Consider the following 56,469-nt stretch of genomic DNA (forward strand, 5'->3'; position numbering starts at 1 on the left):
CTAGGGTCTGTTGATCTTTCGAGAGTGATTTTTAGACAGCATGGCAAGACGTTATAATTTGCTTCGCCAAAAGTAACCATAACCTCAAGCCATGCCAAGACTTATGCTAACCGATGCACGCTGGGAAAAGCTATTTCATTTAATGAAAAGCACAGGCCGTGTTTATGACAAACCTGAACATAGACAAACATTCGAAGGTATTCTTTACCGCCTTAGAACAGGTATCCCTTGGCGAGATTTACCTAAAGAGTTCGGTCATTGGAGCACGGTCTTTAGACGGTTTCATTTATGGTCTAAGAAAGGCGTTCTAGCACATTTATTCAAGGCCTTAGCCAACCTTGCTGATATAGAATGGGTCTTTATTGATGGCTCGATAGTGCGGGCTCACCAGCACAGTGCAGGTGCCGCGACGCTAAGTAATGAGAGTATTGGTAAAAGTCGAGGCGGTAATTCAACCAAAATTCACTTAGCCGTCGACAGCGGAGGATTACCGATTTATTTCGAATTATCAGAAGGCCAAAAACACGATATTACACACGCCCCCAGCTTAATTGAGCACCTGAAGCAGGTTGATACCGTCATTGCAGATAAAGGTTATGACAGCGATGCTTTTCGTGAACTTATCGCAAATAAAGGCGGGAAATCTGTTATTCCAAGGCGCCGCTATAAGAATACACCTCAAGAAAGAGTCGATTGGTGCTTATATCGGTATCGACATTTAGTGGAGAATGCTTTTGGAAGAATTAAGCACTATCGAGCAATATCAACAAGATATGACAAGCTAGCAAGAAATTACGCCAGTATGGTGTCACTGGCGTTTATGTTAATGTGGCTGCCGATGTATTGCTGAACAACATTTGTACAGCAAAGATCAACAGACCCTAGTATGGCTTTGTGCGCGCTTGCGGCGGCGCTCTTGGCTCATAGTCAACTTCTCAGTCTTGTTTTCAAATGGGTTATCACCCTCTTGGAAACGCAGCTGGATTGGCGTACCTACGACTTTCAATGAACGACGGAAGTAGTTCATCATGTAACGCTTATACGAGTCAGGCAGTCTACTCACTTGGTTACCGTGAATAACCACGATTGGCGGATTGTAACCACCGGCGTGAGCGTATTTAAGCTTCACACGACGGCCATTCACTAATGGCGGCTGGTGATCGTCCTGCGACATTTGCATAATACGGGTCAGCATAGAAGTGCTGACGCGGCGTGTGGCACTGTCGTAAGCTTCTTCAATCGATTCAAATAAATGGCCAACACCAGTACCGTGCAGCGCCGAAATAAAGTGAATACGGGCAAAGTCGATAAAACCAAGACGACGGTCAAGCTCGCTCTTCACGCGATCTTTAATGCCTTGGTCGATACCATCCCACTTGTTGACGGCAATAACCAAAGCGCGACCCGCATTGAGTGCGAAACCTAACAGACCTAAATCTTGCTCGGCAATACCTTCACGGGCATCGATGATAAGTAACACCACGTTAGCATCTTCAACCGCTTTCAAGGTCTTGATAACTGAGAATTTCTCAATGACTTGATGTACTTTACTGCGGCGACGAACACCCGCGGTGTCGATAATCACGTACTCGCGACCTTCGCGTTCCATTGGAATGTAAATACTGTCACGGGTTGTGCCGGGTTCATCAAATACCACGACACGCTCTTCACCTAGAATGCGGTTAGTCAGGGTTGACTTACCGACGTTAGGTTTACCTATGATCGCCAGCTTGATAGGCAAATCTTGCAGACGCTTTTGCTCAGCTTCGGCTTCTTCTTCGGTATATTCACGCTCTTCGGTAACTTCGTCTTCACCTTGACGCACAATGCCCATCGCTTCGGCATAAGGGGTCAGTGCGTATTCGATCATGTTGGTCACGCCGCGTCCTTGGGACGCCGCCATTTGGTAAACTTCACCTAGACCTAAAGACCAAAACTCGGCACAAGCTGAATCGGCATCAATACCGTCAACTTTGTTAGCAACCACAAAGGTGGTTTTTTGACGGCTACGTAAGTGCTGTGCAATCGACAGATCCGCAGCGGTTAAACCCGCGCGCGCATCGGTCATAAATAGAACGACATCGGCTTCTTCAATGGCGGCAAGGGATTGCTCAGCCATTTTCGTCTCGATCCCTTCTTCAGTGCCATCGATACCGCCGGTATCGACCACAATGAACTCATAGCCGGATAAGAATGCTCGACCATATTTACGGTCACGTGTTAGGCCAGGAAAGTCAGCAACCAGCGCATCACGCGTGCGCGTAAGACGATTAAATAGGGTGGATTTACCGACGTTCGGCCGACCAACAAGGGCCACTACAGGGATCATGATTTTGCCTCTAAAAAACTTTTCAATAAAAAGCCCCCGGAACACACTTCCAGGGGCTCAGCAAGGATAACACTTTTAACTATGGAAGTGTTACAACAGCCAACTTTCCGCTGCGACCTTGAACATAGATTTTATCATCCACCACTAACGGCTGGCTGTATAATCCTGAGCTGTCCACTTGGACACGACCCACAATCGTCCCTGTACTGCGATCGATGAAGTGTAAATAACCTTCGAAATCACCCACAACTAAATAGTCTTTATATACAGCCGGAGATGTCAGAGTGCGGTTAGCTAACTCAGAATTACTCCACAGTTCCAAACCGTTACGTTTATCAACTGAGTAGATACGACTGTGATCGTCAACTAAGTACAAGCTTAGGCCCGCTGATGCTAACTCGTTAAAGCTAGAATACTTACGTGTCCACACAACTCGACCCGTGCGCAGTTCCATCGACACTAAGTTACCGTTGTAGCTCACCGCATATAAATTATCGCCAAGGATCAAGGGCGTCATATCCACGTCGGCCATACGCGTAAACTCGTTACCGCCCGTTGGATTGTAAATAGCCTGTTCCCACGCAGCTTGACCATTATTTTTAATCACAACAGCCACTTTGCCATCGGCGGTACCTATGAAGAAACCACCCGCTTCGTAAGCTGCAGAACCTGTACCGCGCAGGGTCAGATTCGGCAATTGCATTTCATACACCCACAGCTTGGCGCCAGTATCAACGTTAAATGCTTCGAGTGAACCAGAGCTGGTACTGACCACCACGACGTCATCGGCCACAGTGGGAGCAGACAGTAATTCACCGCCCGCAACGACATGCCATAACACTTGACCATCTTCAGCGTTCAATGCAGCAAGCAGCCCACTTTCACCACCTAAAAAGACTTTATTACGCGCAGCAGTCACACCAGCAGCAATACGCGCACCTTTATTTTTAGCTAAAGCGTTATCACGAAACTCTTCGCTGAAATCTTTAGTCCAAACGCGCTCGCCAGTGGCCTCATCGAAGGCAACCACTTCACCATAACGGTCGGCGGCAAAAATTTTTCCATAACTAACGGCGGGGGCGAGGCGAGAATAATAATCTCCAACACCATTGCCGACAGAGGTGCTCCAACTCACTTCAGGAAACACTGTCGCCTGAATGGCAGTTAACTCACTTACCGGTTCTTCTTCGACATCGCTCGACGAACAGGCGGATAACATGGCCAGACTTAATCCAGCGGCTAGCAGGTTTTTGCACCAAGACTTCATCAAGGGATCCCTTATGCCTGATTTAGGCTATCAAGTTTGATTTTAAGCGCAGGGCTTGTCACCACACCACCATTGTCCATGGCAGCTTGATAAGCTGTTTTTGCCTTCTCAACTTCACCTTGACGTACTAAGAAATCACCTTTCAACTCATCGCGCTGAGCAAAGAAAGCTTTATCTGTTACTTGATCTAAGGTCGCTAGAGCTGCATCAATTTGACCTTGCTCTGCTTGTACTCGTGCTACACGCAAAGTCGCAATCACATCTAAACCAGCACCAGGTTTAGCCGCAATCACCTTGTTCAAGGCATCAATCGCTTTTGGATAATCCTTCGCTTCTACCGCAGTTTTGGCCACGATCAATTCTAACAAGGCTTGATAGCCCTTTTGATCGTGATTTTTAGAAAACTCGGCGACACCCGCAAGCATAGCGGCTTCATCGGCAGATTTAGTGGTCAAATTTTGGAACGCTTTTGAAGCTTCTTCCGCTTGCGCCACTTTAACGTCAGAATAATAATTCCACGCATATAGGCCGCCTAAACCCACTACGGCACCGATTAAAATTGAATTTCCGTAATCTTTCCAGAACTGCTTGATAGCATCAACTTGTTGTTCTTCTGTGCTATAAATTTCCACGCGCACGTCCCCTTTATTTGATCAGTTCAGCCAAAAATGCGCCTAAGGCACTTCGAGCTACCCGTTGTTGTTCGATGTCATTGCGTAAATGTTTAACCGTAACCATACCTTCGGCAAGTTCATCTTCACCTATCAGTAGTGCCACACTCGCACCGCTTTTGTCGGCACGCTTCATTTGTTTCTTCACGTTACCGCCGCCACAGTGACTCATCACTTTAAGGTTTGGCAGTGCGTTACGTAATTCCTGCGCGACCTTGATGGCTTCAACCAGACAGCTATCACCCATGGCCGTGACATACACATCCACTTCTGGCGGAATATCTTTGGTCAGCTCTAAGGTTTCAAGCAGCAAGACAATGCGCTCTAAGCCCATAGCAAAACCGACCGCTGGAGTATCTTTACCACCTAACTGGGCGACTAAACCATCGTAGCGACCACCCGCAAGTACAGTACCTTGTGAGCCTAAACTAGATGTAACCCATTCAAATACAGTACGATTATAGTAATCTAAACCACGTACTAGACGCGGATTAATGGTGTATTTGATACCCACAGCATCAAGTAGTTCACGCAATTGTGAAAAATGTGTCTTCGATTCTTCACCGAGAAAATCCATTAACTCAGGTGCATCAACCAATATGGCTTGGACATTTTGATCTTTTGAATCCAATACTCGCAGCGGATTGCTGTACATGCGACGCTTACTGTCTTCATCGAGCGCATCTTTATGCTGCTCTAAAAACGCAATCAAGGCATCACGATAAACAGCTCGCTCAGCAGGATCACCTAAGGTATTTAGCTCTAGCGAGACGTGCTCGCTAATACCGAGTTTTTCCCACAGGCGTGCCGATAGCATCAAGACTTCAGCATCAATATCAGCCGAGCCAATGCCATACACTTCAACGCCAAATTGGTTAAACTGACGATAACGGCCTTTTTGTGGACGTTCGTGGCGGAACATAGGACCCATATACCAAAGACGTTGCTCTTGGTTATATAGCAGACCGTTTTCGTTACCTGCACGCACTGTCGACGCGGTACCTTCAGGGCGTAGCGTTAAGCTGTCACCGTTATTATCTGCGAAGGTATACATTTCTTTTTCAACAATATCAGTCACTTCACCGATAGAGCGTTTAAAAAGATCGGTATTTTCCACTATTGGAGTGCGGATTTCGCTGTAACCGTAAGCACTGACGCTCGAACGTAGTACCGCTTCCACTTTTTGCCATAGAGGACTTTGAGTTGGCAGAATGTCATTCATTCCGCGAATCGCTTGGATCTGTTTTGCCACTGTATCGACTCGTCCGATTTCGCTAAATTAATAAAAATGTCACGCATTATAGGCTTTTGAGCGTAAAACGTAAAACGACCCCGTCGGTTTCGGGGCCTAGCTCAACATCATTAGGCGTAATCTATGCCCAAATGCGGGTACATATTACTCAGTTGTGTCTTTGATTTGAATACGGTTCGCCATTTGACTGGCTTTTGCGCGAATTTTCGCTTCAAGGGAATCGACAATGTTGTCGTTGTCAAAACGTTCTTTTTGACGTTCACCCTCATCATAGTAACCGCTCTTATTGTGCCCACCGGTTAAACCGATGTGCGACACTAAGGCTTCACCTGGGCCGTTAACTACGCAGCCGATAATAGACACATCCATGGCGGTAGTCACGTCTTCGAGGCGACGCTCTAACTCATTGACTGTACTGATCACATCGAACTCTTGACGAGAACAAGATGGACAAGCAATGAAGTTAATGCCACGGCTACGAATACGCAGCGACTTTAAAATGTCAAAACCGACTTTGATTTCTTCGACCGGATCAGCGGCCAAGGAAATACGTAGGGTATCACCTATGCCTTCGGCCAATAACATGCCTAAGCCTACGGCCGATTTCACTGAACCCGCGCGCGCGCCACCCGCTTCGGTAATGCCTAAATGCAAGGGTTGACGAATTTGTTTCGCTAATAAACGGTAGGATTCGACCGCTAAAAATACATCGGAGGCTTTAACGCTGACCTTAAACTGGTCAAAGTTCAATCTGTCCAGAATATCCACATGACGCATAGCTGATTCAAGCAAGGCTTCAGGTGTGGGTTCTTTGTACTTGTCCATTAGATCTTTTTCTAATGAACCACCATTCACACCAATACGGATAGGAATATTATGGTCACGGGCACATTCCACCACGCTACGAATACGCTCTTCATTGCCTATATTACCCGGATTGATTCGAAGGCAATCGACACCGTACTCGGCAACTTTTAAAGCAATGCGATAATCAAAATGAATGTCGGCCACTAAAGGAACATTGACCGCTTGCTTAATGAGTTTAAAGGCTTCAGCCGCATCCATAGTGGGTACAGAGATACGCACTATATCGGCACCGACTTTCTCTAAGGCACGAATTTGAGCGATTGTCGCTTCAACATCTGTGGTCTTAGTATTGGTCATTGACTGAACAGCAATCGGCGCCCCATCACCAATCGGTACATTACCCACATAAATGCGGGTGGAAGGACGTCTTTTTATGGGAGTTTCATTATACATGCTTAATACGCTCTATTTCGGTACGTGCTGCAGATCATTACGCGGTCGTTAGGCTTTAGGCAAGGTTAACCGCGCGACTCGTCCCTTGGGGAAATCCGCTAGGCTAACAATTTGTCCATCTAAGCTTAAAGTCGCTACATGGGGCGCACCTAAAATGACTTTAAACGGCGGTACACCGCTCACTTGCACTGTTGCGCCAGCGCCTTTAACACCATCGACTAACGCTTTACCTTTAGCATCAACAATGTTTATCCAGCAATCACCCGTCAACTGGACATCTATAATCGATTGTCCTGCAACAGCAACCAAAGTACTTGCTGCAGTGGTCGTTGATGTTGTGGTCGGTGAAGGCGTTGCACTAACAGGCTGTTGGACTACAGGAGCTGTCGTTTGCGGAACCGATGGCGTTGTCGTAGTGGCTGCGATTGCTGAACCACCATCTTCATTACTCGTATCAACGGTCTGAGGATAATTATTGTCCGTTGGTCCTGTGCTGACATCAATAGTGCTTGCATCAGTATCTTTAATTGGACCATCGATAGACATTGAGCCGTTTGCGGCAATCTCAGTCAAACGAGGACTGGCATCCGTTTCGGTCAATAACACATCACCTGGCAGCGTCTGATTCGCTGCTGCGACCTCTTCAGCCGTGGGTTGCGACACATCAATAGTGCTTAGCAAGGTCGTTTTTTGCATCCACCAGACGACTAACGAACCGAGTAACACTATGACGATAAAAATACTCAGCCAAGTTAAACGTGTATCGCGAGCTTGATATGTGGTTTTGCGTGAAAAACTTTGCATTGCAGGCTCAGTCACAACTGGCACTTGCTGCACAAGACAAGCTTCAATCAAAGCCGCATCGGCACTGACCATACGCGCGTAGTTTTTCACATAGCCACGTACATAAGTCGATGAGGCAATATTTGTAAAATTGTCAGCTTCAATATCTTCAATAATACGAGGACGTAGATGCAGCTTTACAGCGGCATCTTGAATACTAAGGCCCATTTTTTCGCGGGCGGCTTTTAATAAAGTACCAAGCGTGACATCTAGCGCGACTGATTGCGGTGCTACCGACTCAACTGGCGCATTGGTTTCATGATCTTTCATTGATGCAAATTAACTCTGTATTGCTTGGCCTGAGGTGATGCTGGGAATTTGGCAAGCAATAAAATACCAAATCTCTTCACAGCGGCATCATCATTCACTGCCTGCTCTATTTTGATCCCGAGCGCTAAACTTTCTGGAGTTTGCTCAGCCACTTGGTGATAGCGCGCTAATTGGTTTCGCGCCTGAATAAAATCACCTTGATCGACTTCTAACTCTGCCAACTCCAGTAATGACACCGAGCGTCTCGGGTCATACTTTAACGCCATCTGAAAATACTGTCGTGCCTTTTCTGCTTGTCCTGCTTCGCGACTACAAAGACCTAAGTTCTCATAGCTTGAGGCAGTGCGCGTATATTTGGGCATTTCAATTGCGGCCAAAAACATTTTTTCAGCTTTGTTGTATTGCTTTTGTTGGCACAAAAACACCCCGAAATTATTCATGGAATCGCCAGAGGCGTCCTTAGTACTAATGGCATTCATGTACGACTCTTCGGTACGCACTAAATCGCCCACGGTTTGATAGTAATAAGCCAGAGCGGTATGCACATCTTCGAGCTCTGGAGCATATTCTAATGCTTTATCAAGATTGTATTTGGCTTGTTCCGTGCTACCTCGATTTAAATAGGTTAAACCGAGCTGCATCCGCTCTCTTGCGGCGGCGACTTTGTCTAACTTTCGTTCCGAAACAGGAATATCTGTCCCAGTATAAGTACGCTCAGTGACGCATCCTGTCATCAATAGCGACAGGCTTAAAATCAACGAAAACCTTGGCAATCCATGCTTCATGGGCAAGCCTATAAATCTGTGCAAACAAAGAGTTAATTCATTGTGACTGAAATCTGGTTTTCTTGCATGCGTTTTTTCGCTAAACGTTTCGTTCTGTCGCGAATATCGCCAGCTAACTGACCGCAAGCGGCATCGATGTCATCTCCACGGGTTTTACGTACAATGACAGTAAAACCGTATTCCATAAGAACCTTAGAAAAACGGTCGATACGTGAATTAGATGAGCGGCCATAAGGCGAGCCTGGATACGGATTAAATGGGATCAGATTCACCTTACAAGGTGTATCTTTCATTAACTTAGCTAACTCATGGGCTTGGTCTGTGCTGTCATTGATATGATCTAGCATCACATATTCAACCGTCACGCGGCCGCGGTTAGCATTTGATTTAGCAATATAGCGACGAATACCCGCTAAAAACTCATCCAGCGGATACTTTTTATTGATCGGGACCAGAATGTCACGCAACTCATCATTGGGTGCATGAATACTGACAGCAAGTGCCACATCGATGGCATCGCCCAGTTTATCTAACGCTGGCACTACGCCTGATGTTGATAAGGTCACGCGGCGCTTTGATAAACTAAAACCAAAATCATCGAGCATGATGTCCATCGCAGGGATCACATTGGCTAAATTGAGTAATGGCTCACCCATGCCCATCATCACGACGTTAGTGATCGGACGCTCGCCCGTGTCTTTTGCAAACCCTAAAAAGTGCGATACGCGCCAGATTTGGCCGACGATTTCAGAAACCGTTAAGTTACGGTTAAAACCTTGCTGACCCGTCGAGCAGAAAGTACATTCCAGCGCACAGCCAACCTGTGAAGATACACACAAGGTCGCACGATCATCCTCAGGAATATAAACCGTTTCCACTTCTTGGCCTTGGCCAACATTGATTGCAAATTTTATCGTACCATCGGTCGATTTTTGGAAACTCGAAATTTCTGGTGCAACGATCTCGCAGCGGGCCGCCAACTTTTGACGTAACACTTTGTTGATGTTGGTCATCTCTTCGAAGTCACTGACACCGAAATGATATAGCCATTTCATGAGCTGATCGGCACGAAAGGGTTTTTCACCCATTTCCGCAAATAATGCGCGCATCGCCTTACGATCAAGGTCTAATAAATTGATCTTCTTTTCACTCATATAGCTAACCTCAACACCAAAAACCGGATCCTGTAACAGGGCGGCGAATTATACAGACGCAAATAAATTTTAGCCAGTAACTCAATTCACCTATGATAGAATCTCCAAGGGCTAATATTGGCCTAAAATACGGAGTTGTAATTCCACCTATATGTTAACCCTCATCATTATAGTGCTTGTCGCTGTTGCTGTTTCTTTTCTGTGCAGTGTGTTCGAAGCTGTTCTGTTATCGGTTACCCCAAGTTATATCGCATCACTCGAACAAACTGACAGTGCCGCAGCCGCGCGCTTGCGTAGATTGAAAGAGAATGTCGAAGCCCCTTTGGTGTCAATCCTTACCCTAAATACTATCGCTCATACCGTCGGTGCCGCCGTTGCAGGTGCGCAAGCGGCTAAAGTATTTGGTGACGATATGTTAGGTGTTTTCTCGGGCGTATTAACCTTTATTATCCTGTTTTTCTCAGAAATCATTCCTAAATCATTGGGTGCAAACCATTGGCGTCGCCTCGCACCAAGTGTTTCTGTTGCCGTGCTGTGGATGAAGCGTACCACTAAACCGCTGATCTGGATGTCACAGCAAGTCACTCGCCTAATGGGCAAAGGTGATGAAGGCCACTACATACGCCAAGAGATGAGTGCTATGGCCAAAATTGGCCATGAATCCGGTGAGCTTGATGAGCAAGAGTCAAAAATTTTGACGCAAATGCTGAAGGTGCGAGATATGCCCGTTACGGCGATTATGACGCCGCGCACTGTGATGTTTTCTTTACCCATAGATCTCACCCAAAATGAGTTTGTGCGCCAATACCGCGACAAGCCTTTTACCCGAATTCCAGTTTACGACCAAGATCATGATGATGTGATTGGTTACATTACCCGCACCGATGTATTGCTAGCAGAGCGTTACACGCCAGAAGCACCGATTGGTGAACTTAAACGGAGTTTATTTGTGGTGCCTGAAACCGCAAAAATTCTGCCACTTTTTGAGCGTATGATTAAACGTAACACCCAAATTGCGATGGTGGTCGACGAGTACGGCAGTAGCCAAGGAATCGTAACTCAAGAAGATATTATCGAATCTATGTTAGGATTAGAGATTGTCGATCTAAACGACCCAGCGACCGATATGCAGCAATTGGCACGTAAACTTTGGACTAAGCGCATGAAGCAAAAAGGCATTCGCCTATCCGATGACGGTGATTTTGAAGCCGCATCCGATGATGACGAAGCCAAATCCGGCTGAAGGCTAACCAAGTTTAGTGCTTGTTAATATAAAGGGAGCCTAGCTCCCTTTATTCTTTTAGAATGCGGATGACTCAGAACCCTCTGAAACTCGCATTTTCAGGTTGCTTGGGTATATACTCACCCGCCGTAATAGAGGTAAGTTATGACACAGAGCTACACACTCTCACTCGCGCACATTAATGACACCCATTCGAATTTTGAACCCTGCCGCGTCCAATTTAGCCTTAACATAGGCCAACATAAGCTAGATGTGACCAGCCATAGCGGTGGTTATGCCCGCATCGGCCATCACATCACAAAAGCGCGTCACACCGCTGCACAAACTAATACGCCTTTTATTTTCCTGCATGGTGGTGACAGCTTCCAGGGCACGCTGTATTTCAGCCATTTTAAAGGTAAGGCCAACGCCCACTTACTCAATCTGTTGGCACCTGATGCTATGGTCATTGGCAACCACGATATCGATGAAGGTAACGCCAGACTTGCCGAGTTTGCCAAGCAAATTGATTTCCCATTGCTTGCGGGCAATATGGATTTAAGCCAAGAAGATCTCAACAAACCCGGTTGTCTGCGGGGTTTGCCTAATATCTTGGATTATGATCATGAGCAAAAACGCGCGAAATACCTGCTTAAGCCCTTCCACGATAAGACCTTAGCCATTGTCGGTATTACCTTAGATCAGATGAAAGAGATCGCTCGTCCAGATCCCGACACCCATTTTGTCGATGCTATCACCACTACCGCGCGCACGGTTGAGCACCTTAAAAATCAAGGTATTAAGCATATTATCGTGCTCAGTCACTTAGGCTTAGATCAGGATAAACGCCTCGCGGCTGAAGTCGATGGTATTAGCCTTATCGTCGGCGGTCACACACATACACTACAGGGGGATTTTCGCGCCCTAGGTTTGAGCAACCTGCCCTACGGTGAAGTCATCAATAACACACCCATAGTGCATGCGGGTAAATATGCCGAAGTCGTCGGCTTAGCCGAGATAACGTTTGACGCTGATGGGAAAGTGCTGAATTTAAAGGGCGGCAACTACTTCATGCTAGATCAACACTTTATCTTAAGTGCTAACACGGCCGTCGATAACCAAGATTACCAAGCTGTGCGCCAGCAGCTTAATCAGCATCCGAATATCTTTTGGGATGATGCCGATGCCGATATCGATGGCGTGATCCGAGATATCTACAAACCGGCTATCGCAGAGATGGAAAACAAAGTGTTAGCACTGGTGCCGAAGAACTTAGTCCATACCCGCTTACCCTCTAAAGCCCTGCCCCACGGCAGTGAAATAGCACCTTGGGTGAGTCGCAGCATGTTCCAAGAAGCCAAACTGGTCGACCCAAGAGTGAACTTTGCTCTGCATAATGCTGGCGGTGTGCGCCAATCGGTGGCCCAAGGACAATTGACACTAGCCGATGTGATGGGGCAATTACTCCCCTTCGAATTACCATTAGTTAAGTATGAAATTCAAGGTCAGTTTCTCTATCAAGCGCTCGAATCGGCGATTAACGCGGCAACCAACAACAGTGTCCGTGGTACAGGTGCGGGTAGTTTCCCCTACACTTACGGCCTACGGTATTACTACGATGGGCGACGCCCACTGGGTGAACGTTTATTCAGACTAGAGATGATGCAGCAAGACAGTCAATCTCTTTGGTATCCGGTTGAGCCTGAGTCACTGTATGTCGGGGTATCGACCTCTTACACTGCTGCGGGTAAGGAAGGCTATCATCCATTGCTGCAAGCCCGCTGGCAGGAGTCGATGGAGTCACTGACTTTGCCACAGGCCTTTATTCGATTCTTGAATCGCTCACCGAATCTGTCTGATTTATTGTCACAGCATGTGCATTACACCAGCCACAGCCAACGTATAGGTTAGGCGCTATGCTCCTCATGGCGTAAACATTAATGCTGTGAGGAGCAAAGTGAGTGGCAACTTACAAAGCACTAAACAAACCTGAGCTTAAAATTGCCAATCACATTGCGGTAAACGCGCAGTAAACCAATCCTGCGCCTTGCCTTCAGCATATTTACGCCATGCCATAAACACAGCTTGCGTTGGGCGCGGCATTTCCACATGACAAGCCACTAGGCTTCCCGCCGCCAACGCATCTAAGATCAAGTGCTTTGGAATGTAACCCACACCTAATCCCAATTGCTGCGCCTTAATTTTGGTCTGCATGTTCGGCACACGGATCACTTGGCGACTATCAAATAAACCACTTGATCGCTGTGCTAGGGCAGTCGAACTATCTGCTACCACAATAGAAGGAAATTGCAGCAATGCCTCGGTCGGAATTGGGCCAGCATGTTGCGCCAATGGATGCGCAGGATTTAAAGCAAATACAAACTCCAACTCCCCAATTTCCACCACATGATATTGGCCTTTGGGCAACTCCCCTGTTACGCCGATAGCGATATCGGCACGGCCAGAATAGAGCGCATCCCAGCCGCCACCTAAGGACTCTTCGCTGATATTCACAGTCACTTGCTTACCCAGCTCAGTAAACTCACCAATCAACTGCAGCAGGGGTAAATCAGGCACCACTGTATCTATAGCTAAGGTCAATGAAGACTCCCAGCCTGTCTCAAGTTGACGCACCGCCTCTTCGAGCCTTGATGTTGCCGCAAGGATTTCTCTGCCTTGGCGCAGCACAAGTTGACCGACTAAGGTCAGCTCGGCGCGCTGGCCCTTACGTTCAAATAATTTTGTACCTAAATCGCTTTCCAGTTTCTGCACTGTGTAGGTCAGTGCCGACGGCACCCGAAACAAAGACTCGGCAGCAGCGGAAAAACTGCCTTTCTTATCAATAGCATCGAGCACGATTAATCCATCGAGACTAATAGATGGCAACATATAAACCTCATATTCAAATTATTTGAAATAGATATTGAAAATGTTCCGATTTTCTTTGCCAAAGGTCAAGTCTACACTGCTTAGCAATGGAGAAGTTCTTCGGAACTACAGCCAAACTGACTTAAGACTGAGTGAACAATACACTTAACTATTCGTTAAATAATTTGAAATGAGGAATATCCCATGAAAGCACTGATCACAAAAACACTGAACTCAGCCCCGAGTTTTGCCCCACTGGCACTGCGCATTCCTATCGGGATCATCTTAATAGCCCATGGTTCACAAAAACTGTTTGGCTGGTTTGGCGGTTACGGCTTAGAAGGCACTGGACAATGGATGGCATCCATTGGTTTGACACCAGGTTACTTAATGGCATTGATGGCAGGTTCAAGTGAATTCTTCGGCGGCCTGTTCCTGTTGCTCGGTCTGCTGACTCGCCCAACAGCCCTCGTCTTGTCATTCACTATGGTTGTGGCGATTTTCTCGGTACATATAGGCAACGGTCTGTTCCTTGCCAATAACGGTTACGAATTTGGTCTCGCCCTATTAGCAGCCACAGTGTCATTGACGGTATCAGGTGCAGGCAAATTCGCTGTAGATAACCTATTCGCTAACCGCATCAAATAAAGGGGGAAGCAAGATGATCACATTAAGAAAAGCACAAGATCGCGGTCAAGCAGACTTAGGCTGGCTAAAGAGTCAACATACCTTCTCTTTCTCTAGCTATTATGACCCAGAGCACATGGGGATATCATCCCTAAGAGTCATCAACGATGACAGAGTGGCACCCGGCGCAGGTTTTGATACCCATGGTCATAAAGACATGGAGATCATCAGTTACGTGATATCCGGCACTATCGCCCACAAGGATAGCTTCGGCAATATCAAAACCTTACCCGCAGGTGAGTTTCAATTAATGTCCGCAGGTAAAGGCATTTACCACAGCGAGTTTAATGCCTCTAAAACCGAGCCGCTGCACTTTTTACAGATTTGGATCCGCCCAGATACTTTAGGCATAGATGCGGGTTATCAGCAAAAAGCATTTGAGCAAAGCTCACCACTGACGGCCGTGGTGACACCAAACGGTGAAAATGGCACGCTCAAAGTGCAACAAGATGCGACCCTATATCGTTTAGTGTTGAGTGAAGGCGAAAAAGTAACGATGAATAGAAACGCCGCTCAAGCAAATCGTCATCTGTATGTTCAATTGATTGAAGGTACGTTGGATATCAATGGCACAACACTCACGGCTGGGGACGGCGCACATCTGACACAACTCGCGAGTGTCGACTTTACTGCGACAAGCTGCCCAGTTACCGCATTAGTGTTCGATTTATCGCCTAATGCGTAATACAAGTGATTTAACAAAGCGATTCAGTAATTCAGCTTCACTAGTTATTGGTTATTAGTTATTAGTTATTGGTTATTGGTTATTGGTTATTGGTTATTAGCAAACTACCAAGCAAACGATTGAGTAAGTAATTAGATGCCAGCTTAATAAGCTCTCACCTAGAAGCACTGCCACAAGTCATCTTTGGCAGTGTTTTTTATTGGCGCTTCTATGGCGATGTTATAAGGCGATGTTATAAAGCAGTGCTAACGGCCTCGTTTAGCTAACCAGATCAGCACCTTGATAAGCTGAGTTAGAGGGCGAGCGTCATACTGAAGTTAACCAACACTTGAGCTTGACCCTGTGCTTTATCCGCCGCATTCAAAAAACGCTTATGTTCATTACGACGAATACTGCGAAATCCCTGTTTCTCAAAAAAAGGCCGCGCGAGATAGGACGCTTCAACCGTTAATCGTTTCAGCGCTAAGATTTTAACTTCTTCAAACAACGCAAAATACAAAGAGGTAGCCACCCCAGAACGGGCATATTCTGGATGAACAAACAAACATTCTACTTCGGCAGAGGCTTCAACATCGCTGTCGGCGCCTATCTTAAGATTGATAAAACCCACCAGCATATTATCGGTTTCGGCAACCCAAATAGTGGTTCCCTGTAAGCGTTCAAGCCAATAACTCTCGCTGCGGGTCTCACCTTCGATATAAGCCCATGCTGAGCGCTCGGCGAAGGAGTAAAACTCGCCAGAGCCTTGCATCACACTCGCCTCAAAGATTGCCGCCAGCTGCGAGACATCCGATGGCGTAAATAGTCGAATCTTCATTCTCTGCCCTCCATCTTGAATCATTAATTGACTTAGATTAACCGAATTCTAATTTAAGCTAAACAGTGCTGATTTAGTTAAATAGTGTCACTAAACGGTGTTAAGCTAATGTTTTACTGTGAAATACCTTACATCACTTTCTAGCTGAAACCATAGTAAACGCGCGTTAAATATTCTTTCCTATATTCTTTTCCATGTAGAAACCGGGGATCACTTGCCCAAGTTTTTGCTGATAACTGCGCTGTATTTGAATAAATCCCATCCGAGTAAACAACCCTTTAGAGAGATAAGATGCGTCCAAGCTCAAGCGCGCATAGCCTTGTGCCTTAGCCCAAGCTTCTAAAACAAGATAAGCGCGCTCACCTAATCCCTGACCTTGATAATCTGGATGTATATATAAGCTATCTAAGTAACCTTGGCGGGAGAAATGGGTTTCGACATTGATAAAACCGCAACAAACTGAAGAAGCTGTCGCTTCATCTATGGCTAAAACCACCCACGCCTTCGAGCGACATAACCGTAAATCCCAATGTTTAGCCGATCTTGGCGCCGCAGACCAAGCCATAAGCTGCGCCTGCGAATAACGAACATGGGTAATGCTGTGCACGCAAAGGTGAAATAACTCACTCACTTCACGTGCATAACATGACTGATAAGGCTGGATCTCGAACTGTTCAAACGCCATCACTTGAGTGATCCCCTGCTGAGTAATAACAGCTAGAAAAATAGCCGCTATTTTGCCGCCTTTGTCCCCATCGAGATAGTCACAAACTCAGATTTAGCGGCATTGAACGCTAAAAACAAAAACGGCCTCGAAAGTATCGAAGCCGTTGAATTAAAGAGGCGCACAGGTTAGCGCACTCGATACTGCTGACTATTTCTTATCGATTTGGCCAACAAATAACAGTTTATCAAAAGTGCGGTTCAAGGTTTTGCTGGTGAATTCGTTCATCCACATTTGCTCAACCACAGTCACTTTATCGCCTTTGCTCACTTCAGTTTGAGGACCCGCGGCCCAAAAAGTGGTATCAGCTTCTTTAATCTGTACGTAGGTGTAACCACCACCGTTCATCGTATCAACAACAGTACCTTCGTGGGTGACACCCTGAGCCCAAGCACTTGACATGCCTAACGCTAAAGTCGCTACTGCCGCTAATTTTACCCATTTTGCCATCATGCCTGCGTTCCTTTTGTTTTGCTAATATGCTGCATTAAAGCACGCTAAAAACAATAAATCGCTAATCTCTATCACGAAATACAACACTTATCGCAAAAGCAGTATTTTTCTTAAAAAAAGGGAACTCATTTCAACAGCGGTTTTAGCATGCCTTCTAAGCCATTAAGTTTGATTTCGTAAATTAGCGCTAATTGCTCACCAAGTTTCCCTTGAGGAAAACCTTGCTTATGGAACCACACCAGATAAGGTTCGGGTAATTCGAGCAACTTACGTCCAGCGTACTTACCAAAGGGCATTTTTTGATTAACAGCATCAATAAGGAGTTGCTGATCCATAGGTTGTTATCTCATACAGAACGTCACGATAATCCTACGGATGCTACAACATAAGCGAACGAATGTCGCCGTTAACTACGCAAAAGTAACTATATACCCAAGGGCAAAAATACGCGCTAGCTAACACCTAAAAGGCATTCTCACACGAATATTAAGCGATAATTTTTAACAGATTAGGCCCTAAGTTAGCGCAGGGAGCATACTGAAAACCATATTCACTACATAAGCGCTCATGCTCACCATGGGCGGTCATACTGACACAAGTTCCCGCACTCGCATGGTCATCAACAAAGGTCATCACCCGCTCAAGTATTATCTTTGCTAGCCCGTAGGGTTGGTATTCGGGTAAGACAATAAAATCTTCAATCATCAAATGCCCGGGCTTGTTGCCATAAACACACGCCGTTGCCAATAGATTAGACTTAGCGGCCCCAGCGCCTGCATGTTCCAATTCAGTCTTGTCACTTAATCGAATAGAGACCCAGAACAATGCCTGTACATCCGCAAGTTCAACGCCAATAGAAGGGAGGCCAACTGTGGCCCGCAGATTAAGTAGTTCATGAAATAACGGTGCAGTTTCAACGAGTTCAAACTTAATAGGCATAATAGTTTTGATATCCATTTGGCATCCCTTCTCCATGGTTGAAATTTCAAGCGATTTAGACGTCAGTCTATAGAGATGATAAAGCCAGCATTTGGCAATTTGATGACAAGTGCCTCACCAAACAAGACCACTTTCGACTGAGAAGCTGATAATTTACTCAGATCAGTTAATAACATTTAGAAATATAAAATTAACACTTGTACCAAGGAAGAAATAAAAAACTACACCCTAAGTCCTATGCACAGTTACCGATCACCACAAACAACCCTTTTAGCTGACGGATAACAGATAAAACAATTTAAAACCAATAAGATAAAAAAACATTTTTATAAATCCCTCGTCTCATCTTTTTTGTCAAATTAACGACATATGACCAGATACTGACAGAAAAACGCCTACGACAATTTAATTAAAAAACGTCAAAAATCAGCCAATTGACCAAGATTAACATTAGGTTTACATTCGATTTCGGACATCAATGCGGATAGCTCCAAACACATCAACTCGCTGCACAAGGGTCATCAAAAGAATTAAGGAATACGTCATGATAGTCTTAATCGGTGGAGAAAAAGGCGGCAGCGGTAAAAGTTGCTTGGCCCAAAATATAGCTGTATTTCTAACCACAGAATGTAACGCCTCGGTCATTATGGTGGACTGCGATCCCCAGCGCACCACCTCTGATTGGATCCATGCAAGAAACAACAATCCGCAACTTGCCAGCATCAATTGCGTGCAGCTTTACGGTAAGATCCGTAATGACTTACTCAGTCTTGAGCAACACTATGATGTAGTCATAGTCGACTGCGGTGGGCAAGATAACCTAGCACTACGAGCAACCATGTCAGTCGCCTCTTACATTTTAATGCCCTTAAGACCTAAGCGCCGCGATTTAAAAACCGTATGTCACATGGACGATATCGTCGCGACGTGTAAGATGATTAATCCCAAGTTACAGGCTTCTTTTGTGATCACCCAATGTCCAAGTCTCCCCAATCAAGCTAACCGAATTTTAGAGGCCAAAGAAGTCTGTAAAACCTATGATATCCATGTCCTTGACGCGATAACATATTGCCGCAATGTTTATGATGACAGTGAAGAATCAGGATTATCGGTAATTGAAATCGAGTCCGCAGGAAAAGCAGCCGAAGAAATTCGCACTATCGCCTGCGAACTATTCCAAGTCGATTGTGCTGCCAGCTTAGCCAATCTCCTACATCCCGCGATACACGCTCAGGGAGTGAGTCAAATGCATCATCATTTGACCCATCAAACTCAATCCACTCACACGACTACTCAACGAAGGGGGCAAAATGGGACTCAGCGATCTCAAGAAAAACGCTATGTCATCTAGCAGCTTACAGCACTCGCTTTCGTTAGATGAGTTTATTGAGGCGGCAAACTTGTACGCAATGGGACAAAGTCTGAATAAGATAAAAAGCAATCTAGATCATAAAGCAGATGCAATTGTCACAAAAAACACAGGCTCACAGGCAAATCACATCACAACTGACATGGCCCAGAGCCATTCCAATGTGTTGAGCTTGCACAAACAAAGCCTAGAAACAAACGTATTATTCCCGGCAAAAGTAGAAACTAAAACACACTATCGCAAAGCAACATTTTCCCTCAGTGAAGCGGCTATAACCCATCTTGCTACACTGGCAGAAGAAAGCACTATATCCAAATCAAAGCTGCTCCGACTCTTGATTGAACAACACTTCGATCTACCTATTGCTTTGAGGCAATTACGAGAACAACAACGCCAAAACCGTTAACGATTCACACTACTCCCACCCTTTTCCGGTAACTTAGCTAAGATCGAGTTACCGGCTTTTTGCTCAAAAAGTAAAAAACACAATAAAAACCATCATAAAATCGCGGCATAAGTTCTGATCCCACCTATCCTTAAATATACACAATGCTGAATTAATGATATTAACTCAGAGTCAATACGTAACATTAAGGTGTTATTTTTGTTAAACCGGATCAGATTTATTTTTCTTTGTTTAACCGCAGCGATAATGATGCCCTGTTACGCAGAATTTTCATTGGCACAAATCCCGCCGCTAACAAACAAAACACCTATCACTTTGGTCGCTGAAAAAGGATTTTGGACCGACTATTTAACCCAAGAAATGTTGCCTAAATTCACCGCAAAAACCGGCGTAAAAGTGCAAGTGGTCAGTACTGAATTAGAGGATATGTTTAACTTACAGACCCAGAATTTACTTCAAGGTTCAGGCAAATACGATTTACTTACAATGGAAGCGGGCTGGGCTAAAGAATGGGCTGCCAATGGTTATACAGTGCCCTTAATTGAACTCGCTAAACTTTACGATCCCGATGGCGAAAAGGCCATGGAGAAATACCTAGAACCCTATTACCCATCGCTACTTAACATCTTGTCCTATCAAGGTGAAATCCATGCTATTCCCTATAACAATTATGTTATGGGAAATCATTATCGAGCAGATCTCTTTGATAATAAAACTGAAAAAGCTCAGTTTCTGCGTCAGTTTGGCTATCCACTCGCACCAGCAAAAACCTTAACAGAGTTACGAGATCAAGCTCAGTTCTTCACTCGTAAAGCAGGCACTATATTAGCGGATAAAATACTGACTCATGACTTTTACGGTCTAGCGCTAATGTCGGGTGATAAACCCCATATTAACGATGAATTCTCTAGCATGATTTGGAGCTTAGGTGGCACTTGGATGCAGCCCGTCTATAACAGCCAGAAACAGATCTCCCATTTTGAAGTGCCCACCATCAACCATGAAGCCATTGAAGCGGCCAAGCAATATCGCGAATTAATGCCCTATGCCGTTCCCGCTAACGAGCAGTTTGCTTTCAATGAAGCAGCAAATGCTATTGCAACAGGTCAAGCGGCTATGTGGCCTTTTGCCTACAATAATCTGTGGTATAAATCCTTTAAAGTTGAACAGAACATTCTCGGCGCGCGTCTAGCCGTAAGCCAAGTGCCTGGCGGTTATCCCTACAATGGCGCTTATGCCTTTGCCGTTAGCTACGACAGCAAAAACCCTCAAGCTGCCTATTGGCTGCTCAAATATATGGGCACCTATGAGGCACAACATGCCTATGCTATGGGGGGTGGTAATCCCTGTCGTATGGATGTAGTAACAGCCCCAGAATTTGAAGATGAATCTTTAAAAGGCATAGCAGGCGCATTTGAGGCAAGCCACATAGCCAATATGTTTTGGTCTACTAAGGTCTTATCCTTTGGGCATTTCACCAGTACTGCCATGGGACAAATTTACCCTGAACTCAGCCACGCCTGTTTTAGCGCAAGCCGCAGACCCGCTAACAGTGAAGATATTTTCATTAAATTAAGTGCAGAGATAAAACACCTCCAAAATACCTATGGAGAGGTACCTGCTATTGACAAAGAAAATAATGCCAAGCACTAAACCACTGAAAAGTTTGAAACAAAAAATAACCTCAGCCTTCTATATCATAGTGGGCATGGCGCTATTAAATGGTGTTGTCGCCATACTACTGTCACAGCAACTCAAATCAGAAATTGAACACTTAGTCGGGGTAGATGTGGTAAAAGTCACCACTGCGCTGCAACTGGCAAAAAACAGTGAAAAACTACAAATCATTACTGCACGCTTGAATAATTATTATGATGAAAAACAAAGAACTAGCCTGTTAGGCGAACTTTCCGCACAATGGGAATTACTCATCAATGACTCACGTCTACTGGCCTCAATAGAAACTTCTACTGTCAATAAGCAAGAATTAAATCACGCCTTAGATACTCAACTGTATTACTTACAACAACTGCCATTACTCAACACGTTAACCGATACTGCCTTACAAGCCAATTCACAGGCAGCCAATATTCAAGCCAACTTAACGTCAATGGCGTCGGGATTTAGCGATGAAATGCAAACCCAATTTCAGCATATTAATACGGACTCTGAACGTCAGCTTAAGCTGAGAAACGTTGACCAGATTGCTTTAAATATCAATACCAATCAGCAGCTATCTTTATTTAGTCATCTAGGAGAACACTTATTTACCCAGTTAACTCAAGTGAATATCATCGACAATCTGGTTGAACTAAACCAAACCCAAAGAGATGCTATGCGACTGCTGTTAAGCATGGAGGCTATGCTTGATAGTATCGGTGGCGATAAAAACTTATATTTTAATTTGTTATCACAAATAAAACAGACCATGGTCGGTGAAGACAACCTCTTTGAACTTTCTCGCAAAGCAATTAGAAGCACTCATATCGCCAATGCGCATTTAGAATACCAAGCTGATGCCGCACAAATCGTTGCGACCTATACGCAGGATCTCGTTAACCAAGTTGAAAATGAAATTCAGCAAACAGGCCGCGAACTTAAAAACGATAGCACCGCATTTATCGTATTAATTTTCTGCAGTGGCATCTTATATTGCTTCTTCATCTGGCTCACCAGTTGGCACTTTATCACTAAGGGAATCATCAAGCCTGTCATGGCGACTCGAGATGCAATGAATGCCATTGCCAATGAAAAACTCGACGCCAGAATGCCTGTCACTGATAACTTAGAGCTCCAGCAAATGGTGAGCTCCTTAGAGACATTAAAAAGCTACGCAGCTCAGGTTAAAGGCATGGCCGAAACCGACGGATTAACTGGCTGCTATAATCGCCGCTATTTAGATTTACAACTCCAAAAAGAATTAGAGTATGCAAGGGACCACAACATGCCCCTAGGTATAATTCTGTTTGATATTGATAATTTTAAACAATTTAACGATAGGTATGGTCATGTCGCAGGCGATCAATGTCTTAAGAAAATCGTGAATGCCGCCAAATCGATCTTGAAACAACCCACTTACATGCTTGCCCGCTATGGCGGAGAGGAGTTCATGATAGTACTGCCATCGAGCAATCTCGAGGAGGCATATCATTTTGCTGAAATATTACGCAATAAAATCATCAATTTAAAAATACCACATGAAGACTCCCCCCATGACGGCATACTGACCATCAGCGCTGGTATTACTTGCTGGGAGCGATCACAACCTATGGATACGAATAGCTTAATTAATCAAGCTGATGAGGCTCTCTATCACGCCAAACTAACAGGTCGCAATCGTACAGAGACACGACTAAACCAACCAGTTCGCTATTCCTAACCATAAAATGCGGCGACTGTTCAGTTTCTTTTTTCACCAGAGGATTGAGTTAAGCTAACTTCACCCCCATTAGCTAATACTAAGTTAATCAGGATAAAGTCAGGGAAGTATGCTCGCTATTGTTATCACGCTTATCCTAGGAGTTGGCGCAATTACCTGGCTACTGTCGAGTCGTTGGCGCAGGACCTTACATCGTCGACGAGTCACGATGAAACCTTTTCCAAAAGAATGGCGCAGCATTCTCAAAAAAAGACTGCCTTACTTCCATGCTCTACCCGCAGATCTACAACTGCAACTCAAACGACATATCCAAATTTTCATCGATGAGAAAGTCTTTATCGGCTGCGATAATTTTGAGATCACGGATGAAGTAAGAGTCACAATCGCGGCCCAAGCCTGTCTACTGCTACTCAATCGTAAAACCGACTTTTACCCCAAACTGAAACAGATTTTGGTCTATCCCGATGCCTTTATCGTCAATAATCAACATAAAGACACTAGCGGTATCGTGTGGGAACAACGCAATGTGCTGGCAGGGGAATCATGGGAATACGGTAAAGTTGTGCTCTCATGGAGAAATACTTTAGACGGCGCCGCCGATCCCCATGATGGTAATAATGTCGTAATCCATGAGTTTGCCCATCAGCTCGATCAAGAAGATGGCCAAGCCAATGGCGCACCCATTCTGCAGCATTTTGCCGACTACAGCACTTGGTCTGAAGTGCTAAGTAGGGAATTTACCCAGTTACAACACAGTGCAAATTTTGGCACCCCCTCATTATTTAATTATTATGGTGCGACTAATCCCGCTGAGTTTTTTGCCGTCATCACCGAAGTCTTTTTTGAGAAACCAGAGGATTTTTACCAACAACACCCAGACTTGTATAGAGAACTGAGCCGCTTTTATCAACTCGATCCGATAAACTGGCATTAACCCATAAATGTAGAGGCACGCAAAATGCTCAAAGACACTCATGCATTCTCAGTTAAAGGTTCCAATATTAATCGCGCTACCTTGGGGTTACTGCTCAGCGCGTTAATGCTTGGCGGCCTTAATGTAAGCGTACAGGCACAGGACTCGCTAACACAAAGCACTCAAACGACTTCGAATCCTGATCAACAAGCGGCGGCTCACGTATTAGATTTACTCAACCAATATTCAAGCGATGCCAATTGGGATAAATACTTTGCCCTGTACCGAAAAGACGGCATTTTTATTGGCACGGATGCGAGTGAGCGCTGGGGAATGGCGGAATTTGAACGTTACTCCCGCCCCACAAAAGGTTGGCGCTATGATTTAACTGAGCGTCATTTAATCCAACACGGCAATGTCATATTGTTTGACGAGTTATTAAATAGTCCAGCCTATGGCGTCAGTCGAGGAACAGGCACTTTAATCAAAACCAATGGCAACTGGGAAATAGCGCAATACCATTTAAGCTTTCCCATTCCTAATGAGGTAGCCAAGCAAATAACTGCCGAGATTAAAGCCGTAAACAAACAATAGCGCAGCACTCCCCAAAATACGGTTTGAAAGAGTGCAATTCCGAAAGAATACAGTTTGAAATTAAATCACTAAAAGTAATCACTTAAGTTATACCACTATCTCAAAGACACAGTAAAACACACATTCGCCAATTGGGAGAAGTGGATGAAACTTTGAAAATCCACGTCTTCAAATGCCCTTTCCGAAGGGCCCCTATCCGCATAATAAAACCCGATCACTTTACTATCGACTAATAATGGTGCTAATAAAAAGCCTTGACGTGACACATGTTGCGCTTGTAATTCTTTACACTGCTCTTGCCATTTCTTAGAGCTAGGATCATCTACCCAAAGCGGTAACTTATGCTCCATCGCTTGGTAAAATAATCCCCGCCTATCGCTCAAATCGATAATAAACTCTTGCTTAATGGCATCTGCATCACGACCTAATATCACCCTAGGTTGAAGTTGTTTACGGCTTGGTGACAATAACAGCACGCCGCACCGGTCAACGCCAACGCCCTCAAGTATACCTTCGAGAACCGTTTGCATGATTTGGTTAAAATCGGCTTTATTAATGGCGAAGCCTGTTAATTCTCGTAGCTTAGCTAACTGAATATTCAAGTTAACTTGATAGACAGGCATATCTAACGGAATGGGAAGTGGAACAGGTTTAACTGTGACCATACGCTTAGGATCTGGTAGATAGTCTAGCAACACCTTAGCACCATATACTTCAGCTAACTTATGGGTCGCATTCGCGCAGCGTTGCATCCGCACCATAAACTCATTTTCTTCTAGTCCAGTAAAACTCGCCGCTTGCGTGATACGTTTCCCTAATTCCTGCTTATCAAGATTAGGTTGAGATAAAATATCGCAGAGCTTATCCGCAATAAAAATAGACCGAATTTCAGGTCTTTGGTCTTCAGGATTATTAACTGCATGGACCAACAGTTCTCCCAATCCCCAATTGCGGGCAATACTTTGAGTTAATAGTGAAAAAGAAGTGCCGAGGGCTTCGCGGGTTATACTTCGTTCCTCTGCTGGCGTTGCACATTCAAGTAGTTTTAGATCTAACTCTTCGGTGAACTCACCACCAATACTCCAAAAAGCACTCTCACCTATGTGATACAGCAAAGAGGCTATAAAAGCTTCCTCCTGCATTTCTTCGTCATAATGGCTCAACATCATCCGTGCAATCATGGCGGCTTGAAATGCTTTAGCCATCAACTTTATTAATCTTTGATATACGTTAGGTGCCAAATTTTTACTCTCTAACAAGCTTGAGAGTAACTTGGCTGTGATACAGATATTTCGCACCGCATCGAAACCAAGCACTATAGCCGCTCGGCTGACAGTAGAGATTTGGCTACTACCTTTATGATAAATAGCGCTATTAGCAACTCGAAGAATACGAGAAGTTAAGGCGTTATCGTGCATCACGCTACGCCCGAGTAATGCGAGAGAGGAAACGTCATCCTTGGCGAGCTTTTCTAGCGATTTAACAGTCGAACACAGTGCTGGCATTTCCAATTCACTGATCCGATTTGTCCAATAATCGACCCCTTTATTAGTATTGTTATTAGGTTTCAACCTAAAGTTACCTTAGCGATATAATCTTGTTGTTTTTAGTATAGATAAACGCAAACATTTCGCCTGTTGTCTAAAGCTTGTTTTAGAAAATCATTCATTAATTGCTTAATAATTCAACATTAAGCAATGCCTGCCTATAAAAATGCCCAAGACAAAGCTCGGGCATTTCAGTAAAACAGGAAATCAATCCACACTTAGGCTTTGAGGTACTGCTTAACAACACGCAACACTTTATCTATGTCCTGACGGCTGACATCTTTATGAGTCACAAGCCGAAGCGTACGCCCTGGGCTTATCAGAATGCCTTCCGCTCGACAGTGTTTAGCCAATAAGTTCGCATCAATATGGGATGCTAATGTAACAAATAACATATTAGTTTGTACTGCGGCTAAATTGACGTCAAACTCACTGAATTCTGCCAACTGCCGAGCTAAGTACGCCGCATTGTCATGATCTTCACTAAGCCGTTGTACTTGCTCAGTTAAAGCAAGCTTACCTGCAGCGGCAAGTATCCCAGCTTGACGCATGCCACCACCAAGCATTTTACGCCAACGAATGGCTTTCTTAATCAAGCGTTCATCACCTAAGAGTAATGAGCCGACTGGCGCACATAATCCTTTGGATAAACAAATCGACACTGAATCAAAGTGCGCCGTGATATCACTTATTGCAATATTCTGCGCAACCGCAGCATTGGCAACTCGCGCACCATCTAAATGAATTTTTAATCCGCGATTAAAGGCTAATGCCTGCGCGTCCGCCAAATAGCTTTGCGGGAGAACCTTACCGCCAATCGTATTCTCTAAACTAAGCAAACGAGTACGAGCAAAATGGATATCATCAGGCTTAATTGCGGCTTCAATGTCAGCTAATGCAATAGTGCCATCTAATTGATTCATTAAAGGTTGAGGTTGAATGCTGCCTAGGACAGCGGCGCCGCCGCCCTCGAACTTATAATTGTGAGCCTGCTGACCGCACAGGTACTCATCTCCACGATCACAATGGGCCATCAAAGCCAATAAATTTGCTTGAGTACCCGAACAGGTAAATAATGCACTTTCAAAGCCAAACATCTCCGCAGCCATATCCTGCAAACTATTTACCGTAGGGTCATCACCGTAAACATCATCACCCACTTCGGCTCTGGACATGGCTAACCGCATGGCTGCTGTTGGCTGGGTAACAGTATCACTGCGTAAATCTATCATCTAGTCCTCAACTTAAAGTTTGGTTGGCGCATAATGGGCTCAAGACTCTAGCGCTAAAGGCTTATTTTGTATAGTTTATCGTCATACTTGTCGACAAATTTACCGATGTAGAACCTCGCATATACTTGAAGCAAGTATCGACATACTGACATCTACTAATAAAAACATAAATATACTCAAGATCTTGCCGATATCTATCTGTCGATGTATGGACGCTTGTACGCGTTTAGCTTGGCGAAAAGAGTCTTACTCGTTAGAATGCCACACTAAGATGGTCATGCTACAACAATGCGATCGCTTTAGTAATTTTGACTAATACTTATCGTTCAATAGGTGATTTGTAGTGAAAAACTCCCAATCTCGATGGATTCAGCTAGCGCTTTTGCTATTAAGTTTAAGCCTAACATCACAGGTATTTGCTTGGTCTGACACTGACCGAGATGGAGTGCCAGATATCAAAGATGCCTGTCCTAACACAGAGCCAAATACACCTGTTATGGCTAATGGTTGTGTGGAAGAAGTCGCTGTGGAAATGACTGCATCACCAGTTTGCGATATGAGTCATTCAAATGCTGAGTTAAACACAGATTGTCATAATATTTCTGCAGCTATGGTGTATTTTGAATTTGCCATTGCCGAGATTGACTTTTCTCAATGGAAAACTTTAGCCTTAGTAAAAGCATTCTTAGAAACAAATGATGCTGAATTAACCTTAGTAGGCCACACAGATATCGTTGGTACACCAGAGTTTAATTATCAACTATCACTTCAGCGAGCTCAAAATGTAAAACGTATTTTGGTTGAAGATTATGGCTTTAATCCAAATCGCTTTATCGTAATGGGTAAAGGTATATCTGAACCTGTAGCGGACAATCGTTCTAGCGAAGGGCGCAGTTTAAATCGACGAGTAGAATTTATCGTCAATAATAAATAGTTTTTGTTAGCGTATATTTAGGGAGTTATTCAATGGAAAACCTCGAAGGTTTATTAAAGCAAGCACCAGATCTGATTGTGACTTATGGCTTAAAAACATTATTCGCCATTATCATCTTCTTTGTTGGTAAATACTTTGCGGGCGTAGCACAGAAGCTTGTTCGTAAATTACTTAACAGCCGTAAAGTTGATCCGACAGTCGTTTCATTTGTCGCAAATCTCGCTTGGGCAGTGGTATTTGTTTTCGCGGTTATTGCCACGTTAGGCCAAATTGGTGTACAAACCGCATCACTGGTAGCCGTTATCGGTGCTGCAGGTTTAGCAATAGGCTTAGCGCTACAAGGTTCTCTGTCTAATTTTGCATCGGGTGTATTAATGGTGTTATTCCGCCCTTGCCGCGTAGGTGACTATATTGAAGCTGCAGGTATCGCCGGCACTGTTGATGAAATAACCATATTCTCAACCAAGCTTCGCACTCCTGATAATAAAGTTATCGTAGCGCCAAACTCATCTATCATGAATGGCACTATCACTAACTACTCAGCAATGGATAGTCGTCGTATCGATTTAGTGATTGGTGTATCTTATTCCGCCGATATTGCACTCACTAAAAAAGTATTGACCGATATTTTAGATAACAACCAGTATGTGTTAAAAGATCCAGCATATACAGTTGGACTTTCTGAATTGGCTAGCTCTTCAATCAATTTCGTGGTTCGTCCTTGGGTAAAAACATCTGATTATTGGACTGCACGTTTCCAACTGCTTGAGCAAATAAAAAATGCATTAGACGCTGCAGATATCGGTATTCCATTCCCACAAATGGATATCCATGTCAAAGAATTACCGCTAAGCAAATAACAATTAGTGGATAAAAAAGGTCGGTAATTACCGGCCTTTTTTTATGGTTCTACGCATCATTTTAGCGTACCTTAATGGACAGATATTAGCGAAGGCACAGATATTCATGTGTGAGGAAATCCAATGCAAAAATATGTTTCATTTTTAGCCGCAAGCTGTATTTATAGCCTAGTTCTGATGAGTCCCAATACACTCGCCAGTGAGAAAACACAGGTTTTAATGGGTGACAAAACAGTCACATTAGAAGGGAAAAGACCAAAATTGTCGCAAATGGCGCCGGGGTTTAAAGTCGTTGATGAGCATTTCACGCCAGTGATGCTAAGTGATTTTAAGGGTAAAACTGTACTGATAAGTGCCGTGCCAAGCCTAGATACAGGTGTTTGCGCACTGCAGACGAAGCGCTTCAACAGCGAAGTTGGCCATTTTTCCGATAACGTCATCATGCTAACGATCAGTACCGATTTACCCTTCGCACAAAAGCGTTTCTGTAAAGTGGAAAACGTAGATAAAATCAAAGTACTATCAGATAGCGTGTGGCGTGATTTTGGTGAAAAGTATGGTTTGTTAATTCAAGATTACGGCTTGCTGGCTAGAGCCATTTTCATCATAGATGCAGAAGGTAAGCTCCAATACCAAGAGTTAGTACCAAACATCACAGAGCATCCTAACTATGATGCCGCGCTTGAAGCCTTGAAAACCCTGCAAGCCCAGCAGTAATTCACCGCTAAAAAACAGGGCAGCCTTAGCTGCCCTTTTGTTTAACGGTTCTATTTCTACGATTTGGTTTTACGATTTAATGTATGTGCTGATCGCCACTGGATTGGTAGTCAAAGGTCGGCATAGACCAATGATATCGCAGCGCCAACATCCGTAAGCTAAAACCAACGCTTAAACAAATAACCAGATTAATCCATTCCGTTAACTGATAGGCTTTTAAGACGATATACAAACCTGCCGTCAGTAATGAAATCACCGCATAGAGTTCTTTTTTAAAAATCAAAGGCACTTGGTTACACAGAATATCGCGGATAACGCCACCAAAGACACCAGTGACCAATCCCATGACTACGGCAATTGTTGGGCTAAATCCCAGCATTAACGTCTTTTGTGCGCCCACGATGGAGAATACGGCTAAACCTAAGGCATCAATAGCCAAAAATAACTTAGACAGATAACGCATCACAGGGGCGATAGCGACAGTGAGCAAAGAAGCGAATGCAATCGCAATAAGGTAATGCACATGCTCAACCCAAATTAAGGGGTAATTTCCGAGCATCATATCCCTTAGTGTGCCGCCACCAATTGCCGTTGCGCAGCCAATGATCACCACACCAAACAAATCCATCTGCTTGCGGCCAGCCGCCAGAGCGCCCGTCATCGCCTCGGCAATAATCCCAATCAGCCAAAGTAATCCAATAATCTGCGTCTCATGCATCTTTGCTACTACCAACAACTCAAAGAATTGATTCTGCCTGATAACCTCTCAGTTCTATAATGATTTTATTTTGAATTCATCATTAGAAAAATTAATTCATCATCTTATTAATAATCTGATGCAGATTCCTACAACCTTATTAAGTTATAGAATAAATATTATACAAAATAGCTAGTTATAAAAATGTTACCTTTCACATTGTCATCTATGAAAATAGAATTTTTAATAAGTATTAATAACGTAAATCCAATCAGATGATAAATAACTGCAGATCATCTAATACCGTAGACAAAAAGCATAAAAATCAACCACAAAAAAGCGGCCCTTAGGCCGCTTAATGTTCATTCAAACTGAATCAGAACTATTTAGTGTCAGGCTTAGGTGGATAATTTGCCATTACACTGCCCACTGCTTGATTGATGATCTGTGCTCTTTCTTCTGGGGTATTTTTGTCGCGAATGGTATCGGCAACAGAACCACGCCAGATCAGTTTAGTGGTTTTATTATCAACCAAATCAATAATCAGGGTACCGACTTCATATTCTCTTACTGTGGTTTGGGTCTGCATATTGCCGCCCCACCCCCATCCTGGACCATAGTATGGGTTGTAGCCAAAATTACTATTGAAGGTATCAACATTAATCTTCTTATCAACTTTGGTCAGATAATTAACAAGTACATCAGCATCTTTTGCATCAACTAATGTCATCCCCTTACTCGCTAACTGGCTATTCACCGCTTCTCTGACCCGTTGATCCATCAAGCCATCTAGATGATATCCGGCAGAATCCGTTTTCTGAGCAACCCAAGCATAGGTTTTATATTGGGTAAAATTTGCGCTAGGGTCAAAATCCCAACCAGACTTCATCGAACTACAGGCACTGAGTGCCAACACAGCTAATGCTACAAAAATATTTTTCATCTTAATTTCCTCAGATGTTCGACCCGAACAAAGACAAGTATCAGAGATATGAATTTAGCTTACAGAGCAATAGCCTAATCTACAACTCAATTGATTAAAAAGCAGCATCTCATTCAGCTTGACTTCAGCAAAGCCAAAGATGATAATGATTATCAATTAGGATTTGAAGGGGGGTTGAAATGTTCTGGTTTATTAGCGCGTTTATGGTTGCATCTGCCATTTTTTTCCTTGCACCAGAAAAAATTTCTCTCGAGGCGAATAACGCAAAAATTAAACGTCATTTGCCTACCAGTTTACTGATATTACCCCTCTTAGTGCTTGGCTGGTTGGTTATTGATACCATTGCTAATGGCACTAACTATGCCACAGTCGCCGCATTTGGTTTTGTTACAACAGCCTGCTTAATTGCGTTACCTAAGTTACATAAATTTATTATGCCCAGTGCATTACTCACCGCTGTGGCGCTGATAGCCATGGTATTCATGCGAATGAATTGATCCTGAGCTTTAAGCTTACTTTTCAAAAATATGCTTACTTCCCTGCAAAGAGTTAGCATTTTGTATTGGCCACTTAAGGAGAATCCTCAAGTGGTCTTTTTTTACCTCCCAGAACCTCTGCAAATTTGATAAACTGAGTCGGTATAAGTCACCTTCTAATATCAATGAATGAAACCAATGAAAGCAGATCCTAATGTATCCTTAGTGTACAGCACCGACAAAGGCCGTATAAATGCAGAGCCCGCCACTAAAGCGATTCCGGAATCCGATGGCATAGTCAGGATCCATAGAGACAGTAAAGGCCGCAAAGGTAAAGGCGTTTCGATTATCTCTGGGTTAGGTCTCGATGAAGCAGCGTTAAAAGCAATGGCTCAAACCCTTAAGAAACAATGTGGTTGTGGTGGTACGGTTAAAGATTTCACTATTGAGGTCCAAACGGACAACCGCGAGCAATTAAAGCTATTACTTGAGAAACAAAACTACAAAGTTAAATTAGCTGGCGGTTAATCTCGCCCGACTTAGCAATATAGCAGCAAGCTAGATCAACTTAGCCACATCAAACGGAGTAGTTTAATGGAGAGTTTGCAGAACCATTTCTTAATTGCCATGCCCTCACTACATGGTACGTTTTTTGAACGCTCAGTCATTTATATCTGTGAACATGATACCAAAGGCGCCATGGGACTGGTGATCAATAAACCGCTCGGTATCGAAGTTAATTCGCTATTGGAACAAATGGATTTGCCAGCAGAGCAAGTCTCCGCGGATTTAGTGCCTAATACCAATGTCATGATGGGCGGCCCCGTCTCCCAAGATCGCGGCTTTGTGCTGCATACCTCTCAGCCCTATTGGGCCAATAGCACAGATCTGGGTTGTGGTTTAATGCTAACCACTTCCCGTGATGTGTTAACCGCGATTGGAAGCAACAGATCGCCAGAGAAGTTTCTCGTCGCCTTAGGTTATGCTGGGTGGAGTAAAGATCAGCTCGAACAAGAGCTTGCCGATAATTCTTGGCTCACAATTCCAGCAACGAATGCGCTCTTGTTTGACATTAAACACGAAGACCGTTGGCCACAGGCCAGCCGTGCTCTCGGATTTGATGCTTGGCAAGTTTCAGCTCAAGCGGGTCACGCTTAAGTCTATTTATTAATATAAGTCAGCACACTATGAATTCGAAAACCGTATTAGGCTTTGATTTTGGCACTAAGAGCATTGGTGTGGCTATAGGCCAAGAGATCACTGCCAGCGCCACACCGTTATTATCACTCAAGGCCGTCGATGGTATCCCAAATTGGGATCAGATAGGCGACTTAATCAAAGAGTGGCAACCCGACTTAGTCGTCGTTGGCCTGCCCTTAAACATGGATGGCACAGAGCAAGATATGACCCACAGGGCGCGTAAATTTGCTAATCGCATCAATGCTAAGTTCAAAGTCAAAATAGCCACTCAAGATGAGCGATTAACTACCACTGATGCTAAGGCCAGATTATTCGAATTGGGTGGGTTTAAGGCTCTGACCAAAGGTCAAGTCGATGCGGTGTCTGCCGTCCTTATCATCGAAAGCTACTTCGAAAATAACTTCAGCAAGTAATGCCACAATAAATAAAACTACAATAAAAATAAAAGGATAAGTTGCCTTATCCTTTTAGTTTGATGTTTAACCCGATAAATTACCAGATCAAAAATGTGGCTTCACTAAGTTGGCCATCATAGTAATGTGTGCATCATCATCGTTTAGTGCAGCGATGTAACGGAACTTCTCACCACCCGCCTCGGCAAAGAGATGACCATTCTCACCAACAATTTCTTCCAGCGTTTCTAAACAATCGGCGCTAAAAGCTGGGCAGACGATAGCAATATCACGCACGCCTTGTTGCGGCAACGCTTTCAAAGTCGCATCGGTATAAGGTTGTAGCCATTTGGCTTTACCGAAACGCGATTGGAAAGTCATGACAAACTCATCTTTTCCTAACCCAAGCTTTTCGGTAACCAGTCGAGTCGTTTTCATGCAGAAGCAGTAATACGGATCACCTAAATGCAAATTACGTTCAGGCATACCATGGTATGACAACACCAATTTTTGCGGTTTACCATGGGCTTCAAAATCAGCCGTGATCGAATTGGCTAAAGCATTAATAAAGTCAGCATTGTCATGATAAGTATTAATAAAATGCAGTGCTGGAATATAGCGCCACTTGGACAACTCAGCCGCAATCGCATCAAATGCAGAACCCGTAGTTGGCGCCGCATATTGGGGATACAGAGGTAACACCACGATTTTATCTATGCCATTTTGATGCATATTCTGCAAGGTGCTAGCAACCGACGGACTGCCATAACGCATGGCTAAATGCACAGAAACATCATAGTTATCAGCTTTAAGCTTATCCGCTAACTTTGCCGTTTGACGCAAACTAATGTCCATTAACGGTGAACCTGCCGCAGTCCATACCTTTTGGTATAACGCTGCCGATTTTGCTGGCCGTACCCGCAAAATGATCCCGTGTAAAATCAACATCCACACTAGCTTAGGGATCTCGACGACTCGGGGATCCGCTAAAAACTCTGCAAGATAACGTCTAACAGCAGATGCTGTGGGTGCATCTGGAGTACCTAAATTCAACAACAACACGCCTACTTTGCCGCGCTGCCCGTGTCCAACTTCTTTGGATAAGCCTGAAAATTTAGCCAAAACAGCCTCTTAATTAATAAATATTAGTAAGATTAAAGTACAGATTCTATCGCTTGCTTAAGCTCTTCACTATCTGGCTTCACTTTAGAATTGAACTGTTGCACAACCGCGCCATCACCGCTGACGACATACTTATAAAAATTCCACTTAGGCGCACCAGTTTTTTCGGCTAAGTATTTGAAGACACTATTAGCGTCACTACCACGTACTGGCGATGTCGACAGCATAGTAAAGGTGACACCGTAATTGATGTAACACACCTTAGCCGTATCTTTCTCATCATTTTCTTCTTGGAAAAAATCATCCGATGGGAAACCAATGACCACTAAGCCTTTATCTTTGTAGTTTTCATGCAATGTTTCGAGCGCTTTAAACTGCGGGGTGTAACCACAGTTACTGGCCGTGTTAACAATCAACACTGGTTTTCCCTGAGTCAATTCACACAGATTAACTGTCTCTTCAGAATGTAATTTTCGTACTTCAAGGTTCAGATACTCGGGACAAGTGGCCGCCATAGCGCCAACACTCATCAAGCTCGCTGTCATAGCGAATATCATAGGTAATTTTTTCATTGCTTTCTCCTTTACCAGTACATTACGCAAACGCACTAGGTAAAGATCATATTGAATTAAAAAATAAAAGCTATGGATAATGGCAACATAGCGATGAAGTAGAACCGATTGAGCTGAACGAAAATCTAATACACAAACAAAAAGCAGCCCATAAAGAGCTGCCTAACCCAGAACCTGACTATCGCGTTAGTCCATGTCTAAGGTGACACCTTCCATAAAACCTGAGCCCGTGGATTCTTTATTCTGCAATTTAATCATCAAACGTAAATCGTTTGGTGAATCAGCATGGTGCAGCGCATCGGCGTAACTAATCTCGCCATCGACATAAAGTTTCAGCAAGGCCTGATCGAACGTCTGCATGCCCTGCTCGTTGGATTTTGCCATGGTTTCTTTGAGCAAATGCAGCTCGTTCTTCGCAATTAAACTCGCCACCCTTGGGGTGTTAATCAATACTTCAATCGCGGCGCGACGCCCTGTGCCATCGACTTTAGGGATCAATTGCTGCGCCACAATACCGCGTAAATTCAATGATAAATCGAACAATAACTGTTGATGCTTACTCTCAGGCACGAGATGCATAATCCGGTCTAACGCTTGGTTGGCGTTGTTGGCATGCAAGGTTGCCATACAGAGGTGACCCGTTTCAGCAAATGACAGCGCAAACTCCATCGTCTCTTGGGTACGGATTTCACCAATCAAGATCACATCGGGAGCTTGGCGAAGGGAGCTTTTTAGCGCCGCATCAAAAGACTCAGTATCTATACCCACTTCACGCTGAGTGATTATGCTTTTTCTGTGGTCGTGAACGAATTCGACCGGATCTTCAATCGTGAGAATATGACCGCGAGCATGACCATTGCGATAACCCACCAAGGCCGCCAAGGACGTTGACTTACCCGTTCCCGTTCCGCCTACCATAATGATGAGGCCACGTTTACTCATCACCAGATCTTTTAGAATAGGCGGCAATTTTAAATCATCGACATCAGGGATTTTAGTCTCAATACGGCGCATCACGCAGCCAGGCGATTCACGCTGCCAAAAAGCGCTCACCCGAAAACGACCTAAATCCTTTGCCGCAAAAGCGAAGTTACACTCACGAGTGGAATGAAACTCTTGCTTCTGCGCCTCTGTCATTAACGACTCAACAAAATCCAGTGATTGTGCTGGTGTAAACGCACTTTCTGCCAAGGGACGCAATTCACCGTCAATCTTGGCACTCGGCGGAAAACCCGCTGTGATGAACAAGTCGGAGGCTTTGCGTTCCACTATCACTTTTAAAAACGGACGAACATCCATCATAAATCCTTAAAATGTCGCTTGTTTATTCGAACTCTTCGCCATTGCATCTTCACGGGTGATAAGACCGCGATTGACTAAGTTCTGTAAACATTGCTCTAAGGTCTGCATTCCATGGGCCATACCTGTTTGAATTGCCGAATACATCTGCGCCACTTTGTCTTCACGAATTAAATTGCGGATAGCGGGCGTGCCCATCATGATTTCATGGGCGGCGACACGGCCTCCTCCCACCTTTTTAATCAGGGTTTGCGAAATAACCGCTTGCAGCGATTCAGACAACATAGTGCGCACCATGTCTTTTTCACCGGCGGGGAATACGTCGACCACACGATCAATCGTTTTCGCGGCAGAAGTAGTATGCAAGGTACCAAACACTAAGTGGCCTGTTTCAGCGGCGGTCATCGCCAAACGAATGGTCTCAAGGTCACGCATCTCACCGACTAAAATCACGTCTGGGTCTTCACGTAGTGCGCTTCTAAGCGCCGCATTAAAGCTGTGGGTATGGCGGTGAACTTCACGTTGGTTAATCAAACATTGCTTATTTTGGTGAACGAATTCGATAGGATCTTCAATGGTTAAGATATGATCATGTCGATTTTCATTCACGTAATCCACCATGGCGGCAAGTGTGGTACTCTTACCCGACCCCGTAGGTCCAGTCACTAGGACTAATCCGCGAGGGAAACTGGCAATTTTTTTAAAAATTTCCGGCGCACCTAATTGCTCAAGTGACAAAATGTCACTTGGAATGGTACGAAACACAGCCGCTGCACCACGGGATTGATTGAATGCGTTAACACGAAAGCGTGCAAGATTAGGGACTTCGAACGAGAAATCGATTTCTAAATGTTCTTCGTAGTCCTTGCGCTGCTTATCATTCATTATGTCGTACACTAAGCTGTGTACACCTTGATGATCGAGCGCGGGCAGGTTAATTTTTCTCACTTCACCGTCAACACGGATCATGGGAGATATCCCTGCAGAAAGGTGTAGATCCGAGGCTTTGTGTTTTACACTAAATGCCAATAACTCAGTGATTTCCATCGTTTGGGATATCCTTGCAACTAGATAATTACATCATGACAACAATAGCAGACAGACTCGCAATCGCCCAGCGCAGGATCACACAAGCAGCGCAAAAATGTGCCCGCCACCCCAGCAGTATTCGCTTACTTGCCGTCAGCAAGACTAAACCTATTGAAGACATTATAGCAGCCTACCAAGCGGGTCAGCGTTGCTTTGGCGAAAACTATGTCCAAGAAGGCGCTGAAAAAATTACTGCGCTCAAGGGGGATTTCCCAGACATAGAATGGCATTTTATCGGCCCACTCCAATCCAATAAAACCAGCATAGTCGCCCAGCATTTCGATTGGATGCATACCGTTTCACGCGACAAAATTGCCCTACGTCTCAATGAGCAACGTCCGGCCGAATTGGCGCCATTAAACGTCTGTATTCAAATTAATATCAGTGCTGAAGACACAAAATCTGGCATAGATGCGGCTCAAATGCTGCCACTGGCCGAACTGATAGCTCAGCTACCTAACTTAGCACTGAGGGGCCTAATGGCAATTCCAACGGCTACCGCAGATACAGAGTTACAGCTTAAAGAGTTTTCCATGTTAAACAATCTATTTCAAGAACTTAAAACGCATTATCCCGCTGTAGATACGCTTTCAATGGGGATGAGTAATGACCTAGATACAGCGATTAGCTGCGGTTCAACTATGGTGCGTATTGGCAGTGCCATTTTTGGTGAGCGCAATTACGCTGCGTAAAATCCACGTTCGGCATTTAGTTAGAGGTCAGTTTAACCTTGTTTTTAGCACTTTATGCCCAAATACTGTATTTAAGAACACCGAACATTAACGATTTAAGAGCAATTAGCGAGAGTCGATAATCAGGCTCAGTCATTCAAATGACTAACCGTTTTATCATCTTAATTTAAGGTGAAGATGTTACAAGTTAACGGTTAACACACTGAAGAGAATCAAATGGATCAACAGAAAATCTGCTTTATCGGTGCCGGCAATATGACGCGCAGCATCATCAGTGGCTTAATCAATAGCGGCTATCCAGCTCAACTCATCCAAGCGACTAATCCCAGCCAAGGTAAACTTGATGCACTAAAAGACGATTTTGGGATTTTGGTTTCTCAGGATAATTTGGCAGCGGCGCAAGCTGCCGATGTAATAGTACTTTCAGTAAAACCACAATTGATGCAACAAGTTTGTGAAGCATTACAGACAGTCGAGCTGTCGAATAAGTTAGTCATCACTATCGCTGCGGGCATTAAAGCAAAGCGATATACCGACTATCTGGCACAAGACATCAAGCTTATCCGCGCCATGCCAAATACGCCGATGCAAATTAGTGTTGGTATGACTGGCCTCTATGCGCCTCAAAGCATTACTACCGAGCAGAAAGCCATTTGCGATCGTTTGATGTCAAGCGGCGGCGAAATAGTGTGGGTAAATGAAGAGTCAGATTTAGATCAAGTGATTGCACTATCGGGCAGTTCACCGGCTTATTTCTTTTTGCTAATGGAGTCTATGATAGATGCAGGCAAAGAAATGGGAATGGATGAAACAAAAGCCAGAAGTTTAGTGCAGCAAGCTGCGCTTGGCGCTGCTATGATGGCAAAGCAAAACCCACAACTGACCTTAGGTAATTTAAGGGAGAATGTTACTTCAAAGGGCGGCACCACCGCACAAGCGCTGGCGACATTTGAAGCTGCGGATATGCGCGGCTTAGTAAAAAAAGCCATGGAAAACTGTATTAATCGTGCAGAAGAAATGGCTAAAACATTTTGATCCACTAACACGTTTTTATATCGAACTTTAATAGGTAGAAATCTCGATGAATGCATTTACCTTTTTAATCACCACTCTATTCGATCTCTATTTGATGGTAGTGATTTTGCGGATTTGGTTACAACTGGCAAGGGCTGATTTTTACAATCCTTTTAGCCAATTTATTGTTAAAGCAACTCACCCGCTCATCGCACCAATGCGCCGTATTTTGCCTTCCTTAGGGCGATTTGATACCGCATCTTTCGTCCTCGCATTATTGGTTGTGATAGCCAAGCTGCTACTAATTAGCCTCATTGCGGGCGGTGGCATAGACATACTGTTATTTTTGCTGTTTGCCGTTGTATCTGTGGTCAAAAAAGTAGGGGTACTGCTGTTTTGGATGCTATTAATACGCGCAATCTTAAGCTGGTTTAACCAAGGCTATAATCCCATTGTAATGATTATGGGTCAGTTAACTGAACCCGTATTAGCACCAATACGTCGTATCATACCGCCAATTGGTGGTTTAGATTTATCCGTAATGCTGGTCATTATTGGTATGAATTTCCTCAATATGTTACTTGCTCAATATATCCCTTATTGGGCAGTGATCTAATGAGTGCAGTGACTTTGCAGCAGGGTGACTTGCTGCTCAATCTCTACATTCAGCCTAAGGCCAGCCGCGATCAAATTGTAGGATTGCACGGTGATGAGCTAAAAGTAGCCATCACTGCGCCCCCCATAGATGGCAAAGCGAATGCCCATTTAAGCAAGTACTTAGCAAAAGCTTTTAAAGTGCCAAAGAGCGACATTCACATAATAAAAGGTGAACTTGGCCGACATAAACAAATCCGCATTATTGACCCTAAGATCATCCCAAGTGTCATTACTGAACTGATGGGGCAAGATAGTGAAAGGTAATTCAGTTGAAAGATCACTCAGTTAAAAAATCGTACAACTGAAAACGAATTAATCCTTTGAATACTATTAATTTATTGGAAAAAATAGTCACGGCGGCCCTATAATCCAACATTCTCTAATATGAGGTATCCCATCATGTTCCGTAATCTTCTCGCTGTATTAGCCCTCACGGCCAGCCTTTGCGGTGTTGCAAATGCCGAGCAAAAAGAAACTGTCGGCAATTTTGATATTCATTACATAGCACTTGGCAGTACATTTTTAACGCCTAGCATAGCCAAATCCTATGGCATTAAGCGCAGTAGCTACACTGGCATCATCAATATTGCCGTATTAGATATTAGCGAAGCAAATAAGCCCGCAGTACCCGTTGAAATTACTGGAGTTGCTAATAATTTGTTAGATGCGCGAATCAATCTAACGTTTAAAGAGATCCGCGAAGGTGATGCGATTTATTACATTGCCGAAGTGCCCTACCGCGATGATCAAGAAATCAACTTCAATATCGCAATTAAATATGGCAATCAACTGAACACGAACTTACAGTTCAAGCAAAAATTCTACGTTGAATAAACCTATTTTATACCTTTGTTGGCGTTGCTTTCCTGTAGCGCCAACCCCTTTCCCTGTCCTTTACTATTGAGCTTGGGTATCATAGTGCCAACGCACGTCGCCCCATTTATGATAGGTATTCCATGCAACAAATCGTCCTCGCCAGCGGTAATAAAGGCAAACTTGCCGAATTTGATCAAATACTCGCAAGCTACGGTGTCACTGTACTGCCGCAGAGCCAGTTTAATGTCAGCGAAGTAGCAGAAACGGGTACCACTTTTGTAGAGAATGCCATTATCAAAGCAAGGCATGCCGCCGAAATCACCGGACTTGCGGCCATTGCCGATGATTCGGGTTTAGAAGTGGATTTACTCCAAGGCGCTCCAGGTATTTATTCAGCGCGTTACGCGGGCGAAAATGCCAAAGATCAAGACAACGTATTGAAACTACTGGAGACGTTAAAAGACCAGCCAGCACCTCGCGGGGCAAGATTCCAATGCGTACTGGTATATATGCGCCATGCGAAAGACCCTACCCCGATTATTTGCCAAGCCTCATGGGAAGGCCAAATCGACTTTAGCCAACGCGGCGCCAATGGCCATGGTTACGATCCGATTTTTATCCCTGAAAATTATCAATGTAGCGCGGCAGAGCTGAGCAGCAAAGAGAAAAATGCCTTAAGTCATCGCGGTAAAGCCCTAGTGCAACTCATCGCCGCCATGCAAGCCCAAGGCGTGTTAACTGGCGGGAATGCACAATAATGTCGTCAACTGCTGTGACTACTGCGATGAAGCTCGAACTGCCGCCACTCAGTCTGTATATCCATATTCCCTGGTGCGTACAAAAGTGTCCTTACTGCGACTTTAACTCCCATGGTCAAAATGGTGAGCTGCCACAAGAAGCCTATGTTGATGCGCTATGGGAAGACTTACGCCAAGACTTACATCTCGTCCAAGGGCGGCAGCTCCATACCATCTTTATCGGTGGCGGCACGCCATCATTATTCGATGCCAAACAAATCAAACGCATACTCGATGGTGCTAATGCGCTAATTCCCTTTAGTGACAATATCGAAATCACTATGGAAGCCAACCCTGGCACTTTAGAACACGATGACTTTAGTGCCTATCGTGCAGCGGGCGTCACCCGTTTATCTATCGGGGTGCAGAGCTTTTCTAAGGATAAACTCAACTTACTTGGACGTATTCACGATCAAAACGAGGCACAAGTCGCCGCTCAAAAAGCCAGCCAAGCGGGATACTTGAGTTTTAACCTCGATTTAATGCATGGATTACCCAATCAAAGCTTTGCTGAAGCTATGGCCGATATCGACACGGCAGCGGCGCTGAATCCGCCACACCTATCTTGGTACCAGTTAACGATTGAGCCCAATACCCTATTCCACTCAAAACCGCCACAGCTGCCCGATGACGAAGCGCTCTGGCATATCTATGAGCAAGGTCAACAAAAGCTGGCCGCATTAGGGTATGAGCAATACGAAATATCCGCCTATGCAAGACCAGGTTACCAATGTAGGCACAATCTCAACTACTGGCAGTTTGGTGATTATCTAGGCATAGGCTGTGGCGCCCACGGCAAAGTGACGCTGCCAGAAGAAAACCGCATCATACGCACAGTAAAAATTAAACATCCCAAGGGATATCTGAGTGCCCACAACTACACCTTCGAATCGATTGAAGTTGCAGAGGAAGACCGCGCGCTCGAATATTTAATGAATCGCCTGCGTCTGATGACACCTATTCCTAAGCAAGAATTTGAACTGCGTACCGGACAACACAGAGACACATTGACCGAAGGAATGGAAAAGGCCAAACAACGCGGTTTACTCACAGAATCCGCTGAACATTGGCAATTAACCAGTAAAGGTCATATGTTTGTTAATGATTTACTGACACAATTTTGCTGAGTTAGCCGTTAAAACATATATATAAATAATGTGTTAGTAACAAATAGTGCCGTTTAACACTATTACTGCTAACACATTTTCTAACACTAATATCCATACATTCTTGTTCCGCTTCTTTAGTATTGATGCAAATCAATCTAGGAAGCCTGATCATGCCAATAAAAACTAAAATCAGCTTAGTCGCACTGACCCTTTCAGCTCTACTGACCATTCCCGCGTATGCAGCATCAACTGCGCCAGCCTTACACAGTGCAAGCGAACCTGTGAATGCAGTAGCGCAAACCGAATCAGAAAAAGCCAATGCTCTGTTCGAAACCATCTTCATGGAAAACATCATGGCGAGCCCCATTTCGCAGACCTATATGGGGATCAAGCAAGACTATGATAAATGGGATGAACTGGGTGATGCCGCCGATGATAAAACCCTAGCGCGCACAAAAAAACAACTGGAGCGGGTCAATCAGATTGATGCGGCCAAGCTCGATCCACAAACAAACCTCAGCCTTACCTTACTAAAACAAAATCTGCAAAATGACATCGAAGATGACCAATGGCGCTATCATAATTATCCTGTAAACCAAATGTATGGCGGCCACTCTATGATCGCCTCCTTCTTGATTAACCAACATCAAATCACAGATGTCAGCGATGCTATGGCCTATATCAGCCGCTTGAATGGCGTTCCCAAACGCTTAAATCAACTACAGACAGTATTAGCCGTTCGCGCAGATAAAGGCATTATCGCGCCTAAGTTCGTATTCGCTTATGTGATTTCAGACAGCCAAAACATCATCAAAGGCGCGCCTTTTGATAAGGGCGACGACAGCGCGTTACTCGCAGATTTTCGCCGTAAAGTGAACGCATTAGCGATTAAAGAAACGGAAAAGCAAGCACTGCTTCAACAGGCTGAGCAAGCACTCGTTACTCAAGTCGAGCCCGCCTATAACAAACTCATCAGTTACGTAAAAACCTTAGCAGCCAAAGCTGATGACCGCGATGGTGCGTGGAAACTCCCTAACGGAGTCGCCTATTACAATAATGCCTTGGCACGTACTACGACGACAAACATGAGCGCCGATCAAATCCATGACTTAGGCCTTTCTGAGGTGGAACGTATTCACAATGAAATGCGTGCCATCATGAAGAAGGTCAATTTTAAAGGCGATTTGCAGCAATTCTTTAGCTTTATGCGTGATGATCCCCAGTTCTACTACCCCAATACCGCCGAAGGCAAAGCCGCCTATTTAGCTGAGGCGACTAAGTTCATCGACAATATGAAGTCGCGCTTGGATGAAGTGTTCAAAGTAAAACCTAAGGCCGCCATGGTAGTGAAGCAGGTTGAAGCCTTTAGAGAAAAATCTGCTGGTAAAGCCTTCTATGAACAACCAGCACCGGATGGTTCTCGTCCAGGTAGCTACTATGCAAACCTATATGACATGAAAGCCATGCCAAAATACCAAATGGAGGCGCTGGCCTACCACGAAGGTATTCCGGGTCACCATATGCAGATCGCCATTTCCCAAGAACTGCAAAATATTCCTAAGTTCCGTAAGTTTGGTGGCTATACCGCGTATATTGAAGGCTGGGGTTTATATAGCGAATCTTTCCCAAAAGAAATGGGACTCTACGCCGATCCTTACTCTGACTTTGGTCGCCTAGCAATGGAGTTGTGGCGTGCCTGTCGCTTAGTCGTTGATACTGGCATCCACACAAAAAAATGGACCCGCGAGCAAGGCATTGCCTATTACGTGGATAATACGCCAAATGCTAAATCGGATGCGGTGAAAATGGTTGAACGCCATATCGTCATGCCATCGCAAGCGACAGCTTATAAAGTAGGTATGATTAAACTACTAGAGCTAAGACATAAAGCAGAGCAACAGCTTGGCAGTCAATTTGATATCCGCGACTTCCATACGCTAGTACTTGCTAACGGCGCATTGCCACTGGATGTGTTAGAACAACAAGTCGATCTCTGGATAGCCAGTAAGAAGGCCTAATACCCTAATGTTTTAATGCCTTAATGCTGAGTCGTGAAGCATTGTTAACCTGCTTCACGACTAAAGCGACATATATAGCTACGCCCAATAAAAAAGCCACTCGAAAGTGGCTTTTTTATTGGTACCATTATCTCTTTAGATAACAGAACCCTTCTCACTGTGGGTCACTATATTTGTTGCATTAATATATGCTTTAGCACTCGCCTTCACATCATTTAACACACAGTTGCGACTTTAGGGTACAGGGAGACAAAACTTGTGCTCAAGGCTGCAAACCATCAATAAAAAAATTACCTCAGCGATAAGGCTGAGGTAAACCAAAAACTAGGATGATGGTTTAAAGAGCCAACATTGTTTTAGTTCTCAAACTTCTGTTGGCTGTGATCCAAAACTGCATTAACGCCGACCTGTATACAAAAATTGAAAGGGGTCATTTCCAATAAATGTATAGGACTCAGGTCATTCCGAATCAACTATTACCCATTGTATTCAATTAAGAACAGAGTTCAAGGATGTTATAAAAAAGTGCTTTAGGAACCCCTAAAAAACCATCAACAAATGTACTCATCAACTCAATCTAAAGCATTGATTTTAAATGACTAGAAAAGTGCCTGCCCAATTTAAAATCGCATAAGACTGCTTTTAAGAACAATGTTTCCTATTTTACTGACGTTTACTGAATAATTCTACATAGGGAGCATCCCAATACGGTGGCGTTCCTATGTGATCTTTGATGAATTCGATAAAAGAACTGACCTTAGGTGCTAAGTGCTTACGACGGGGGTAAACCGCCTGCAATGGCAGATGGTGGGTCAATTGCCAATCCTTCAGTAAAGGCACTAATGTCCCTTTGGCAATTTCATCTTCCATCAAATAACTCGCAAGATACACAACTCCAAGACCACTGATTGCAGCAGATTTTAATGCAGGCGCATTATCCACCCTGAAATTACCCGATACGCCAATTTCACAGTAGTCATCACCCTTCTTAAATTGCCACATGCTGTGCTCGTGCCACTCGCCTTGATAGACCAAACAGTTGTGGTCAACTAACTGCTCAGGTCGAGTTGGCTCGCCATGTTGAGCAATATAGCCAGGCGAAGCAACTAACAGGAATTGGCACTTCATCAGAGGTCTAGCAACCATGCCAAGTGGTAATTGCTCAGACATAGTTAACAGTAAGTCTAAGCCTTCGCTCACGACATCCACTTTATGGTCCAGTAAGCTCACTTGTAGCTCAAGCTCAGGATGTTTTGCCATAAAAGATGGCAACGCAGGAATGATATGCATCACCCCAAAGGATTGGGAAATCCCCACCTTGAGCACGCCGCGGGTCGCATCATTTAAGTTATGCACGCTGGCTATCGCTTGTTCAGCGTCACGCAGCAGTTCTTCACCTTGCAGATACAGCAAATGCCCTGCTTCAGTCAGGCTTAAGCTGCGGGTGGTACGTTGAATTAATTGAACACCAAGTCTATGTTCAAGATCGGCGACTTGTGTACTGACCTTAGACTTAGAGATCCCAAGCCTTCTTGCGGCGGCACTAAAACTACCTGCTCTGGCCACATGAGTAAAAATCGCAATAGGTTCTAACAGTTCTAACATGGAAGTCGCCTTAAGCTGTTTACGACAATGATATTAACTTTCGGTGAGCAGCTATGGTTAGCGTAATCATCGCTTAAAAATAACCATAGCATTGATATCTCGCATCAAAATGATATAACGCAGAGATTTAGACCGAAAAAGTCCACTAAAGTAGGGGGTTATATCTGACTGATATGCCAGCTTTTAATTATATTTTAAGAGTATACCAAATATTCGTCTCTAGACTGTAACATTCCGAACTAAATCGCTGCAAGCCTAGCCTATAAGCCACATCAACTTAGCCATAAGGGTTGTCGCCACGATTAAACAGTAGTCAATAAAAAAGCCCCTAGTCGATAAATTGACTAGGGGCGTAGCATTCAAGTTTGACTCATGCACAAGGAGATAGAAGTTATTACAGTTAAAACTAAGGGCTATTCGCAAGGATTATTTACAAGAACTATTTGCAAGAACTATTCACGCAGTTCCTTGGTTGAGTTTTGTGTCAACACATAAGGCGCGAGTTCTGGTACTTCTTGGCGCAATTGATTTTCAAGCACTAACAGATTTTCAAATCGGTCGCACAAACGGTCAGCCCTAGCTTCTAATCCCTTAGATTGGCTCTCAATTTGTTGCTCAATATCTTGGCCTAAATTGTCCATTTTTTTGGAGAAGGTATCCATCTTGGCTTCAAAATTTTCACCGCCACCAGACATGATTTGGCCACCTAAGTTCATCATAATTGCGCCAATTGAATTCTGGACAATTTGTTCCATTTCCTGCTCGAATTCATCGTTAAATGTACTTTGCATCGAGTCTTCAGTCGCCCCTAAATAGAAGCTATCACCATTCTTGTAAGCCACTGAATCAACACGCTTTTGAATGCCAGCCATCATTTCATCAAATTTTGCACCAGCAGCATCACCCATTAAAGGTGTTAAGGCCATACCAACAGCTTTGGAAGCAAGAGATACTGCCTCATTCACCAGTTCAATCACTTCTGGCACTTGAGTCGAAACTTCATCGGCATATTGAGTAACCAATTTTTTCTGCTTGTCGGTTAAGTTAACTTGCTTACCTTCCACAAATAACTTGTCAACTTCGATACGATACTTTTCTGTGCCCTTCTCGCTCATGACCAATTTTTTAGGCTCGACCATAACGTCATAATTTAAGGAGACTTCACAGCGCTCATCTATTTTTGGCTCTGTTTGTGCTTGCGCCAGCTGTACGCTAGATGCTCCTAAAATCACGCCAGATAATGCAAATCCAGTTAATAACTTATTTAATTTCATTTTTGTTCGTCCTTTAATCTGAATAATTCGATAAACCTAAACTACTGAATAGCTTATAGCAGGAGACATGCCAACTTTATAACGATATGATTATGTTGGATTTTTAAAGTTAGCACTAAAAGGTCATTAGCGAAATTCGCTAACATTTAGTCTGATAGTGCTAATAAAAAACGAGAGATAAGACTAGAAAATAGAACGACCGAGACGCTGACTGAGATGCTCAAGCATCGCTGTGCCCGCAAGTGAGTTGCCATTATTATCGAGTTCTGGCGACCATACACAAATCGACAGTTCTCCAGGGATCACGGCAATAATACCGCCGCCGACGCCACTTTTACCTGGCATACCAACACGATAAGCAAACTCACCAGCACCATCATATAAGCCTGAGGTTGCCAACAGAGCGTTAAGTTGCCGAGTTTGCACTTGAGAAATAAGCTCAGTCCCTGTGATACTTTTGCCGCGATTAGCCAAATACAACATGGCCTTAGACAAGTCAGCACAATTCATCTTCAAGGCGCAATAATGAAAATAGGTGCGCAGCACAGTATCAACATCACCTTGAAAATTACCAAAGGACTTCATCAAATAAGCGATAGCCGCATTGCGCGCACTATGCTGATATTCTGAATCTGCTACTTGTTTATCGAAACACACTTTATCGTTTTGGCTTAATTGCCTGACTAACTCAAGCATTCTGTGTTTAGGTGCACCTAAACGACTCTGCAATAAGTCAGCAATCACTAACGCGCCAGCATTGATAAATGGGTTGCGCGGCTTGCCACGTTCTAACTCGACTTGTACTAAAGAGTTGAATGAATGGCCCGAAGGTTCTTTGCCAACACGGCTCCAGATTTCGGCTTCTTCATATAAAGTTAATGCTAAGGTTAAGCTGAAAACTTTGGAGATACTTTGAATCGAAAACGGCTCAAGGTAATCGCCCGCACCTAAGGTTTCGCCATCAACGGTTGTGACGGCAATGCCTAATTTGCCAGCATCAACGCTGGCCAGTGCGGGGATATAATTTGCAACCTTTCCTTGGCCGAGCAAGGGTCGAACTTTCTCGACCACTTCCTCAAGTAATGCCAACTCGGGCATTAACCCCACCAAATGTCGTACAGTTCGCTAACTTCAACCTGAGACACTTTTTGGGTCGCCCAGAATGCCTTAACTGCAGCAATATCTTCTTCGGTACATTTACCAATCGTTTGGGTGGCGATAATGCCTTCCCATTCGATGTGGCCGCCGCCATGGAAACCTAATTTACGGGTTTCGATCACTTCATCGATGAATTTATCTACAGTTGCATCGATATCGGCTTCAGATACTGATGCATCAAAAGTCCAAGCCATATCGAAACCTAACTCTTGGAATTCATCAACGCGCATTTTCTTACGTAAACGACGGCTACGATTAGTTGCCATAGTGATTTTCCCTTTTGTGTTTAAAATTAGCTAAAATTGAGTTCGTGATTAAGCGATACGCTCAAACATCAGATCCCATACACCGTGACCCAGTCTATGGCCGCGGGCTTCAAACTTTGTCAATGGACGATGATCAGGACGCGGCACCACACTGCCGTCGGCCGACTGGTTTTGATAACCCGGAGCGACTTGCATCACCTCTAACATATGCTCGCTGTACCCTTCCCAGTCAGTGGCCATATGGAACACACCGCCAATTTTTAGCTTGCGACGAATAAGTTCGGCAAATTCAGCTTGTACGATGCGGCGTTTATGGTGACGTTTTTTATGCCAAGGATCTGGGAAGAACAATTGCACTCGGGCTAATGAACCGTCAGCAATCGCATGTTCTAATACCTCCATGGCATCGTGATGATACACACGTAAATTAGTCACACCAGCAATGGCGGCATCACTGAGGCAAGAGCCTACACCCGGTTTATGTACTTCAATACCAATGAAATTTTGCTCTGGTGCATCTTTAGCCATTTGTACTAAAGAGGCGCCCATGCCAAAGCCAATTTCCAGCACAGTATCAGCTTCACGACCAAAAACGTCGCTTAGTACCAATGGCACTGGGCTGTAATCTAAACCCATTGTTGGCCACTGGCTTTCAATAGCGTGTGCTTGGCCTTTGGTTAGGCGACCTTCTCTCAGGACAAAGCTTCTGATCTTGCGCAGATACTTGCCTTCTTCATTAAATTCAGCGGTAGTGACTTCGCTCATTTTTGCCTCGTCTAGTGGACAACACCATCATAAAAGAAGGGCATTATCCAAAGTTCAACATACAGTGCAAGCACTAATGGGGCGAAAGTATACCAAGATTATTTAAGAGTGCGAATTTAGCAGCGATTTTTAGCTTTAGAGCCCTTGCCAACTTATCTTTGACGCTTGTCTAAGAAGATAACTGCCGCTACACTGCGCCGATGAAATCTACAGCCTCCTTCGCTACACGTATCGTCTCTTGGTACGACAATCACGGTCGTAAAACCCTCCCTTGGCAGCAAGATAAAACCCCATATCGCGTATGGGTTTCTGAAATCATGCTGCAACAAACTCAGGTTGCGACTGTTATTCCCTATTATCTTAAATTTATGGCGCGTTTTCCCGATGTGTTAGCACTTGCTAACGCGCCAGACGATGAGGTATTACATCATTGGACCGGTCTTGGCTATTACGCTAGGGCGCGTAATCTGCATAAAGCAGCCAAAATAATCCGCGATGATTATCAGGGATTATTTCCAACACATTTTGAACAAGTGCTCGCACTACCCGGCATCGGCCGCTCGACGGCAGGCGCAGTATTGTCATTGTCACTTGGGCAACATCACCCCATTCTCGATGGCAACGTAAAACGTGTATTAGCAAGACATGGGGCAATCGCAGGTTGGCCAGGGCAAAAGACGGTTGAAGAGCAACTTTGGCAACTGACGGATGCCTTCACACCGCAGCAAGATATTCAGAAATATAATCAAGCCATGATGGATATCGGCGCCAGTATTTGCACTCGTAGCAAACCTAACTGTGCCGCTTGCCCTGTAGCGATTGATTGCAAAGCTCAACTGATTGGCAGACAAACCGATTTCCCTGGCAAAAAGCCTAAAAAAACCATACCAACCAAAGCGGCGTGGATGTTAGTGATGATGCAAGACAACCAAGTCTTTCTAGCTAAACGTCCGCCAGCGGGAATTTGGGGCGGGCTCTGGTGTTTCCCTGAATTCGCTACCCAAGCCGCCCTTGAAACTCATCTTGAAGAGCAAGGGTTTGCTGGGCAACCACTCGAATGGTTAATTGGCTTTAGACACACATTTAGCCACTTCCATTTAGATATTCAGCCCATGATGCTTAACTTAGATAAAACTCACGGCGATAAAACCCTCGGCAATAAAGAGAGCGTGGGCGCTGTCATGGAACAAAACCAGTCTCTCTGGTATAACATAAGTCATCCTTCCAAAGTGGGACTCGCCGCCGCCACCGAGCGCGTGCTAGCCAATTTGGGATCACTCTTTCAATCCGCAGTCAGTAAGGAATAATCATGGCGCGTACAGTCAATTGCGTATATTTAAATAAAGAAGCCGACGGCCTAGACTTTCAACTGTATCCAGGTGATTTAGGTAAGCGCATTTTTGATAACATCAGCAAAGAAGCTTGGGGCCTATGGCAAAAAAAGCAAACCATGCTGATCAACGAGAAAAAACTCAACATGATGAATGTTGATGATCGTAAATTTCTCGAAGAACAAATGACCTCTTTCCTATTTGAAGGTAAAGATGTTGAAATTGAAGGTTTTGTACCAGAAAAAGACCAAGATTAATTCTGGTCGTTAGTCGGCCCTAAGTATAAAGTTTACAAAAAAGCGCCTTTCGGCGCTTTTTGTTTATCTAAATGGCAGAATAAAGAGTTACTTACGCACGCCTTCAACCACTAGATCTAATTCAACATGGCTAGATGCTGGACCTAAATCCATCTTGATACCGAAGTCTTTCATCGCAAAGGTAGTTGTGCCCGTAAAACCGGCACGGTAGCCACCCCAAGGATCCTGACCTTCACCCACAGCATGGGCCTTGATCGCTAATGGTTTAGTCACACCATTTAAAGTTAAGTTGCCGTTAATCACTAAATCGCCATTTCCTTTATCTTCCACCGAAGTAGATGCAAAGGTCGCTTTAGCGAATTTGCCAGTATTAAGGAAATCTTCACCGCGAATATGTTTGTCACGCTCAGCATGGTTTGAATCGACACTTAATGTATTCACAGTGACATTCACTTTCATCGCAGTAGGTTTAGCCGCATCGTAGCTAAAATCGCCGCTAAAATCATTAAAACGCCCCACCACATAGCTATAACCTAAGTGATTCACTTTAAATGTAATAGAAGCGTGAGCGCCTTCATGATCAATCACATAGTCAGCAGCTGAAGCCGCCACAGGAGCCAATAGAGATACACCAATCAGTGCGCTTAACAGTTGCTTTTTCATTGTATTATCCTCGTTTAAATTTAATCATTCTAAGTAGGGTAGTGTCTTTATCGATAAAGTGATGTTTTAATGCGCCCGCCGCGTGAATAACGACCAGCGCGATCAAGCTGTAAGCCGCATACTGGTGAATATCACCCGCGATATCAGCTTGGTTTTCAAACAAAAGTCCCAATCCTGGTAGTTCAAACCAATCAAACACCCAGATACCACGGCCATCTGCGGTTGAGATCAAAATGCCAGCAGTCATAATGACAAAGAGCAAGACATAAATAATAAAATGCGCCAAATGTGCGGCCGTCTTTTCCCACGGTTTATGACTCGCCTCAGGTACAGGCTTGGGATTAACTAAGCGCCATACCAAACGAAATATTGTCGCAGCCAATAACAGAATCCCAATACTTTTATGTAGATGCGGCGCAGTCTTGTACCAAGTACTGTAGTAGGTTAACTCCACCATCCACACACCGACTGCAAATAACCCAATCACGACGAACGCACTCAACCAATGGGTCACAATGGCGGTAATTCCATAAGCAAACTGACTATTTCGAAACATACTGCGACTCCGTACTCGCGTTTTCTTCATGCTATCCATGAAATAATATTCATTATCATAAATCTAAATTTAAAAACTAAAATCAGTAAAAATCGCTTATATCTTTCTAAATTTTAGAAAGTAAGCCAAAAATCATGATCTGTGAGCACAAAGCTATAGTAAACATCAGTATCCCTCTGACTTGAAAAATACAGCCAACGAATGAAATTGAGCTGAATTCGCAAAATAAGAGATAAAAAACACTCAAGATGTGCATTAAACAGCCGAACGAGTGATTTATCGGGAAAAAGCACTTGCAGAGGTCAAACACCCTAGCTAATATAGCCGCACTTCGAACGATGCGGCTTAGCCAACGAGTTCAAAGTAGTTAACTAACGCTTAGTTTAGTTGCCCGAATAGCTCAGTCGGTAGAGCAGAGGATTGAAAATCCTCGTGTCCCTGGTTCGATTCCGGGTTCGGGCACCATTATTCTGTACTAAAAATTGCAGTAAAGATTTAAGCCGGCATAGCTCAGTTGGTAGAGCAACTGACTTGTAATCAGTAGGTCCCGAGTTCGACTCTTGGTGCCGGCACCATATAAAACAATGAAACCACTCAATGAGTGGTTTTTTTGTATCTGAAATTTGAATAATAACTCACAAAGTCTGTGGTCAATCGCAACTGACTTACTCTTGATAATACCAGTAGGTTCCGAGTTCGACTCTTGGTGCCGGCACCATATAAAGCAACGAAGCCACTCAATGAGTGGCTTTTTTGTATCTGAAATTTGAATAATAACCAACAAAGTCTGTGGTCAATCACAACTGACTTACTCTTAATAATACCAATAAGTCCCGAGTTCGACTCTTGGTGCCGCCGGCACTATATAAAACAATGAAGCCACTCGCTTACTCTTAGTTGCTCCGCTTAGTTACATCCCATAAATATCAGCCATCAATCAAAGCTCGACAATACCCAAAGTGTGCCACTGCCCTTTGCTTGCAATAGATGAGCTTAAACCTTAATTTTTATCTCCCCAATAGCAGATAAATGAATGAGGAAGTTAGGATAAACAGCCATAAGGAACACCTACTGGCGTTAAAGTGCTGAAACTTTCAGCGACTCAATATGAGAAAAGTGGAAGAATCAAATAAATGTTCGATTTTTGTTTAATAGTTAATCAGTCATTTAAAAAGGGCTTGCACAGCCAAAGCGAGCACTATATTATACGCGCACTTCGAACGAACAAGGTCTTTACGACTTAGTTTGAAGTAGTTAACTAACGCTTAGTTAGTTGCCCGAATAGCTCAGTCGGTAGAGCAGAGGATTGAAAATCCTCGTGTCCCTGGTTCGATTCCGGGTTCGGGCACCACAATTTAGCCGGCATAGCTCAGTTGGTAGAGCAACTGACTTGTAATCAGTAGGTCCCGAGTTCGACTCTTGGTGCCGGCACCATATAAACAAAAAAGCCACTCAATGAGTGGCTTTTTTGTATCTGTTTTTTGTATCTGAAATTTGAAGTGTTCAGTACAAAGCGCAACTGACTTACTCTCGATAATTTCAGCAGGTCCCGAGTTCGACTCTTGGTGCCGGCACCATATAAAACAAAAAAGCCACTCAATGAGTGGCTTTTTTGTATCTGAAATTTGAATCGTTTCAAAGCAAAACACAACTGACTTTCCTCAATAATAACGATAGCGCCCTCAATACTGGCACAATAAGCGCTCAAATCGAGCGTTAAGATAATTTATTGACTTCATGCAACAGACAATCACTTAATCCTTTACCCCTATAAATGATAGTTTTATATTCGCCACATAAAAAAGCCACTCATTATTGAGTGGCTTTGCGTTCTTATACAAACTATCTAGTTCCAAATGACTCAATCGTGCTTATTTGATGAGCTCGAGTGGCATAGGCCTATCACCTGCTTGAACTTGATGTTGAACATGGCGCCACCCTTGAGTGAGCTCACTTAGATGTGCTTTTCTCTCGGGGAAATGTGTAGCAAGTTTTTCGATAACATCGATTTGCTTCTTACACAATAATGACCAACGATCTGCATTTGATAAGTACATGGCGTTTTCCTTAACTGAGGGGTTACTTTTCCTTAGCCAGTTAAGTCTAGGCTGGAATCATTTTATTGCCAATTCAAAATTGCGCGTTAGCGCACTGTTAAAACAACTAACTCGGGAGTATCTTGGTTCTATAAACATAAGATAGGAGGCGTTATGACAGCCGATATTTTCAAACTCATTTTTGTCGCTATTGGTATATTTCTCGTTTACAAACTGATATTTGGTGGCAAGAAAGGTCTGACTATTTTTGAAATGCATTTTAAAGATGGCCGTATGACTCAGCATAAGGGCAAGATCCCCGAACGATTCGAACGGGAATGTCGCCAAATCGCTAAAACCGAAAAACTGACTTGTACTGTTAGGGCTGAAAAATCAGGAGATGTACGCTTACATATTTCTGCCAACGTGAGTGACAATGTGAAGCAAAGGATTCGTAATCTGTTTCCGTTTGAATATTATGACAAAAAATCGATAGATAACAGTCGTCAAGCGGGTTAGTTCTTCGCCTCTCCCCTAGCAACCTTAATACTTGCTATTGATAGTTAAGTATTGAGGTTGAAGTGAGTTCCTAAGGCATTTTCTTATTTAAACTTAACTGGATACCTAGGTTTTAGAAAATCGGATTCTAACTGACCGTCTTTTCTCGCATCTCGAATACGACGTTCATTATCTTGCACCATAGGATCGCTTGCGGGTTGATGAGGATCGACTTGTTTCTCAGAATGATCCTCAAACTTAAAGTCAAAAGATGAACAAGCAGTTAACGACAGACTTAAAAATACTCCCCATAAAACAACGTGTTTTTTCATCGACTACCCCCTATCTATTTAGACTTAGACTTAAGCTCAGATTAATTAAATTTAAACAATGGGTTGCAATAACCTTACCCCCATATATCACTTATGCCACTAGCAAAAATGCCTAGCTGCAACTTTGGCTTGACTTCAACACTTTAATGCAGAAAAAAGGGGATTATTAGCCAAGCTATACTGTTTAAGCCAATTTAAGTCTTAATCAACTGAGTTAATCCAAGACAAGCTGGGGTAAGCCAACTTAACTAAAAATTGCTGAGACTATTTTTGAATAACTAAAGTGACTTTAGCAAATTTGATGCCAAACTTAATAATATCGCTCTGATTTATAATGGTATTATCATTCACTAAGAACATCCAATCGTCGAAATGAACTTGATATTCCTCACCATCCACAGGCAATAACATATCGTATTTCCAACGTAGCGCACTGCCGCTAGATTGGCCATCGGCAGTACCGATAATGTCACCTGCAGTTCCTGAGTATCGCCCTTCCCCTAGTGCCTTGATGCGCCACACACGAGTTTGAGTTTCACCATCATCATACACAAACCATTCATTAATGACTCCCTCACTTCCCTGCCAACTGGCTTCCATAATGACATTGAATTTGCGAATTACTTTGCCACTAAAATCATGTACGACCCCAGAGGCT

61 protein-coding genes and 4 tRNA genes (1 of these 65 only partly in view) are annotated in these 56,469 nt (G+C 44.0%); 33 read left to right on the top strand and 32 right to left on the bottom strand.

Going from position 1 to position 56,469, the window contains the following annotated elements:
- Positions 1–91 precede the first annotated feature (91 nt).
- Positions 92–850: an IS5-like element ISSod6 family transposase gene (locus L5M10_RS10165; RefSeq protein ID WP_011071076.1), complete on the top strand. Its 759-nt coding sequence runs from the start codon at positions 92–94 to the stop codon at positions 848–850.
- 21 nt (positions 851–871) lie between these two features.
- Here L5M10_RS10165 and der read toward each other — a convergent pair whose 3' ends face one another.
- The 8 genes from der to L5M10_RS10205 all read right to left on the bottom strand — a co-directional run bounded on the left by der (position 872) and on the right by L5M10_RS10205 (position 9,831).
- Complete coding sequence (der, locus tag L5M10_RS10170) at positions 872–2,329, bottom strand: ribosome biogenesis GTPase Der (protein WP_263255225.1); 1,458 nt, start codon at positions 2,327–2,329, stop codon at positions 872–874.
- 79 nt (positions 2,330–2,408) lie between these two features.
- Positions 2,409–3,596, bottom strand: a complete 1,188-nt coding sequence (gene bamB / locus L5M10_RS10175) for an outer membrane protein assembly factor BamB (protein WP_028761250.1) — start codon at positions 3,594–3,596, stop codon at positions 2,409–2,411.
- An 11-nt stretch (positions 3,597–3,607) separates the two neighbouring features.
- The gene (locus L5M10_RS10180) at positions 3,608–4,228 is read right to left on the bottom strand and encodes a tetratricopeptide repeat protein (RefSeq protein WP_113939439.1); all 621 of its coding nucleotides are present in this window, start codon (positions 4,226–4,228) and stop codon (positions 3,608–3,610) included.
- A 13-nt stretch (positions 4,229–4,241) separates the two neighbouring features.
- Positions 4,242–5,519: a histidine--tRNA ligase gene (gene hisS, locus L5M10_RS10185; protein ID WP_113939438.1), complete on the bottom strand. Its 1,278-nt coding sequence runs from the start codon at positions 5,517–5,519 to the stop codon at positions 4,242–4,244.
- A 144-nt stretch (positions 5,520–5,663) separates the two neighbouring features.
- On the bottom strand, positions 5,664–6,779 hold the full coding sequence (ispG, locus tag L5M10_RS10190) for a flavodoxin-dependent (E)-4-hydroxy-3-methylbut-2-enyl-diphosphate synthase (protein ID WP_105251894.1): 1,116 nt from the start codon (positions 6,777–6,779) through the stop codon (positions 5,664–5,666).
- Between the two features lie 48 nt (positions 6,780–6,827).
- Positions 6,828–7,892, bottom strand: coding sequence for a RodZ domain-containing protein (locus L5M10_RS10195; RefSeq protein ID WP_131523674.1), 1,065 nt, complete (start codon positions 7,890–7,892; stop codon positions 6,828–6,830).
- Positions 7,889–8,677, bottom strand: a complete 789-nt coding sequence (pilW, locus tag L5M10_RS10200; RefSeq protein WP_028761255.1) for a type IV pilus biogenesis/stability protein PilW — start codon at positions 8,675–8,677, stop codon at positions 7,889–7,891. Before pilW ends, L5M10_RS10195 begins: the two co-directional genes overlap by 4 nt.
- Before the next feature lie 32 nt (positions 8,678–8,709).
- On the bottom strand, positions 8,710–9,831 hold the full coding sequence (locus L5M10_RS10205; RefSeq protein WP_028761256.1) for a bifunctional tRNA (adenosine(37)-C2)-methyltransferase TrmG/ribosomal RNA large subunit methyltransferase RlmN: 1,122 nt from the start codon (positions 9,829–9,831) through the stop codon (positions 8,710–8,712).
- A gap of 151 nt (positions 9,832–9,982) precedes the next feature.
- Between L5M10_RS10205 and L5M10_RS10210 the strand changes: the two genes are divergently transcribed.
- Both L5M10_RS10210 and L5M10_RS10215 read left to right on the top strand, forming a co-directional pair.
- Positions 9,983–11,074: a CNNM domain-containing protein gene (locus L5M10_RS10210; RefSeq protein WP_028761257.1), complete on the top strand. Its 1,092-nt coding sequence runs from the start codon at positions 9,983–9,985 to the stop codon at positions 11,072–11,074.
- Between the two features lie 144 nt (positions 11,075–11,218).
- Positions 11,219–12,964: a bifunctional metallophosphatase/5'-nucleotidase gene (locus L5M10_RS10215; protein ID WP_263255226.1), complete on the top strand. Its 1,746-nt coding sequence runs from the start codon at positions 11,219–11,221 to the stop codon at positions 12,962–12,964.
- An 84-nt stretch (positions 12,965–13,048) separates the two neighbouring features.
- Here L5M10_RS10215 and L5M10_RS10220 read toward each other — a convergent pair whose 3' ends face one another.
- Positions 13,049–13,942, bottom strand: a complete 894-nt coding sequence (locus L5M10_RS10220) for a LysR substrate-binding domain-containing protein (protein WP_168824535.1) — start codon at positions 13,940–13,942, stop codon at positions 13,049–13,051.
- A 183-nt stretch (positions 13,943–14,125) separates the two neighbouring features.
- Between L5M10_RS10220 and L5M10_RS10225 the strand changes: the two genes are divergently transcribed.
- Positions 14,126–14,569, top strand: a complete 444-nt coding sequence (locus L5M10_RS10225; RefSeq protein WP_263255227.1) for a DoxX family protein — start codon at positions 14,126–14,128, stop codon at positions 14,567–14,569.
- Positions 14,570–14,582: 13 nt separating this feature from the next.
- A complete protein-coding gene (locus L5M10_RS10230) occupies positions 14,583–15,293 on the top strand; it encodes a pirin family protein (protein WP_263255228.1) in 711 nt (236 codons plus the stop codon).
- Positions 15,294–15,585: 292 nt separating this feature from the next.
- Here the strand turns inward: L5M10_RS10230 and L5M10_RS10235 are convergent, their stop codons facing one another.
- The 5 genes from L5M10_RS10235 to L5M10_RS10255 form a co-directional block, all read right to left on the bottom strand.
- Positions 15,586–16,110 (bottom strand): GNAT family N-acetyltransferase, encoded by a 525-nt coding sequence (locus tag L5M10_RS10235; protein WP_263184919.1) that lies wholly within the window; start codon positions 16,108–16,110, stop codon positions 15,586–15,588.
- Between the two features lie 166 nt (positions 16,111–16,276).
- Positions 16,277–16,798 (bottom strand): GNAT family N-acetyltransferase, encoded by a 522-nt coding sequence (locus L5M10_RS10240; protein ID WP_263181289.1) that lies wholly within the window; start codon positions 16,796–16,798, stop codon positions 16,277–16,279.
- Positions 16,799–16,984: 186 nt separating this feature from the next.
- Complete coding sequence (locus tag L5M10_RS10245; protein ID WP_263177099.1) at positions 16,985–17,287, bottom strand: NrfJ; 303 nt, start codon at positions 17,285–17,287, stop codon at positions 16,985–16,987.
- Between the two features lie 125 nt (positions 17,288–17,412).
- Positions 17,413–17,622: a DUF3820 family protein gene (locus L5M10_RS10250; RefSeq protein ID WP_263177100.1), complete on the bottom strand. Its 210-nt coding sequence runs from the start codon at positions 17,620–17,622 to the stop codon at positions 17,413–17,415.
- Between the two features lie 151 nt (positions 17,623–17,773).
- On the bottom strand, positions 17,774–18,244 hold the full coding sequence (locus tag L5M10_RS10255; RefSeq protein WP_263199949.1) for an N-acetyltransferase: 471 nt from the start codon (positions 18,242–18,244) through the stop codon (positions 17,774–17,776).
- Positions 18,245–18,770: 526 nt separating this feature from the next.
- Here L5M10_RS10255 and L5M10_RS10260 point away from each other — a divergent pair.
- The 6 genes from L5M10_RS10260 (at position 18,771) to L5M10_RS10285 (ending at position 24,887) form a co-directional block, all read left to right on the top strand.
- The gene (locus L5M10_RS10260; protein ID WP_263255229.1) at positions 18,771–19,577 is read left to right on the top strand and encodes an AAA family ATPase; all 807 of its coding nucleotides are present in this window, start codon (positions 18,771–18,773) and stop codon (positions 19,575–19,577) included.
- On the top strand, positions 19,537–20,001 hold the full coding sequence (locus L5M10_RS10265; RefSeq protein ID WP_263255230.1) for a CopG family transcriptional regulator: 465 nt from the start codon (positions 19,537–19,539) through the stop codon (positions 19,999–20,001). Before L5M10_RS10260 ends, L5M10_RS10265 begins: the two co-directional genes overlap by 41 nt.
- Before the next feature lie 249 nt (positions 20,002–20,250).
- Complete coding sequence (locus tag L5M10_RS10270) at positions 20,251–21,654, top strand: ABC transporter substrate-binding protein (protein WP_263142430.1); 1,404 nt, start codon at positions 20,251–20,253, stop codon at positions 21,652–21,654.
- Positions 21,641–23,380, top strand: coding sequence for a GGDEF domain-containing protein (locus L5M10_RS10275; protein WP_263142355.1), 1,740 nt, complete (start codon positions 21,641–21,643; stop codon positions 23,378–23,380). The genes L5M10_RS10270 and L5M10_RS10275 overlap by 14 nt, the downstream gene beginning before the upstream one ends.
- Before the next feature lie 109 nt (positions 23,381–23,489).
- Positions 23,490–24,314, top strand: coding sequence for a zinc-dependent peptidase (locus tag L5M10_RS10280; RefSeq protein WP_263142356.1), 825 nt, complete (start codon positions 23,490–23,492; stop codon positions 24,312–24,314).
- Positions 24,315–24,338: 24 nt separating this feature from the next.
- Positions 24,339–24,887 carry a nuclear transport factor 2 family protein gene (locus L5M10_RS10285; RefSeq protein ID WP_219250972.1) on the top strand — a complete coding sequence of 183 codons (549 nt, stop codon included), beginning with the start codon at positions 24,339–24,341 and terminating at the stop codon, positions 24,885–24,887.
- Between the two features lie 95 nt (positions 24,888–24,982).
- Here the strand turns inward: L5M10_RS10285 and L5M10_RS10290 are convergent, their stop codons facing one another.
- Positions 24,983–26,458 carry an HDOD domain-containing protein gene (locus L5M10_RS10290; protein WP_263162160.1) on the bottom strand — a complete coding sequence of 492 codons (1,476 nt, stop codon included), beginning with the start codon at positions 26,456–26,458 and terminating at the stop codon, positions 24,983–24,985.
- A 194-nt stretch (positions 26,459–26,652) separates the two neighbouring features.
- Entirely contained in the window at positions 26,653–27,666 is a 1,014-nt protein-coding gene (gene ltaE, locus L5M10_RS10295) for a low-specificity L-threonine aldolase (protein WP_113939426.1), read from the bottom strand.
- A gap of 343 nt (positions 27,667–28,009) precedes the next feature.
- Here ltaE and L5M10_RS10300 point away from each other — a divergent pair, with 343 nt between their 5' ends.
- From L5M10_RS10300 to tpx, 3 genes are all read left to right on the top strand, one after another.
- Positions 28,010–28,600, top strand: a complete 591-nt coding sequence (locus tag L5M10_RS10300) for an OmpA family protein (protein ID WP_263181285.1) — start codon at positions 28,010–28,012, stop codon at positions 28,598–28,600.
- 32 nt (positions 28,601–28,632) lie between these two features.
- Positions 28,633–29,460 carry a mechanosensitive ion channel family protein gene (locus L5M10_RS10305; RefSeq protein WP_028761273.1) on the top strand — a complete coding sequence of 276 codons (828 nt, stop codon included), beginning with the start codon at positions 28,633–28,635 and terminating at the stop codon, positions 29,458–29,460.
- Between the two features lie 123 nt (positions 29,461–29,583).
- Complete coding sequence (gene tpx / locus L5M10_RS10310) at positions 29,584–30,177, top strand: thiol peroxidase (RefSeq protein ID WP_263181284.1); 594 nt, start codon at positions 29,584–29,586, stop codon at positions 30,175–30,177.
- Positions 30,178–30,253: 76 nt separating this feature from the next.
- On the opposite strand, the gene L5M10_RS10315 is transcribed toward tpx, so the two are convergent.
- Positions 30,254–30,895: a trimeric intracellular cation channel family protein gene (locus tag L5M10_RS10315; protein ID WP_263181283.1), complete on the bottom strand. Its 642-nt coding sequence runs from the start codon at positions 30,893–30,895 to the stop codon at positions 30,254–30,256.
- Positions 30,896–31,256: 361 nt separating this feature from the next.
- Complete coding sequence (locus tag L5M10_RS10320) at positions 31,257–31,817, bottom strand: DUF4136 domain-containing protein (protein ID WP_263255231.1); 561 nt, start codon at positions 31,815–31,817, stop codon at positions 31,257–31,259.
- A gap of 179 nt (positions 31,818–31,996) precedes the next feature.
- Between L5M10_RS10320 and L5M10_RS10325 the strand changes: the two genes are divergently transcribed.
- From L5M10_RS10325 to ruvX, 4 genes are all read left to right on the top strand, one after another.
- Positions 31,997–32,314 carry a hypothetical protein gene (locus L5M10_RS10325; protein ID WP_263181282.1) on the top strand — a complete coding sequence of 106 codons (318 nt, stop codon included), beginning with the start codon at positions 31,997–31,999 and terminating at the stop codon, positions 32,312–32,314.
- Between the two features lie 177 nt (positions 32,315–32,491).
- Positions 32,492–32,821: a stress response translation initiation inhibitor YciH gene (yciH, locus tag L5M10_RS10330; protein ID WP_028761277.1), complete on the top strand. Its 330-nt coding sequence runs from the start codon at positions 32,492–32,494 to the stop codon at positions 32,819–32,821.
- Positions 32,822–32,887: 66 nt separating this feature from the next.
- The gene (locus L5M10_RS10335) at positions 32,888–33,451 is read left to right on the top strand and encodes a YqgE/AlgH family protein (protein ID WP_263148735.1); all 564 of its coding nucleotides are present in this window, start codon (positions 32,888–32,890) and stop codon (positions 33,449–33,451) included.
- Between the two features lie 29 nt (positions 33,452–33,480).
- Positions 33,481–33,906: a Holliday junction resolvase RuvX gene (gene ruvX / locus L5M10_RS10340; protein ID WP_028761279.1), complete on the top strand. Its 426-nt coding sequence runs from the start codon at positions 33,481–33,483 to the stop codon at positions 33,904–33,906.
- A gap of 87 nt (positions 33,907–33,993) precedes the next feature.
- Here the strand turns inward: ruvX and hemH are convergent, their stop codons facing one another.
- The 4 genes from hemH to L5M10_RS10360 all read right to left on the bottom strand — a co-directional run bounded on the left by hemH (position 33,994) and on the right by L5M10_RS10360 (position 37,925).
- Positions 33,994–35,007 carry a ferrochelatase gene (hemH, locus tag L5M10_RS10345; RefSeq protein ID WP_263181281.1) on the bottom strand — a complete coding sequence of 338 codons (1,014 nt, stop codon included), beginning with the start codon at positions 35,005–35,007 and terminating at the stop codon, positions 33,994–33,996.
- Positions 35,008–35,039: 32 nt separating this feature from the next.
- The gene (locus L5M10_RS10350) at positions 35,040–35,579 is read right to left on the bottom strand and encodes a glutathione peroxidase (RefSeq protein ID WP_263181280.1); all 540 of its coding nucleotides are present in this window, start codon (positions 35,577–35,579) and stop codon (positions 35,040–35,042) included.
- A 186-nt stretch (positions 35,580–35,765) separates the two neighbouring features.
- Entirely contained in the window at positions 35,766–36,878 is a 1,113-nt protein-coding gene (locus tag L5M10_RS10355; protein ID WP_028761282.1) for a PilT/PilU family type 4a pilus ATPase, read from the bottom strand.
- Between the two features lie 9 nt (positions 36,879–36,887).
- Entirely contained in the window at positions 36,888–37,925 is a 1,038-nt protein-coding gene (locus L5M10_RS10360; protein ID WP_006082517.1) for a type IV pilus twitching motility protein PilT, read from the bottom strand.
- A gap of 35 nt (positions 37,926–37,960) precedes the next feature.
- Here L5M10_RS10360 and L5M10_RS10365 point away from each other — a divergent pair, with 35 nt between their 5' ends.
- The 8 genes from L5M10_RS10365 to L5M10_RS10400 all read left to right on the top strand — a co-directional run bounded on the left by L5M10_RS10365 (position 37,961) and on the right by L5M10_RS10400 (position 45,070).
- The gene (locus tag L5M10_RS10365; protein ID WP_028761283.1) at positions 37,961–38,659 is read left to right on the top strand and encodes a YggS family pyridoxal phosphate-dependent enzyme; all 699 of its coding nucleotides are present in this window, start codon (positions 37,961–37,963) and stop codon (positions 38,657–38,659) included.
- Between the two features lie 216 nt (positions 38,660–38,875).
- Positions 38,876–39,694 (top strand): pyrroline-5-carboxylate reductase, encoded by an 819-nt coding sequence (proC, locus tag L5M10_RS10370; RefSeq protein ID WP_173497619.1) that lies wholly within the window; start codon positions 38,876–38,878, stop codon positions 39,692–39,694.
- Positions 39,695–39,740: 46 nt separating this feature from the next.
- Positions 39,741–40,289: a YggT family protein gene (locus tag L5M10_RS10375; RefSeq protein ID WP_263255232.1), complete on the top strand. Its 549-nt coding sequence runs from the start codon at positions 39,741–39,743 to the stop codon at positions 40,287–40,289.
- Positions 40,289–40,594, top strand: coding sequence for a DUF167 family protein YggU (yggU, locus tag L5M10_RS10380; RefSeq protein WP_219233939.1), 306 nt, complete (start codon positions 40,289–40,291; stop codon positions 40,592–40,594). The genes L5M10_RS10375 and yggU overlap by 1 nt, the downstream gene beginning before the upstream one ends.
- Before the next feature lie 135 nt (positions 40,595–40,729).
- Entirely contained in the window at positions 40,730–41,164 is a 435-nt protein-coding gene (locus tag L5M10_RS10385; protein WP_263255233.1) for a DUF4426 domain-containing protein, read from the top strand.
- A 122-nt stretch (positions 41,165–41,286) separates the two neighbouring features.
- Positions 41,287–41,904 (top strand): RdgB/HAM1 family non-canonical purine NTP pyrophosphatase, encoded by a 618-nt coding sequence (gene rdgB / locus L5M10_RS10390; protein WP_263181279.1) that lies wholly within the window; start codon positions 41,287–41,289, stop codon positions 41,902–41,904.
- Positions 41,904–43,070, top strand: coding sequence for a radical SAM family heme chaperone HemW (hemW, locus tag L5M10_RS10395; protein ID WP_263181278.1), 1,167 nt, complete (start codon positions 41,904–41,906; stop codon positions 43,068–43,070). The genes rdgB and hemW overlap by 1 nt, the downstream gene beginning before the upstream one ends.
- Positions 43,071–43,222: 152 nt before the next feature.
- On the top strand, positions 43,223–45,070 hold the full coding sequence (locus tag L5M10_RS10400) for a DUF885 domain-containing protein (RefSeq protein WP_263181277.1): 1,848 nt from the start codon (positions 43,223–43,225) through the stop codon (positions 45,068–45,070).
- 663 nt (positions 45,071–45,733) lie between these two features.
- On the opposite strand, the gene L5M10_RS10405 is transcribed toward L5M10_RS10400, so the two are convergent.
- The 5 genes from L5M10_RS10405 to trmB all read right to left on the bottom strand — a co-directional run bounded on the left by L5M10_RS10405 (position 45,734) and on the right by trmB (position 50,138).
- A complete protein-coding gene (locus tag L5M10_RS10405; RefSeq protein ID WP_006082526.1) occupies positions 45,734–46,675 on the bottom strand; it encodes a LysR family transcriptional regulator in 942 nt (313 codons plus the stop codon).
- 452 nt (positions 46,676–47,127) lie between these two features.
- A complete protein-coding gene (locus tag L5M10_RS10410) occupies positions 47,128–47,949 on the bottom strand; it encodes a YggN family protein (RefSeq protein WP_263181276.1) in 822 nt (273 codons plus the stop codon).
- Positions 47,950–48,132: 183 nt separating this feature from the next.
- A complete protein-coding gene (gene glsB / locus L5M10_RS10415) occupies positions 48,133–49,047 on the bottom strand; it encodes a glutaminase B (RefSeq protein ID WP_113939414.1) in 915 nt (304 codons plus the stop codon).
- Entirely contained in the window at positions 49,047–49,373 is a 327-nt protein-coding gene (locus tag L5M10_RS10420) for a YggL family protein (RefSeq protein ID WP_028761293.1), read from the bottom strand. Before L5M10_RS10420 ends, glsB begins: the two co-directional genes overlap by 1 nt.
- Positions 49,374–49,421: 48 nt before the next feature.
- Complete coding sequence (gene trmB, locus L5M10_RS10425) at positions 49,422–50,138, bottom strand: tRNA (guanosine(46)-N7)-methyltransferase TrmB (RefSeq protein ID WP_263255234.1); 717 nt, start codon at positions 50,136–50,138, stop codon at positions 49,422–49,424.
- Positions 50,139–50,338: 200 nt separating this feature from the next.
- On the opposite strand from trmB, the gene mutY reads away from it, so the two are divergent.
- Together mutY and L5M10_RS10435 are read left to right on the top strand one after the other, a co-directional pair.
- The gene (mutY, locus tag L5M10_RS10430) at positions 50,339–51,445 is read left to right on the top strand and encodes an A/G-specific adenine glycosylase (protein WP_263255235.1); all 1,107 of its coding nucleotides are present in this window, start codon (positions 50,339–50,341) and stop codon (positions 51,443–51,445) included.
- Positions 51,446–51,447: 2 nt separating this feature from the next.
- Positions 51,448–51,726, top strand: coding sequence for an oxidative damage protection protein (locus L5M10_RS10435; protein WP_011788659.1), 279 nt, complete (start codon positions 51,448–51,450; stop codon positions 51,724–51,726).
- Between the two features lie 87 nt (positions 51,727–51,813).
- Here L5M10_RS10435 and L5M10_RS10440 read toward each other — a convergent pair whose 3' ends face one another.
- Together L5M10_RS10440 and L5M10_RS10445 are read right to left on the bottom strand one after the other, a co-directional pair.
- A complete protein-coding gene (locus L5M10_RS10440; protein WP_028761297.1) occupies positions 51,814–52,389 on the bottom strand; it encodes a YceI family protein in 576 nt (191 codons plus the stop codon).
- Between the two features lie 4 nt (positions 52,390–52,393).
- Entirely contained in the window at positions 52,394–52,945 is a 552-nt protein-coding gene (locus L5M10_RS10445) for a cytochrome b (protein ID WP_198572673.1), read from the bottom strand.
- A gap of 389 nt (positions 52,946–53,334) precedes the next feature.
- On the opposite strand from L5M10_RS10445, the gene L5M10_RS10450 reads away from it, so the two are divergent.
- The 4 genes from L5M10_RS10450 (at position 53,335) to L5M10_RS10465 (ending at position 54,379) form a co-directional block, all read left to right on the top strand.
- A tRNA-Phe gene (locus L5M10_RS10450) sits at positions 53,335–53,410 on the top strand.
- A 34-nt stretch (positions 53,411–53,444) separates the two neighbouring features.
- A tRNA-Thr gene (locus L5M10_RS10455) sits at positions 53,445–53,520 on the top strand.
- 700 nt (positions 53,521–54,220) lie between these two features.
- Positions 54,221–54,296 (top strand) — tRNA-Phe (locus L5M10_RS10460).
- A gap of 7 nt (positions 54,297–54,303) precedes the next feature.
- Positions 54,304–54,379: transfer RNA gene (locus L5M10_RS10465), tRNA-Thr, on the top strand.
- A gap of 437 nt (positions 54,380–54,816) precedes the next feature.
- Here L5M10_RS10465 and L5M10_RS10470 read toward each other — a convergent pair.
- Positions 54,817–55,002, bottom strand: a complete 186-nt coding sequence (locus tag L5M10_RS10470) for a hypothetical protein (protein ID WP_105251863.1) — start codon at positions 55,000–55,002, stop codon at positions 54,817–54,819.
- 153 nt (positions 55,003–55,155) lie between these two features.
- Here L5M10_RS10470 and L5M10_RS10475 point away from each other — a divergent pair, with 153 nt between their 5' ends.
- Positions 55,156–55,500: a DUF3634 family protein gene (locus L5M10_RS10475; protein ID WP_105251862.1), complete on the top strand. Its 345-nt coding sequence runs from the start codon at positions 55,156–55,158 to the stop codon at positions 55,498–55,500.
- 83 nt (positions 55,501–55,583) lie between these two features.
- On the opposite strand, the gene L5M10_RS10480 is transcribed toward L5M10_RS10475, so the two are convergent.
- Together L5M10_RS10480 and L5M10_RS10485 are read right to left on the bottom strand one after the other, a co-directional pair.
- Positions 55,584–55,811, bottom strand: a complete 228-nt coding sequence (locus L5M10_RS10480) for a hypothetical protein (protein ID WP_113939410.1) — start codon at positions 55,809–55,811, stop codon at positions 55,584–55,586.
- 264 nt (positions 55,812–56,075) lie between these two features.
- A protein-coding gene (locus L5M10_RS10485) for a DUF3833 domain-containing protein (RefSeq protein ID WP_263255236.1) crosses the window boundary here: on the bottom strand, positions 56,076–56,469 show its 3' portion. The gene runs 152 nt beyond the window's last position; the window shows 394 of its 546 coding nt (coding positions 153–546); its start codon lies off the right edge, out of view; it ends in the stop codon at positions 56,076–56,078.

The organism is Shewanella sp. SM32 (assembly GCF_025654235.1).
GTDB classification, from domain to species: domain Bacteria; phylum Pseudomonadota; class Gammaproteobacteria; order Enterobacterales; family Shewanellaceae; genus Shewanella; species Shewanella oncorhynchi.

Excerpts from the sequence above, each read along its gene's own strand:
- L5M10_RS10165 (WP_011071076.1), top strand. The coding sequence starts at position 92 with ATGCCAAGACTTATGCTAACCGATGCACGCTGGGAAAAGCTATTTCAT.
- der (WP_263255225.1), bottom strand. The coding sequence starts at position 2,329 with ATGATCCCTGTAGTGGCCCTTGTTGGTCGGCCGAACGTCGGTAAATCC.
- bamB (WP_028761250.1), bottom strand. The coding sequence starts at position 3,596 with ATGAAGTCTTGGTGCAAAAACCTGCTAGCCGCTGGATTAAGTCTGGCC.
- ispG (WP_105251894.1), bottom strand. The coding sequence starts at position 6,779 with ATGTATAATGAAACTCCCATAAAAAGACGTCCTTCCACCCGCATTTAT.
- L5M10_RS10195 (WP_131523674.1), bottom strand. The coding sequence starts at position 7,892 with ATGAAAGATCATGAAACCAATGCGCCAGTTGAGTCGGTAGCACCGCAA.
- pilW (WP_028761255.1), bottom strand. The coding sequence starts at position 8,677 with ATGAAGCATGGATTGCCAAGGTTTTCGTTGATTTTAAGCCTGTCGCTA.
- L5M10_RS10205 (WP_028761256.1), bottom strand. The coding sequence starts at position 9,831 with ATGAGTGAAAAGAAGATCAATTTATTAGACCTTGATCGTAAGGCGATG.
- L5M10_RS10210 (WP_028761257.1), top strand. The coding sequence starts at position 9,983 with ATGTTAACCCTCATCATTATAGTGCTTGTCGCTGTTGCTGTTTCTTTT.
- L5M10_RS10215 (WP_263255226.1), top strand. The coding sequence starts at position 11,219 with ATGACACAGAGCTACACACTCTCACTCGCGCACATTAATGACACCCAT.
- L5M10_RS10220 (WP_168824535.1), bottom strand. The coding sequence starts at position 13,942 with ATGTTGCCATCTATTAGTCTCGATGGATTAATCGTGCTCGATGCTATT.
- L5M10_RS10225 (WP_263255227.1), top strand. The coding sequence starts at position 14,126 with ATGAAAGCACTGATCACAAAAACACTGAACTCAGCCCCGAGTTTTGCC.
- L5M10_RS10230 (WP_263255228.1), top strand. The coding sequence starts at position 14,583 with ATGATCACATTAAGAAAAGCACAAGATCGCGGTCAAGCAGACTTAGGC.
- L5M10_RS10235 (WP_263184919.1), bottom strand. The coding sequence starts at position 16,110 with ATGAAGATTCGACTATTTACGCCATCGGATGTCTCGCAGCTGGCGGCA.
- L5M10_RS10245 (WP_263177099.1), bottom strand. The coding sequence starts at position 17,287 with ATGATGGCAAAATGGGTAAAATTAGCGGCAGTAGCGACTTTAGCGTTA.
- L5M10_RS10250 (WP_263177100.1), bottom strand. The coding sequence starts at position 17,622 with ATGGATCAGCAACTCCTTATTGATGCTGTTAATCAAAAAATGCCCTTT.
- L5M10_RS10255 (WP_263199949.1), bottom strand. The coding sequence starts at position 18,244 with ATGGATATCAAAACTATTATGCCTATTAAGTTTGAACTCGTTGAAACT.
- L5M10_RS10260 (WP_263255229.1), top strand. The coding sequence starts at position 18,771 with ATGATAGTCTTAATCGGTGGAGAAAAAGGCGGCAGCGGTAAAAGTTGC.
- L5M10_RS10265 (WP_263255230.1), top strand. The coding sequence starts at position 19,537 with ATGGGACTCAGCGATCTCAAGAAAAACGCTATGTCATCTAGCAGCTTA.
- L5M10_RS10270 (WP_263142430.1), top strand. The coding sequence starts at position 20,251 with ATGCCCTGTTACGCAGAATTTTCATTGGCACAAATCCCGCCGCTAACA.
- L5M10_RS10275 (WP_263142355.1), top strand. The coding sequence starts at position 21,641 with ATGCCAAGCACTAAACCACTGAAAAGTTTGAAACAAAAAATAACCTCA.
- L5M10_RS10280 (WP_263142356.1), top strand. The coding sequence starts at position 23,490 with ATGCTCGCTATTGTTATCACGCTTATCCTAGGAGTTGGCGCAATTACC.
- L5M10_RS10285 (WP_219250972.1), top strand. The coding sequence starts at position 24,339 with ATGCTCAAAGACACTCATGCATTCTCAGTTAAAGGTTCCAATATTAAT.
- ltaE (WP_113939426.1), bottom strand. The coding sequence starts at position 27,666 with ATGATAGATTTACGCAGTGATACTGTTACCCAGCCAACAGCAGCCATG.
- L5M10_RS10305 (WP_028761273.1), top strand. The coding sequence starts at position 28,633 with ATGGAAAACCTCGAAGGTTTATTAAAGCAAGCACCAGATCTGATTGTG.
- tpx (WP_263181284.1), top strand. The coding sequence starts at position 29,584 with ATGCAAAAATATGTTTCATTTTTAGCCGCAAGCTGTATTTATAGCCTA.
- L5M10_RS10315 (WP_263181283.1), bottom strand. The coding sequence starts at position 30,895 with ATGCATGAGACGCAGATTATTGGATTACTTTGGCTGATTGGGATTATT.
- L5M10_RS10320 (WP_263255231.1), bottom strand. The coding sequence starts at position 31,817 with ATGAAAAATATTTTTGTAGCATTAGCTGTGTTGGCACTCAGTGCCTGT.
- L5M10_RS10325 (WP_263181282.1), top strand. The coding sequence starts at position 31,997 with ATGTTCTGGTTTATTAGCGCGTTTATGGTTGCATCTGCCATTTTTTTC.
- yciH (WP_028761277.1), top strand. The coding sequence starts at position 32,492 with ATGAAAGCAGATCCTAATGTATCCTTAGTGTACAGCACCGACAAAGGC.
- L5M10_RS10335 (WP_263148735.1), top strand. The coding sequence starts at position 32,888 with ATGGAGAGTTTGCAGAACCATTTCTTAATTGCCATGCCCTCACTACAT.
- ruvX (WP_028761279.1), top strand. The coding sequence starts at position 33,481 with ATGAATTCGAAAACCGTATTAGGCTTTGATTTTGGCACTAAGAGCATT.
- L5M10_RS10350 (WP_263181280.1), bottom strand. The coding sequence starts at position 35,579 with ATGAAAAAATTACCTATGATATTCGCTATGACAGCGAGCTTGATGAGT.
- L5M10_RS10355 (WP_028761282.1), bottom strand. The coding sequence starts at position 36,878 with ATGGATGTTCGTCCGTTTTTAAAAGTGATAGTGGAACGCAAAGCCTCC.
- L5M10_RS10360 (WP_006082517.1), bottom strand. The coding sequence starts at position 37,925 with ATGGAAATCACTGAGTTATTGGCATTTAGTGTAAAACACAAAGCCTCG.
- L5M10_RS10365 (WP_028761283.1), top strand. The coding sequence starts at position 37,961 with ATGACAACAATAGCAGACAGACTCGCAATCGCCCAGCGCAGGATCACA.
- proC (WP_173497619.1), top strand. The coding sequence starts at position 38,876 with ATGGATCAACAGAAAATCTGCTTTATCGGTGCCGGCAATATGACGCGC.
- L5M10_RS10375 (WP_263255232.1), top strand. The coding sequence starts at position 39,741 with ATGAATGCATTTACCTTTTTAATCACCACTCTATTCGATCTCTATTTG.
- yggU (WP_219233939.1), top strand. The coding sequence starts at position 40,289 with ATGAGTGCAGTGACTTTGCAGCAGGGTGACTTGCTGCTCAATCTCTAC.
- L5M10_RS10385 (WP_263255233.1), top strand. The coding sequence starts at position 40,730 with ATGTTCCGTAATCTTCTCGCTGTATTAGCCCTCACGGCCAGCCTTTGC.
- rdgB (WP_263181279.1), top strand. The coding sequence starts at position 41,287 with ATGCAACAAATCGTCCTCGCCAGCGGTAATAAAGGCAAACTTGCCGAA.
- hemW (WP_263181278.1), top strand. The coding sequence starts at position 41,904 with ATGTCGTCAACTGCTGTGACTACTGCGATGAAGCTCGAACTGCCGCCA.
- L5M10_RS10400 (WP_263181277.1), top strand. The coding sequence starts at position 43,223 with ATGCCAATAAAAACTAAAATCAGCTTAGTCGCACTGACCCTTTCAGCT.
- L5M10_RS10405 (WP_006082526.1), bottom strand. The coding sequence starts at position 46,675 with ATGTTAGAACTGTTAGAACCTATTGCGATTTTTACTCATGTGGCCAGA.
- L5M10_RS10410 (WP_263181276.1), bottom strand. The coding sequence starts at position 47,949 with ATGAAATTAAATAAGTTATTAACTGGATTTGCATTATCTGGCGTGATT.
- glsB (WP_113939414.1), bottom strand. The coding sequence starts at position 49,047 with ATGCCCGAGTTGGCATTACTTGAGGAAGTGGTCGAGAAAGTTCGACCC.
- L5M10_RS10420 (WP_028761293.1), bottom strand. The coding sequence starts at position 49,373 with ATGGCAACTAATCGTAGCCGTCGTTTACGTAAGAAAATGCGCGTTGAT.
- trmB (WP_263255234.1), bottom strand. The coding sequence starts at position 50,138 with ATGAGCGAAGTCACTACCGCTGAATTTAATGAAGAAGGCAAGTATCTG.
- mutY (WP_263255235.1), top strand. The coding sequence starts at position 50,339 with ATGAAATCTACAGCCTCCTTCGCTACACGTATCGTCTCTTGGTACGAC.
- L5M10_RS10435 (WP_011788659.1), top strand. The coding sequence starts at position 51,448 with ATGGCGCGTACAGTCAATTGCGTATATTTAAATAAAGAAGCCGACGGC.
- L5M10_RS10440 (WP_028761297.1), bottom strand. The coding sequence starts at position 52,389 with ATGAAAAAGCAACTGTTAAGCGCACTGATTGGTGTATCTCTATTGGCT.
- L5M10_RS10445 (WP_198572673.1), bottom strand. The coding sequence starts at position 52,945 with ATGTTTCGAAATAGTCAGTTTGCTTATGGAATTACCGCCATTGTGACC.
- L5M10_RS10470 (WP_105251863.1), bottom strand. The coding sequence starts at position 55,002 with ATGTACTTATCAAATGCAGATCGTTGGTCATTATTGTGTAAGAAGCAA.
- L5M10_RS10475 (WP_105251862.1), top strand. The coding sequence starts at position 55,156 with ATGACAGCCGATATTTTCAAACTCATTTTTGTCGCTATTGGTATATTT.
- L5M10_RS10480 (WP_113939410.1), bottom strand. The coding sequence starts at position 55,811 with ATGAAAAAACACGTTGTTTTATGGGGAGTATTTTTAAGTCTGTCGTTA.